Source organism: Pseudomonas sp. W17 (genome assembly GCF_040268305.1).
Taxonomy (GTDB): Bacteria; Pseudomonadota; Gammaproteobacteria; order Pseudomonadales; family Pseudomonadaceae; genus Aquipseudomonas; species Aquipseudomonas protegens.
The window spans coordinates 1,430,879-1,485,101 of record NZ_CP158490.1; the positions used below are offsets into that span (position 1 = coordinate 1,430,879).

The window sequence follows — 54,223 nt, forward strand, 5'->3', positions numbered from 1 at the left end:
GGTGAGCACCATGTCGCGGTAAAGAGGAAGATTCGGGCTGTTGGGGGCTATCTGGTTGAGTTGCGCTTCGACCTGGTTCGTCAGGTCGACACCGTTGTTCTGAAAATGACGACTTAACAGGTCATTCGATTGGTAAGGCATTCAGCTTCTCCTTCTGCACAGAACCTTGCGCACGATCGAGATATTCGAATGTGCCACGACACTGCCTGTGTCGCTGCCTGCTCAGCCCAGCGAATGAGCGAATTTCCGGACCCGATCACAGCTGACAATCGCTGGGCAGTGTTGGGGTCATCCACAGAGGTTCTGCTTTCCTTTATTTGAGAACATTTGCACAGCAAGACGCACAAGGACGGCCTCCTCAACCGTCCGCAAGCCGTTTTGGACATGGCTTGATCATGTGCCCATAAAGTCTTGGCTGGCAACCGCTTGTTCGCGGTTTTCCCCAGGCTGGCACCGCTGGTCAGGAGGGGCGGCAAGGGATGACGGCTCTGATTTACTAAGGTGCAGCGTCTGGCGCAGGAGCAGGGGCCGGAGAGAAGAAAGCGGGTTCTGGGCCATGCAGGGCCAGAGCAGGGAGGCAGGGGATGACCATTGTCACGCTGGAGATTGATCCGCAGTTGTATCAGCTGCTGCAAGCCGCGGCCGCTGACCATCAAATAAGCCTGGAGGAAGAGTGCCGGCGCCGATTGGCAGCACAGGAGCGGCCATCGCGATACCTACAGGCCCTGGTCGCCGAACTGCGCGCCGATGATCAGCAGCGGCGCGCCGCTCGTTCGTGATTACTTTTTCTTGGGCGTGCTTTGCGCCGGGCAATCCGACTCCTGAAAGCGCGCCGAGGCCACCGGGCGATTGGTGCGGTTTTCAGTGAACTCGTAACGCATGATGGCGCCTTTGGCCATCAGCTTGCGGTAGTTGGGGTTACGGCAGACGCTTGCTCCAAGTTGCAGGTACACCGCCTTGGGGTTGGCGCGCATCTGCTCGGCATGGCCAGACTGGACGCTGAGGTGGTTGATCAGTTCCTTGCCTTCAACGGTATAGCCCTGGTCGAGAATGTTCTCGTTGATTTCCCGAGGAGTGCCGACGTTGCTTTCCGCAGCGACCTTCTCCAGCATTTTGCCCAGTTCGAACTCTTGCAGGGACGCAGCTTGGGCACCCAGAGGCAGGGCCAGCAGAAGGGCGACGGTAGGAATGGTAAAGCGCAACATGAAACTCTCCTGGTGCAGTGACTGATGCTTCGACCAGCCACTCGACTGTGCGTTCAGTGGCGACGAATTATAGGGGGAGAGGCCGCAGGGCGGTACAGGTTTGAACAGATAGCTCTGATAAACTTGTCCGACTTCTTACCCTCTTGAGTGTTTGTCGTGTTGATTTCTGTTTCTTGCTGGCATGTCCTGCGATGAGTCATGCGGTTTCCCGTCTACGTGATCTGCGGATGGCGCGCGTGGCCAAGCCCTTTTTCGCACGTGGCTCACGGGCTGAACGCTGCCCCCGCTGCCGAGTAATTCCCAGCCATTGCCTGTGTGCCTGGCGACCGAAAGTCGTTGCCCGGTCAGCCATGTGCCTGGTGATGCACGACGTCGAACCGCTCAAACCGAGCAATACCGGTTGGCTGATTGCCGATGTGATCGGCGACACGACGGCGTTCAGCTGGTCGCGTACTGAGGTCGATCCGCAACTGCTGGCGTTGCTGGCCGACCCGCAGTGGCAGCCCTATATCGTGTTTCCGGGCGAGTTCGTCGCGCCCGAACGGGTGGTCAGCGAAGTCAGGCAGGAGGAGGGCAAGCGGCCGCTGTTCATTCTGCTGGACGCTACCTGGAGCGAGGCGCGCAAGATGTTCCGCAAGAGCCCTTACCTGGAGCACTTGCCGGTTCTCAGCCTGTCCCCGGAGAAGCTCTCGCGCTACAAGCTGCGTCGCTCCAAGCGTGATGATCACTTCTGTACCGCTGAAGTGGCGGCGTTATGCCTGGAGCTGGCCGGCGATGAGCAGGTCAGCCAGGTACTGGATGCCTACCTCGATGTGTTCAGCACCCATTACCTGTCAGCGAAGTTCCAGAAGGCCATCGATCCGGATGACGATGTGCATGCCCGGCTCAAGCCCTTTGTGTAGTCGTGCTGGAATGAGGCTTTTGTGGCCATAGCTGGGCTACCAGCATGCCGCAGAGCATCAGCGCGCAGCCGATGTAGCCGCGGGCCTGCAGCGACTCATCCAGCAACCAGGCCCCGGCAATGGCGGCAAATACCGCTTCCAGGGACAGAATGATTGCCGCGTGAGAGGCGATTGCGTCCTTTTGGGCAATCACCTGCAAGGTGTAGCCGATACCGACGGCCACCACCCCGCCATAGAGAATGGCCGGCCCGGCGCCGGCAATCGCTTCCCAGCGAAGCGGTTCCAGGCACAACGCCAGGATCAGGCTGACCACCGCGCAGGTCGCAAATTGCAGGAACGCCAGGCGAATCGGGTCATGACGGCCGGCGAAAACTCCCACCAGAATCACGTGCCCACCCCAGACGAAGGCGCCAATCAGCTGCAGCCAGTCTCCCGAGGCAACGTGGAAGCTGTCGCTGACGCTCAGCAGGAACATGCCCACCACCGCCAGCACGGCGCCGAGCCAGGTACCCAGGCCAGTCTTGTGGCCAATCAGCAGCCCCAGAAGCGGCACTACAATGACATAGAGCCCGGTGATGAAACCTGCATTGGTGACGGTGGTGAACATCAGCCCCACCTGTTGCAGATTGATGCCCAGGGCCAGGGCCAGCCCCATGAGTACGCCGCCCAGTAGCAGCCCACGATTGAGCAAGGGTTCGGGCTGACGATCCGTGGGTGTTTTACGCAGCACCAGCGGCAAGAGGCAGAGTGAGCCCAGGGCGAAGCGCAGGCCGGAATAAAGGAAGGGGCCGATATGATCCATACCGGAAGTTTGTGCGACAAACGCCGAGCCCCAGATCACCGCGGTAATCAGCATCAGGACATCGGCACGCAAGGCTTGGCTGCGCATGATGGCTCTCTTATTAGTTAGCCAGCTAAGATGCCGCAAAGCTTCACGCTTGACCACCCTGGCTTGGCTGGGCATGCTTGGCGCCGATTAGGGCGCCGGCGCTGTTTGAACCACTGTTTTGCTCAGGCTTTTCGCGGCGTTCGTGCTCTTTGGGTGCGGTATTCTGGCGTGCCTCCGTGTTGCTTTGGTGAGGGCTGAATGCATCAGTCCTGCCATGAAAAACAGGATCATTTGAAAAATGGCCACATACGAAATCCTGATTGCCGATGATCACCCGCTTTTTCGCAGTGCACTGCATCAAGCTGTCACCTTGGGCCTGGGCCCTGATGTGCGTCTGGTGGAAGTGGCAAGCATTGCCGAACTGGAAGTGCGACTCACCGAAAAATCCGACTGGGATCTGGTCCTGCTGGACCTGAACATGCCCGGTGCCTACGGTTTTTCCGGTCTGGTGCTGTTGCGCGGGCAGTACCCGCAAATTCCGGTGGTGATGGTTTCGGCGCAGGAAGAAGCCTCCGTCATGGTGCGCTCCAGAGAGTTCGGCGCCAGCGGTTTCATCCCCAAGTCCAGTTCCCTGGAAGTCATCCAGCAGGCCGTGCGCAGTGTGCTCAACGGTGATGTCTGGTGGCCGCCCCAGGCGTTTGAAGAGGTCAGTGTCTCAGCCGAAGCCAAGGCCGCCAGCGAAGGCCTGGCTAGCCTGACGCCCCAGCAGTTCCGGGTTCTGACCATGGTCTGCGAAGGGTTGCTGAACAAGCAGATCGCCTACGAGCTGAGCGTGTCGGAAGCCACGATCAAGGCCCACGTGACGGCGATCTTCCGCAAGCTCGGGGTGCGTACCCGGACCCAGGCAGCGCTGCTCTTGCAACAACTTGAGTCAATTTCCAGCCATTAACCGGCTGTTTGTTCACGCTTTTTTGACTTTGGTTGAACTAGCTTCCCCACTTCTTTTTCTTCAGTTGCCCAGCTTATGTCGCCTTTCAAAGGTCAAACCGGTCTTAAACGTATCCTTAACGCCGCCGGCTATTCGTTCGATGGCTTGCGCGCGGCGTTCACTGGCGAGGCGGCATTCCGTCAGTTGGTGCTGCTCAATGTGATCCTGATTCCCCTGAGCTTCCTGCTCAATGTCAGCCGGGTCGAGCGTGCGCTGTTGATCGCCGTGTGCCTGCTGGCGCTGATCGTCGAGCTGCTCAATTCGGCGGTGGAGGCGGCCATCGACCGTATCTCCCTGGATCGTCATCCCTTGTCGAAAAACGCCAAGGACATGGGCAGCGCGGCGCAGTTTGTGGCTCTGAGCATGATCACCATCGTCTGGGCAGTGATCCTGATCTGAATCAGGGAATGCTTGGCAGGACGATTTCGTCGCTGCGTTGCACCCCGGCGGTAAAGGCGCGACACAGTTCCAGGAATTCGCGCATGGCCGAGGTCTGGTACTTCTGCTTGTGCCAGATGAAGTAGAACTGCCGGGCCAGGTCCAGGCCCGGGGTTTCCACCGGCACCAAGCTGCCGCGGCGAAACGCATCGCGCAGGGCCAGCCGGGAAATGCAGCCAATCCCCAACCCCGACTCCACCGCACGCTTGATGGCTTCGGTGTGCTCCAACTCCAGGCGGATGTTCAGTGCACTGCGGTGGTGACGCATGGCCTGGTCAAAGGTCAGGCGCGTCCCGGAACCCTGTTCGCGAAGGATCCAGGCTTCATGGGTCAGTTCTTCCATGGTGGCGTGGCCGCGCTTGGCCAGTGGATGCTGGGGCGCGCAGAACACCACCAGTTCATCTTCGACCCAGGTCTGGACTTCGATATCCGGATGGCTGCAGTCGCCCTCGATTAGACCCAGATCAATTTCGTAGTGGGCCACCTGTTGCACGATATGCGCAGTGTTCTGCACATGGAGCTTCACCTGGCTCTCCGGGTGCACCTGCATGAAACTGCCGATCAGCAGGGTGGCCAGGTAGTTGCCGATGGTCAGGGTCGCACCCACCGAAAGCGAGCCGAACCCGGACTTGCCGTTGAGCAGGTCTTCGATCTCCTTGGCCTGGTCCAGCAGGGCCACTGCCTGTGGCAGCAGCTGTTTGCCCAGGGCATTGAGGCTCAGGCGCTTGCCCGCGCGATCGAACAGCTGGCAACTGGATTGGCGCTCGAGTTCGGTGATCGAGGTGCTGGCGGCCGATTGCGACAGGGACAGCAGCCCCGCAGCACGAGAAACGCTCTCTTGCTGGGCGACGGCGACGAAGACTTGCAGTTGACGGAGAGTAAATCGCATATCGATATAACCGATAACCCTTATCTTAATAATCCAGTTAACAGATATTGTCGCCGCCATTAGAATGCTGTGCAATTGCGCTCATGGTCAGCGCAGGCAATTTCTAGGAGCCCCCGTACATGAGCAACATGAACCACGAGCGTGTCCTCAGTGTTCATCACTGGAATGACACTCTGTTCAGCTTCAAGTGCACCCGCGATCCGGGTCTGCGCTTCGAGAACGGTCAGTTCGTGATGATCGGCCTGCAACAGCCTAATGGCCGTCCGCTTATGCGTGCCTACTCCATTGCCAGCCCGAACTGGGAAGAGCATCTCGAATTCTTCAGCATCAAGGTTCCAGACGGTCCGTTGACTTCCCAACTGCAGCATCTGAAGGAAGGCGACGAGATCATCATCAGCAAGAAGCCAACCGGTACCCTGGTACTGGATGACTTGAAACCCGGCAAACACCTGTACCTGCTCAGCACCGGCACCGGCCTGGCGCCGTTCATGAGCGTGATCCAGGATCCGGAAACCTACGAGCGTTTCGAAAAAGTGATCCTGTGCCACGGCGTACGCTACGTCAACGAAGTCGCCTACCGCGAGTTCATCACCGAGCACCTGCCGCAGAACGAGTTCTTCGGCGAAGCGTTGCGTGAAAAGCTGATCTACTACCCCACCGTGACCCGCGAGCCGTTCGAGAACGAAGGCCGCCTGACCGACCTGATGCGCAGCGGCAAGCTGTTCCGCGACATCGGCCTGCCGCCGATCAACCCGCAGGACGACCGCGCCATGCTGTGCGGCAGCCCGAGCATGCTGGATGAAACCAGCGAAGTGCTCAACAGCTTCGGCCTGACCGTTTCGCCGCGCATGCGCGAGCCGGGTGACTACCTGATCGAACGCGCCTTCGTCGAGAAGTAGGAGCGAGCGTGCTCGCGAAGACCGTCCAGGCAGCGCATTGGTGCCGACTGGGCGGCTAGCAGACACAGAAAAGCCCGCGTTGCCTGGAAAGGCAGCGCGGGCTTTTTCGTTTCCGGGGTTCAGCCCCCCGGAACCACTTCCAGCACCCGGATCACCCCGGGCTCTGGGTAATGCCAGCGCACGTCCAGATCCCAGAACTGGGCGCCGTACTCACGCTCGGCCGTGGGCACCTGGTAGGCCGGACGCGGATCCTGAGCCAGGCACTGTTCGATCAGCTCCACCAGGGGCTCCTGCAGACGCTGAGCGTGGATCTGAGCCTGTTGCAGGGCATTGTCCTGCCACTGCACCGGAATAATCTGCGGCGCGGCGCTAGCGATCTCATTGCTCGCCGTGGCAATGATGTCGGCGTAGGGCACGTAAGGCTTGATATCTAGGATCGGCGTACCGTCCAGCAGGTCGATGCCGGAGATCCACAGGCGGTTGGCCTCGACCTTGTCCAGCTTGACCACTGACTGGCCGATGCCGTTGGGGCGATGGGTCGCGCGGGTGGCGAAGACCCCCATGGACTTGTTGCCCCCCAGGCGCGGCGGGCGCACCTTGAGTCGCGGCTTGTCCTCCAGAGCCTGGTGAAACAGGAACAGCAGCCAGACGTGGCTGACCTGCTCCAGCCCTTGCACCGCGTCGCCCTGGTCGAAAGGCGCCACCAGTTCCAGCACCCCGCGCGCGGCCGGAGCCAGTTGCGGTTGGCGCGGGATGGCGAACTTCTCCTTGAAGCAGGAGCGCACGAAGCCGATGGGGGAAACGCTGTAGGTCATGTTCTGGGGTCGAGGCTGTAAGGGGAGGGCATGATAACCCGTTCGCTGGCAAGCCAGCTCCTACAACACCCGCGCCACCTGTAGGAGCCGGCTTGCCGGCGAATTGCACAACATCGATCAGAGACTGAAGCCGCCATCCAGAGGAATGATGTTGCCGGTCATGTAGGCCCCCGCAGTGCTTGCCAGGCTGATGGCCAGGGCGGCCATTTCCTCTTCCCGGCCCCAGCGTTTCATCGGGATCAGCGCCACGTCTTCGGCCAGGGCCTGTTCATCGTTACCGATGTGCTGAGTCATCTTGCTGGGAAAACGTCCCGGCGCGATGACATTGACGTTGATGTGCTGGCTCACCAGCTCCCGGGCGAGGATCCGCGACATCTGGTGCAGCGCCGCCTTGCTCGGGCCATAGGCGTAGGCCTGTTCGCCGAAGGAGCTGATTCCGGCCACCGAGCCGATATTGATGATGCGGGCCGGATGGGCCGCCGAGCCGGCACGGCGCAGCAGCGGCAGCAACTGCTGGATACAGCTGAACACCGAAGTCACGTTCAATTGCATGACCTTTTCCCAACCCTTGGCCGGGTAGCTTTCCAGTGGCGCGCCCCAGGTCGTGCCGGCGTTGTTCACCAGGATGTCCAGGGAGTCGAGTTGCTGGCCCAAAGTGGCGGCAAGCTGCTGCACGCCTTCCTCACTGGCCAGGTTGGCGGCCAGCCCCCGGCACTCTCCGAATGCGGCCAGTTCCTCGGCGACCTGCTGGCAGGCGTCGGGATCACGGGCGCAGATATACACCCGGGCGCCGGCTTCGACAAAGGCCTTGGCAATCATCTTGCCGATACCACGGGTGCCGCCGGTCACCAGGGCGGTGCGGCCTTGCAGGGAGAAATAGGGATGCATGGGAAGTCCTGAGCAGATAGGTGTGTGCCTACCCTAGTCCTCAGGCGCTTGCCGGGGAGCCACTATTGCCTGGGGCAATAGCGGCTCATCAGGGCCGCTAAGAATGTACAGCGGCCGCGCAAGGGGTTCAGCCGCGTACGCGCAGGGTCAGGCCCTTGAGAAAGTTGCGCAGCAGCTGATCGCCGCACGGGCGGTAGTTGGTGTGGCCGAACTTGCGGAACAGCGCGCTCAGTTCCGGCTTGGACACCGGGAAGTCGGCCGCCTTGAGCACGGCGTGCATGTCGTCTTCCTTGAGTTCGAAGGCCACTCGCAGCTTCTTCAGAATGATGTTGTTGGTGACCGGCAGTTCGATCGGCAGCGGGGGACGGCTTTCGTCCTTGCCGCGCTTGAAGATCACCAGGCCATCGAGGAAGTGCGCCATGACTTCGTCCGGGCAATGCACAAAACCTTCTTCCTCATCCTTCTTCAGGTAGCTGACGACATCGTCCAGGCTGACCTTGAAGCCGGTGAGCTTGATGATCTCGACGACCTTCTTGTCGCTGATGTCGAGCATGTAGCGCACGCTGCGCAGTACATCGTTATGAATCATGGTTACAGTCCTGATCAATGCGCGTGGAGCGCCGCGCCAGGGCACGGCGTCTGAATGGGGGCGGCTTTAGAACTTCTCTTTGGCCGACAGGTAGCGCCACTGGCCCAGCGGCACCTTGCCGATGGACACGCCGCCGACTCGTATGCGGCGGATGGCGACGACCTTGAGGCCGACGGCCTGGCAAAACAGCGCAATCACGCCCGGCTGCGGGTTCTTCATGGCGAAGCGCAGGCGGTTCTCGTTCTGCCAGCTGGCTTTTACCGGTGGCAGCTCGCGGCCTTTGTAGGTCAGGCCGTGGTTCAGGCGGTTGAGCCCGTGGTCGATCATCTCGCCTTCGACCTCGACCACGTATTCCTGCTCGATCTTGGCCGCGTCGGCAGTCAGCTTGCGCAGCACTTTCCAGTCCTGAGTGAACACCAGCAAGCCGCTGGCGTTGGGCTGCAGGTCATCGCTGGCGGTCAGGCGCAGGAAATGCCCGCGCAATGGACGTTTGCCGTAGCGGTGTTCTTCGGACAGGCTGTCGGCGCCAATGGACTGCATGGCGCTGTCCAGGTCCTGGCCGGCGGGCACGTTGAGCAGAATGGTCACCGGCTCCGGTGCAGTGGCCTTGGCCTCGGGGTCCAGAGCGACGGTTTGCGCGCCAACCTTGAACTGCGGTTCGTCGATGACTTCGCCGTCTACGGTGACCCAGCCGCCCTCGATGAACAGCTCAGCCTCCCGGCGGGAGCAGCCGACCAGTTCGATGAGGCGTTTGGAGAGACGAATCGGGTCAGTCATGACAGGGGCCGTAACAAAAGAGGGCAGCTATTGTACCTGCCTGGCGCCGGTTAATCGCGGGTCCATTTGCCGGCTGTGGCTTTTAGCCGCGTCGGGCCTGCAGTTGTGGTTGTTTCAGGCGCATGTGCAGCAACGGGTAGGGCTGGCCCATACCGTCCTGCTCAGAGCGGCCGACCACTTCGAAGCCTTGCTTGAAGTAGAAGCCCAGGGCTTGGGGGTTCTGCTCGTTGACGTCCAACTGCTGGGCATTGAGGTGTTCCACCGCGTACTGCAGCAGCTGGCGGCCCAGGCCTCGGCCCCGGTGGGCCGGGTCGATGAAGAGCATTTCCACCTTGCCCGCCGCGACCCCGGCAAAGCCGGTGATGCGCTGGCGTGCATCGCGGGTGCAGATCAGCATCACCGCGTCCAGGTAGCGGGTCAGCACCAGTTTGCGCAGCAACTCTATATAGCTGTCCGGGAGAAAGTCGTGGGTGGCACGTACCGAGGCTTCCCAGACCTGGGTCAGTTCCGGGTAATCGCTGAGTTTGGGTGTATGCACGACCGAGTGTTGGCGCATGCCGCCTGCCCCTGAAGTGATAGGCCGCAGTGATTGCAGGCCTGGCAGAGCAAACGATAGACCGAAAAAAGCCCCGCATCTCGTGGCGAGAGCGGGGCTTGGCAGTTTTTTTACGCCTTACAGGGTTTCGGCCCAGAGGTCGTATTCGTCGGCGTCGGTCACCCGGCACCAGACCTTGTCGCCCGGCTTCAGGTCGCCCGCGCCGTCGATGAACACATTGCCGTCGATTTCCGGGGCATCGAAGAAGCAGCGGCCCACGGCGCCATTCTCGTCGACTTCATCGATCAGCACTTCGATTTCCTTGCCGATGCGCTGTTGCAGGCGTGCCGAGCTGATTTCCTGCTGGTGCGCCATGAAGCGCTCCCAACGGTCCTGCTTGACCTCGTCCGGGACCACTTCCAGGTCAAGGTCGTTGGCTGGAGCGCCTTCCACCGGCGAGTACTGGAAGCAGCCGACGCGGTCCAGTTGGGCTTCGGTCAGCCAGTTCAGCAGATACTGGAAATCTTCTTCGGTTTCGCCCGGGAAGCCGACGATAAAGGTCGAACGGATGATCAGTTCAGGGCAGATCTCGCGCCAGTTCTTGATTCGCGCCAGGGTCTTGTCTTCGAAGGCCGGGCGCTTCATGGCCTTGAGCACTTTCGGGCTGGCATGTTGGAACGGGATGTCCAGGTACGGCAGGATCTTGCCGGCGGCCATCAGCGGAATCAGCTCGTCCACGTGCGGGTAGGGGTACACGTAGTGCAGGCGAACCCATACGCCCAGGGTGCTCAGGGCTTCGCAGAGCTCGGTCATGCGGGTCTTCACCGGCGCGCCGTTCCAGAAGCCGGTGCGGTACTTGACGTCGACGCCATAGGCGCTGGTGTCCTGGGAGATCACCAGCAGTTCCTTGACCCCGGACTTGACCAGGCGCTGGGCTTCGTCGAGCACATCGCCCACCGGGCGGCTGACCAGCTTGCCGCGCATCGACGGGATGATGCAGAAGCTGCAGCTGTGGTTGCAGCCTTCGGAAATCTTCAGGTAGGCGTAGTGCCGCGGGGTCAGCTTGATGCCTTGCGGCGGCACCAGGTCGATCAGCGGGTTGTGGTCCTGTTTCGGTGGCACCACTTCGTGCACGGCGTTGACCACCTGCTCGTACTGTTGCGGGCCGGTGACCGCCAGCACGCTAGGGTGCACGTCACGGATATTGCCTTCTTCCACGCCCATGCAGCCGGTGACGATGACCTTGCCGTTTTCCTTGATGGCTTCGCCGATCACTTCCAGGGATTCGGCCTTGGCCGAGTCGATGAAACCGCAGGTGTTGACCACCACGACGTCGGCGTCCTGGTAGGTGGAGACCACGTCATAGCCTTCCATGCGCAGTTGAGTGAGGATGCGCTCGGAGTCGACCAGAGCTTTTGGGCAACCCAGGGATACGAAGCCGACTTTCGGGTTGGCCGGCGCGGAGGGGGTGGACATGTCTAACCTCGGTATTGGGTGTCGAGCCACTTGGGGGGCAAGTGCGACGGTTGGGCGCTGGCTGCGCCTCTGATCAAAAAGTGCGCAATTCTAGCGATGGTCGAAGCGCTTGACCAGCTTTATGCGGGGGAAATACGACGAGCGCTGGACTATGCTTCGTCCCGTTATGCCCGGTTGCTTTCATACGGTGTTAGTTGGTGCCTTAGTGGTAATAAGAATCTGCAAATTACATGGCAAACTGCGCAACTTAAGAGAATAGCGCTTGTATAACCTTGCGCTTTCTATATAAGAAGCCCCGGTCTTGAGTAGTAGGAGTCATTGATGGGTCAGGCAAGTAGTCAGGCGGCGAGTGGCGAGCACTCCGGGGGCAAGCCTCTGGGGATGCTGGTGGCGGCGGTCGGGGTGGTGTATGGCGATATCGGCACCAGTCCGCTCTACACCCTCAAGGAGGTGTTTGCCGGCCATTATGGGGTTCAGGTCAATCACGACGGGGTGTTTGGCATCCTGGCCCTGATTTTCTGGTCGTTGGTCTGGGTCGTCTCGATCAAGTACGTGCTGTTCGTCCTGCGGGCCGACAACCAGGGCGAGGGCGGCATCATGGCCCTGACCGCGCTGGCCAGGCGGGCTTCCGGTTCCTATCCACGCTTGCGTTCGATGCTGGTGATTCTGGGCCTGATCGGGGCGGCGCTGTTCTATGGCGACAGCATGATCACCCCGGCGATTTCCGTGCTGTCAGCGGTCGAGGGCCTGGAGCTGGCATTCAGCGGCCTGGAGCATTGGGTAGTGCCGATGGCGCTGGTGGTACTGGTGGCTTTGTTCCTGATCCAGAAACACGGCACTGATCGCATCGGCAAGCTGTTTGGCCCGGTGATGGTGGCCTGGTTCGTGGTTCTGGGCGGGCTGGGGGTCAATGGCATTCTCCAGCACCCCGAGGTGTTGCAGGCGTTGAACCCGATGTGGGGCGTGCGCTTCTTCATTGTCCATCCGGGCATGGGGGTCGCCATCCTCGGGGCGGTGGTTCTGGCATTGACCGGTGCCGAAGCCTTGTACGCCGACATGGGGCACTTTGGGCGCAAGCCCATTGCCCGGGCCTGGTTTGCCCTGGTGTTGCCGGCGCTGGTGCTGAACTACTTCGGCCAGGGCGCGCTGCTGCTGGAAAACCCTGAAGCCGCCCGCAACCCCTTCTACCTGCTGGCGCCGAGCTGGGCCCTGATTCCGCTGGTGGTGCTGGCCACCCTGGCCACAGTGATCGCGTCCCAGGCGGTGATTTCCGGGGCTTTCTCCCTGACTCGCCAAGCAATCCAGTTGGGTTACATCCCGCGGATGCACATTCAGCACACCTCCAGCGCCGAGCAGGGGCAGATCTACATCGGCGCGGTGAACTGGGCGCTGATGGTGGGTGTGATCCTGCTGGTGCTCGGTTTCGAGTCCTCCGGTGCCCTGGCTTCGGCCTACGGCGTGGCGGTGACCGGGACCATGCTGATTACCAGCATCCTGGTGTCGGCGGTGATCCTGCTGCTGTGGAAGTGGCCGCCGATGCTGGTGGTGCCGCTTTTGGTGGGTTTCCTGCTGGTGGACGGGCTGTTCTTCGCCGCCAACGTGCCGAAGATCTTCCAGGGCGGCGCCTTCCCGGTACTGGCGGGGATCGTGCTGTTCATCCTCATGACCACCTGGAAGCGCGGCAAGGAATTGCTGGTGGACCGCCTGGACGAAGGTGGGCTGCCGCTGCCAATCTTTATCGGCAGCATCCGCGTACAGCCGCCGCATCGGGTACAAGGCACCGCCGTGTTCCTCACCGCCCGTCCGGACGCCGTGCCCCACGCCTTGCTGCACAACCTGCTGCATAACCAGGTGCTGCACGAACAAGTGGTGCTGTTGACGGTGGTCTACGAGGATATTCCGCGTGTACCTGCACAGCGGCGCTTCGAAGTGGATTCCTACGGCGAAGGCTTCTTCCGGGTGATCCTGCACTTTGGTTTCACCGATGAACCGGACGTCCCGGAAGCCCTGAAACTGTGCCACCTGGACGAGCTGGACTTCAGCCCCATGCGCACCACCTACTTCCTCAGTCGTGAGACCGTGATCGCCTCCAAACTGGTGGGCATGGCCCGCTGGCGCGAAGCGTTGTTCGCCTTCATGTTGAAGAACGCCAACGGCAACCTGCGCTTCTTCAAGCTGCCGGTGAACCGGGTGATCGAGCTGGGTACTCAGGTCGAGATGTAATCCTGACCAGACAAAAGCCCCCGTTGCCTTGCGGCAGCGGGGGCTTTTTCGTTTCTACGGTTCTGTAGGAGCGGGCTTGCTCGCGATGACGGACTGGTAGCCGACATCGATGCTGATGACTGGACGGTTTCTCCCGGAGCCCTCCGGCCCCGAGATCGCCCCTGGTCTTTACGCGGCTAGCGCCTGCACCACATCGTCCACGACCGCCTTGCCGATGGTGGTCAGGTAGTGCGCCGCCCAGGCGTGACGGTCGCTGTCCTTGCTGTAGGCGGCGTCCTCGGCAAAGGCCTTGGCCAGGGACAGCAGGTCGGAGGCTTGGGCCAGGGCTTCGCCAATGGGCAGGCCGGGGCTGACCTGGAACAGCGGGCGTTCCGAGCAGTAAAGGAAAGTGCTTAAGCCGATAGTTTTCAGATCTGACAGTTGAGGCGGGTTCGCATTGTTCATGGTCCAACTCCTGAATTTGAGGAGCTACCGCGTTCGTTTCCAAGCGAATGGGTGGCAGCTGTACGCAGGTTGGAAAACCGGGAATCCAGGAAACCGGCAGACCCGAAGGTCTCCCACGCACAGCCGCCATAACAGATGGATTGCAGGTGCTAAATTCGCCTGCAATCACTATGGGGTGCTAGTTGCCCAGACTCTTCGGGTTTCCAAGCCCGGCCGCTGAATGCTCAGCGACACCCGGAGCCTAGCCCGTCGAAGCGCAGGCCAGCAAGGCAGCAAAGTGCCCAAAACGCACCCCCTACACAACTCTCGGAGTTTGCCTACAAGCTGCGCGGGAGTCATCCGCCATTACGCGCGCTTCAACGAGGTAACTAGACAGCTGATGTAAAAAAGCCCCTGCAACCTGAGGCTGCGGGGGCTTTGTCGGGCTAGGCTCAGCTCACTCTTGAGCGGTGGCCTGATCCTTGGTCTGGCGCTTTTCGATGGCGTCCACCAGGCGCTTGGCCAGCGCCGGGTAGTTCTCATCGAAGTGATGGCCGCCCGGCAGCTTCATGGCTTCACCGACCGCAGTCTTGTCGGTGCAACCGCTTTCGTCGACTTCTTCCTCACCGTAGATGCACACCACCTTGGCGGCGGGGAGCTTGGCCATTTCCGGGCCGGTGGCGGCTTCCTTGCCGGCATTGCCCAGCCAACCTTCGACTTCGATCTCGAAGCTGCCGGTACGGGCGAAGGCCAGCAGGATAATGGCGTCGATGCGCTGCTGTTCGGCTTCCGGCAGGCGGTTGTAGATCGCTGGCAGCACGTCGGCGCCGAAGGAGTAGCCGGTCAGCACGAAGCGCTTGGTGCCCCACTTCTGCCGGTAGTGTTGCATCAGCTCGGTGAGGTCGACGGCGCTTTGCTCAGGCGTCTTGTGCTGCCAGTAGTAGCGCAGGGTGTCGATGCCCACCACCGGGTAGCCGATCTTGGCCATTTCACCCGCCACGTCACGGTCCAGGTCGCGCCAGCCGCCGTCGCCGGAGAGGAACAGGGTCACGGTGTCCTTGGTCTGGCCGGCCGGTACTTCCACCACGGGAATGTTCAGGCCGCCGTTGTCCGAGCCTACCAGCAGTTTGCGCAGCTCATTGTTCAGCACTTGCGGCAGGTGAATGTCGTAGTCGCTGATGCTGGTGGTGGCGTTGGGGGTGTCGCGGACGAAACCGGCGCTTTCATCGTCGGGGTTGTCGTTCCAGGCCACCAGCCAATGGCCGTGGGCCAGGGTCTTGGGCAACGGATCGGTGCAGCCCGGGGCCGGGTTGATGGTGAAGCCAACTGACACTGCCTGGGCCTTGTCGTCGTTCTGGGAGGCGATCCAGCGCCAGGCCAGGGCGGCGCCCGGGCCAATCCCGCTGACTAGGGTGGCTGGGCCGTTGAGCTGGGGCAGGGCACCTTGCAGGGCTTGTTCCTGCAGTTTGCAATCGTCCTTGGGCAGGATCACCTGGACGATCTGCGCCGCGCCGCTGCGGCTCAGGGCCAGCAGTTGTTTGTCGGTCAGGGTCGAATCAGGCAGCACCGCCACCACTACCCGGGCCTTGGCCTTGGTGCCTGGGGTCACTCGGGTCAGGGTCGAACCGTCGGCCTGGGTCAGTTGTTCCAGGGTGGGTTCAGGGGCGGGACGGTTCCACCACCAGTAGCCGCCACCCGCAATCAAAGCCAGCACCACCAGTGTGGCCAGCAGATACCGCCAAGAGCGTTGAATCATCAGCGTTTCACCAATCCAGTCAGGCCGCCTGCGATCAGGGCGGCGGTGTCGGCCAGTGCCACCAGCGGGTCGAGCCCGGCCGGCACGGCCATGTAACGGGGTTCCCAGTCGGGCTGGAACTTGTCTTTGAAGCGGCGCAAGCCTTGGAAGTTATACAGTTGCTCGCCGCGACGGAAGACCATCGAGCCGAGGCGTTGGGTCAGCGGTGCGCCACGGCGGGGTTGCAGGCCGGACAGCGGCACCATGCCCAGGCTGAAGCGGGCGTATCCATGATTTTTATAATGCTGGATCAGGCCGACCATCATGAACTCCATGGTCAGCTTCGGCGCGTCCGGGTGCGCGCGCATCAAGTCGAGGCTGGCCAGGTCATGGCCGTAGGTCTCGAGCAGGTTGGCGAAGGCCACCGGGCGTCCTTCAAAACGAATGATGGCGATGCGGAAGTGCTTCAGGTAGTCGTCGCTGAAACGGCCCAGGGAAAAGCCTTTCTCGCGGACATTCTTGCCGGTCAGCCAGGCGTCGGAGATCACCTTCAGCTCGTCCATCGGCGCTTGGCCGGGTTCGTGGATCTCCAGCGACAGGCCGTCGCGGGTGCCACGGTTCCAGGTGTAGCGCAGGTCCTTCATCTCTTTGCCCTTGGCTTCGAGATCAAAGCGCTTGAGGTCAACCCGGGCCTCTTCACCGAGCTTGATCGCGGTCAGGCCGATGTCCATGTAGTAGGGCAGGTTCTCCGCCCGTACCTGGTAGAACACCGGGCGCGCGTGGTGCAGGTCGCACAGGTCGCGGAACTGCCAGATCATTTCCGCGCGCTGCTGGGTCGGGCCGATGGGGTCGTACAGCGCCACCAGGCTGCGGCCGCGGCGAGCGTACATCAGGAAGGCGTCGTCGTTGGGGTGGAACAGCAGCGCCTTGTCCCCGGTCAGGGCCAGGCCACCATCGGGTTGAGAGGAGGCCATGAGGATCTTCGCGGCCTTGTCCAACTCGTCGCTGGTGGGCAGATGGATGACCGGGCGTGCGGTGCGCAGCAGCCAGGTCAGGGACACCACCAGCAACAGCACCGCAGCTCCCAACAGCGAGCGCAGGCCCCGGGGGGCGTCGGCGTCGAGGGTGAACTGCCACCACAGTTGGTGACTGTAGGGCACGTCCTGATAGGCGAACAGCAGCAGCCAGATGGAGGCCCCGAGCACGCAGACGCTGGCCACCAGGTACAGCGGCGAGAAGGGCAGTTCGGTGAGGCGGCTGGGGCGATAGAACGAGCGCCGGAAAACGGCCAGCAGGCTGGCGGTGAGGGTCATCAGGCAGGCTTCTTCCCAGTCAAAGCCTTTAAGCAGCGAGAGCAGGGCGCCCACCAGCAACAGAATGGTGGTGAGCATCCAGGCGGCGGACAGGCGACGGCGCAGGCCTTGGGCCAGCAGCAGGCAGAGCACGCCGATCAGGCTGGCGCCGAAGTGCGAAGCGTCCACCAGGCGGTGGGGAATCAGGAAGCCGATGTGCTGCAGACGGGTATCGATTTCCGGGGTGGCGCCGGAGAACAGCAGCACCACGCCCGAGAGGAACACCAGCACCGCCAGGATCGGCGCCGCCAAGCCGGAAGCTACCCGCAGGGATTGCCGGGTCTGGAACAGGCGCTGGGCTTCGTTGATCAGCAGCAGGACGCAGGCCACCAGCATCGGCAGCACCACGTAGATCAGGCGATACAGCAGCAATGCTGCCGCCAGGGGCGCGGCACCGAGCTTGTCGGCGAACGCCGCCAGCAGGATGGCTTCGAACACCCCGACGCCGCCGGGCACATGGCTGAGCACACCAGCGGCCAGGGCCAGCAGGTACACCAGCAGGAAGGCGCCGAACGGCGGTGCCTCCGGCAGCAGCAGGTAGAGCACGGTGGCGGCTGCGGCGACGTCCAGGGCGGTGATGATCAGTTGCAGGAAGGTCAGGCGGCGTCCAGGCAGGCGCAGGGTGCGGCGCCCGACCCGGACCAGCAGGTTGTCGCGCAGGGGCTGCTCCGGCAGGCGTCGGCGATAGATACCGACCGCCAGTACCGCGCCCAGCAGCAGGACGGCAATGGCAATGCCGGCCAGCAGGCTTTCAGGCAGGCGCAGGGCCGCCGAGGCTGCCGGCAAGTTGCTCAGGGTGGCCAGGGCCGCCAGCGGTGGCAAGGCACAACCCAGAGAGAGGCTGGCAAACAGGGTCATGTGTGCAACGTCGGAGGCCCCCAGCCCGTGACGTGCATACAGGCGATAACGTACCGAACCGCCGGATAGCAGCGACAGACCGATGGCGTTGCCGATGGCGAAAGCGGTGAAGCCGCCCAGGGCCAGGGTGCGGCCGGGCAGGTTGACCCCGGCGTAACGGCTGGCGGACCACTCGTACCCCAGCAGAATGATGAAGCCGACGATGGTCGCGCCCAAGGCGCCGAGCAGGGCCGGCTTGGGCACCTCGAGGATCGAATCGTGCAGGGCGTAGAAGTCCAGCTCGCTGAGCAGGTGACGGCAAGCGATCAGGGCAATGGCGAACAGCAGCAGGGTTATGGCCAGGCCCAGGGGTTGGCGGTACTTGCTCAACAGGTCCAGCCAGCGCAAGCGAGTGGCTGTCACAGGTTGAGTGGCGGTAGTGGTATCGCTGTCTTGTGAATCAGACGTGTTGGCGCGCATCAATCACCTCGTGGATTGTGCGCGACAGGATGGGGGTATCCAGCCAAGTTACCAATCCCTGTAGAAAAAATAGTTTCAAATATTAACGCGTCTCACCGTGGCCCGGCGACCCTGGGCAATGGCCACCGGGTGGTCGCTCGAGACAGAGCATAGCTCGCATCTTGAAGGGTCGAAGCATCGCTAACGGCTCGCAACACTTTGCCAGGTCATTGTTGCGAAAGGACTTTTTCAACAGATACAAAAAAGGCCACTCTTTCGAGCAGCCTTTTTTGATGTTTGGTTGCGGGAGCCGGATTTGAACCGACGACCTTCGGGTTATGAGCCCGACGAGCTACCAGACTGCTCCATCCCGCGTCTGTGTGGCGGCATTCTACAGGCGAACGACTGAGTGTCAACCGTTAATGGTCCAATAGGTCAAATAAACGTCGAATGGCCAGTTCTGTCTCTTAAGTCATCGACAGCTAAAGAGTTTTGCCTGTGCCATGTTTGAGAGGGAGTAGTACAAAACAGGCACGCACAAAAAAGGCCACTCTTTCGAGTAGCCTTTTTTGATGTTTGGTTGCGGGAGCCGGATTTGAACCGACGACCTTCGGGTTATGAGCCCGACGAGCTACCAGACTGCTCCATCCCGCGTCTGTGTGGCCGAATTCTACAGAGCTGGCAGATCCTGTCAATCATTAAATTTTGAAAATTGCTTCCGGTTCAATCGCTTAGCTTCCTTGAAGGGGCTTTTCGGAAGGCTCGGGCCTAGCTAGAACGGGGCTTGCAGCTCTATTGAAGGCGTTGTTGTCATTGAGCAAATAAATTCAGCCGGGCCTGATGAAGGTCAGCGCGAAGATGCAAGGTACTGGTGCTATATACAGGTGTCGGTAGATACTTGCCTTCTGCTTTCATTGCGACCTGTGCCTTCCATGATCTCTGCCTTTATATGATGCAGCGCAAAATCATCCACATTGACTGCGATTGCTTCTACGCCGCCATCGAAATGCGCGACGCCCCGCACCTGGCCAGCAAGCCGCTGGCGGTGGGCGGGTCAGCGGATCGACGGGGGGTGATTGCTACCTGCAATTATGAGGCGCGGGCCTATGGGGTGCGCTCGGCCATGTCCTCCCGGCACGCCCTGACCCTGTGCCCGGACCTGGTGATCGTCAAGCCGCGCATGGAGGCCTATCGGGAAGCTTCCAAAGAGATCCATACGATCTTTCGCGACTACACCGACCTGATCGAACCCCTGTCGCTGGACGAGGCCTACCTGGATGTTTCCGAAAGCCCGAGCTTTGCCGGCAGCGCCACGCGTATCGCCCAGGACATTCGCCGTCGGGTTTCCAATCAGTTGCACATCACCGTGTCGGCCGGGGTGGCGCCGAACAAATTCCTGGCGAAGATCGCCAGTGACTGGAAAAAGCCCAACGGCCTGTTTGTGATCACCCCTGACCAGGTGGAGGATTTCGTCTCCGAGCTGCCAGTGAGCAAGCTGCACGGCGTGGGCAAGGTCACGGCGGACAAGCTGGGGCGCCTGGGCATTGTCGACTGCCTGCAATTGCGGGACTGGAGCAAGCTGGCGCTGGTGCGCGAGTTCGGCAGTTTTGGCGAGCGCCTGTGGAGCCTGGCCCGGGGCATCGATGAGCGGCCAGTGCAGAACGATAGCCGGCGGCAGTCGATCAGCGTGGAGAATACCTACGACGTGGACCTGCCGGATCTGGACAGTTGCCTGCAGAAGTTGCCGGAACTGATGGAGATCCTGGCGGGGCGCATGGCGCGCATCGACAGCAGCTATCGGCCGGGCAAGCCTTTCGTCAAAGTGAAGTTTCATGATTTTACCCAGACCACCCTGGAACAGGCGGGGGCGGGGCGTGACCTGGAGAGTTATCGGCAATTGCTGACCCAGGCCTTCAAGCGCGGCGGCAAGCCGGTGCGCCTGCTGGGAATTGGCGTGCGTTTGCAGGATATGCGCGGCGGTCATGAACAGCTGGAGCTGTTCCGAGGGGTGTTGTAGGGGCTGGCCGGTTGCGATCCATCCGAGGCATCGCTTTCGCCGGCAAGCCGGCTCCTACAGGGGGTCAGTTGCTGCCGGGGTCGGCCACCAGGCGGCCGGCATTCTTGGTCAGGGACTTGAGGAACTCGTTCTGCAGCTCCGGATCGTTGCGGGTCAGCTCGATCAGGCTTTGCTCCAGTTCGCTGGCTTCTTCCTCCAGGCCCAGCTCCGACAGGCGTTTGACCCGGTGCACCCACTGGCTCACCTCATCATCTTCCAGGTCGTCGTAGATCAGTGCATGGGCTTCCTGCAACTTGCTGCGCAGGCCGCTGCTGATGCTCAGGGAGGAGTCCGAATGCACTTCGTCCTGAGCGTCTTCGACACTGATCTGCAGCTTGCCGATGTGATTCAGGTCCTGCTCGGAAAACGGATTGTCCAGCAGGTTCAAGCGCAGCACGCCATTGCGGTCGGTGCTCAGCTCGTAGGTCTGCTTGCCGGCCTTGACCTGCACCGGACGCTCGCTCCATGGCAGGCTCGAATACTCCAGGCGCTTGTCGCGCTGGACTTCATCGATGGCTGCCAGGTTCTGCTGGGCACGGCCATGGGACGGCATGTTCATGAACGGGTTGAGTCCGGACACGCCGTAGCTGATCCAGTCCTTGGTCACGCTGTCCGGCAGGTTGCCCAAGGCGAACACATTGACCACATTGGCCCCGACGCCCGCCACCAGTGCCACCGCGCCCAGCGGGATCTCGTAGATCTCGCGCCAGGGTTGGTAGGGCGTGTAGCGATCGTAGCGGCGGGTGACCTCGAACTCGGTGACTTCGAAGGTCTTCTGTTCGTGAATGCGCACTCGGCGTTGCGGCAGCTCAAGCACCTTAGGCTCACCGACATCGATCTGCAGGCTGTGATCGAGCAGTTTGCGCTCGACACGTTCCTCGTGTTCGCTGCGTTGCGACATCTGGTTGGCACAGCCGCTGACCAGCAGGGCGCCGCATAAAGCGGCGCCCCCGAGGCTTAAGGTGTTTCGCTTGAACATGACTTCTCTATCTGGTTTCAGCGACGGATACGGGCTTGAAGGAAGGACAGCACGTCAGCCACGGGCAGTGCTTGCGCCTCGGCTTCGGTACGGCTCTTGTATTCCAGGTTGCCTTCGGCGAGGCCACGGTCGCTGACCACGATCCGGTGAGGAATGCCGATCAGCTCCATGTCCGCGAACTTGATGCCCGGGCTGGTCTTCTTGTCACGATCGTCCAGCAGCACTTCGAAGCCGGCAGCGGTGAGTTCCGCGTAGAGCTTGTCGGTGGCTTCGCGAACCTGCTCGGTTTCGTAGCGCAGTGGCACCAGGGCAATCTGGAACGGCGCCAGGGTGTCGCTCCAGATGATGCCGTTGGCATCGTTGTTCTGCTCGATGGCAGCAGCCACCACGCGGGATACGCCAATGCCGTAGCAACCCATTTCCAGGGTCACCGGCTTGCCGTTCTCGCCCAGCACTTCGCACTTCATCGCCTTGCTGTACTTGTTGCCCAGCTGGAAGATGTGCCCGACTTCGATGCCGCGCTTGATTTCCAGGGTGCCCTTGCCGTCCGGGCTCGGGTCGCCGGCCACCACGTTACGCAGGTCGGCCACGGTCGGAACCGGAAGATCGCGTTCCCAGTTGACGCCGAAGTAGTGCTTGTCGTCGATGTTCGCACCGATACCGAAGTCGCTCATCAGCTCGACCGAGCGGTCGATGATGATCGGCAGCGGCAGGTTCAGCGGGCCGAGAGAACCGGCGCCGGCACCAATGGCGTCACGCAGTTCGGCATCGGACGCCATGACCAGCGGGCTGGCAACGCCAGGCTGGTTGGCGGCCTTGATTTCGTTGAGTTCGTGGTCGCCACGGATGATCAGGGCAATCAGCTTGCCTGGTTCTTCGGCGTGGACGATCAGGGTCTTGATGGTCTTTTCAATCGGCAGATTGAATTTTTCCACCAGCGCGGCAATGGTCTTGGTGTCTGGCGTATCGACCAGGCGCAGTTCTTCGGCTGGCGCTGGACGCGAGGTTTCGCGAGGCACGGCCTCGGCCTTCTCGATGTTCGCCGCGTAGTCGGAGCCGTTGCTGAAGACGATATCGTCTTCACCGGATTCGGCCAGCACGTGGAATTCGTGGGAGCCGGCGCCGCCGATGGAGCCGTTGTCCGCTTCAACCGGGCGGAACTTCAGGCCCAGGCGGGTGAAGACATTGCAATAAGCCTGGTGCATGCGGTCGTAGGTGACCTGCAAGGACGCCTGGTCGGCGTGGAAGGAGTAGGCGTCCTTCATGATGAACTCGCGGCCGCGCATCAGACCGAAGCGTGGGCGGATTTCATCGCGGAATTTGGTCTGGATCTGGTACAGGTTCAGCGGCAGCTGCTTGTAGCTGCTCAGCTCGTTGCGAGCCAGATCGGTGATCACTTCTTCGTGGGTCGGGCCGGCGCAGAAATCGCGACCGTGACGGTCTTTGAAGCGCAGCAGCTCCGGGCCGTATTCTTCCCAGCGACCGGATTCCTGCCACAGCTCAGCCGGCTGAGTGCTCGGCATCAACACTTCAAGCGCGCCCGCGGCGTTCATTTCTTCGCGAACGATGGCTTCAACCTTGCGCATCACCCGCAAGCCCATCGGCAGCCAGGTGTACAGGCCGGAAGCCAGTTTACGGATCATGCCGGCGCGCAGCATCAGCTGATGGCTGATCACGACCGCGTCGGAAGGCGTTTCTTTCTGTGTGGCGAGCAAATATTGACTGGTGCGCATGGTAGGCCGTTGTCGGTTGCTGAAGACTGGAAGTGACGGAGCATTGTACGGGCGAGTTCCGCTGGCGTACAGGATTGCGCTCGGAGGGGCCGGGGGCTACCGCGAAAAGTGCGCAACCCCCGGGATTTTCTAGGATTCTTCGCCGACTGCGGTGCTGTTGGCGGAGCTTTCGGGCTCGGGTTTCGGCCCGGCGCGGCGGCTCTCCTGGAACCAGTGAATGGCGATCAGGATCAGTGTCGGCACCCCGAGGATCGCGGTGATGAGAAAGAAGTCGTGATAGCCGAACTTTTCCACCATGACCCCGGAATAGCCGCCGATCAGGCGCGGCAGCAGCAGCATGATGGAACTGAGCAGGGCGTACTGGGTGGCGGAGAACTTGAGGTTGGTCAGGCTCGACAGGTAGGCGACGAAGGCTGAAGTGGCCATGCCTGAACTGAAGTTGTCCAGGGAAATGGTGACGATCAGCATCTTCAGGTTGGGGCCCATGTCGGCAAGCATGAGGAACAGCAGGTTGGTCCCGGCCGATGCGGCGCCGCCGATGAACAGGATCGGCAGGATGCCGAACCGCACGATCAGCAGGCCGCCCATGCCGGCGCCGAGCAGAGTCATGATCAGCCCGAAGATCTTGCTGACCCCGGCGATCTGGTCTTTGGTGAAACCCTGGTCGATGTAGAACACGTTGGCCATGACGCCCATGACCGTGTCCGACATGCGATAGGTGGCGATCAGTCCCAGTAGCAGAAAGGCTTGCCAGCGATAGCGCAGGATGAAGTCGTTGACCGGCGTCAGCACCGGCGCCAGGCCCCGGCGGCCCATGGCCGAGAGGCACAGGGTGCTGAGGGTGATGTAGAGGATGGCCCGCAGGAAGGCGCGGTCTTCCAGCAGCAGGTCCAGCAGGCTGACGCCGTCGAAGATCACACTGGCGAAGTCGGTGTTGTACAGCTGGGTGAAGGTGGCGGGGACGGAAACCAGTAGCACGATCAGCACGAATACCGAGATCAACTGGTGAGCGAAGCTGTAGCGCCCGGCGGACAGTTGGGTGCGCAGCGGCACCGCGGGTTCACGCATCAGCAAGGTGGTGATCAGGGCCGGGATCATCAGCACCCCGAACAGCACGTAGGTGCCGGTCCAGGCCGAGTGCTTGTAGCTGAAACCGGTGGAGCCGAAGCCTTCGGCGAAAAACAGTGCGCCGGCAGTGGCCAGCAGCACGGCAACCCGATAGCCGGACATGTAGCTGGCGGCCAGGGCGGCCTGGCGGCTGTCGTCGGCGATTTCCAGGCGGTAGGCGTCGATGGCGATGTCCTGAGTGGCCGAGGCGAATGCCACGATCACCGCAATGGCAATCAGCCAGGAAAGGTGCTTTTGCGGGTCGCAGAAACCCATGCCGATCAGGCCGAGAATCACCAGGGTCTGCGCCAGCACCAGCCAGGAACGACGTCGACCGAGCTTGCCCAGGAGGGGCAGGCGCCATTGGTCGAGCAAGGGCGACCATACCCACTTGAAGGCATAGGCCAGGCCGATCAGGCTGGCGTAACCGATGGTTTCACGGGCCACACCGGCCTCGCGCAACCACACCGAAAGAGTCGAGAACACCAGCATGTAGGGCATGCCGGCGGCGAAACCAAGCAGCAACAGCACGAGCGTCGAGGGGCTGGCATAGGCGGCAAGTGCGGCGCGCCAGGTTTTACGGGGCATGGGCTGAAGTCTGCCTCAGATTACGGAAACAAAGCGCGCACTCTAACCGCTGTGCTCCACCGGGCGCCAGCCATGGCGCTGAATATCCACGCGATTGTTCAGGATAGAGACACCTTCGCCACGCAGTCTGGCCCGCTGCTCGTCGCCCGAGGGACTGCCGGCCGGCAAGCTCAGGCGACCACCGGCGCCGAGCACTCGATGCCAGGGCAGGCTGGTGTCGGCGGGCAACTGGCTGAGGGTGCGCCCGACCCAGCGTGCCGCCCGCCCCAGGCCTGCCATCTCCGCCAGTTGGCCGTAGCTCACCACCCTGCCTTCGGGGACCTGGGCCAGGGTCAGGTACAGCGCCGTACGTCGGATCTGTGCAGGGCTTTGCGGCTCTTCGCTGTGTTCGGTCACATTCGCGGTTCCAGATAATAGAGGAGGGACGCTGGTCGGCTGTGGTGATCAAAGCCGGGTGAGTATTGAACTCACTCTCAATACCCGGGTCAGTCCTGACTAAGGCTTGTTCAGCAGGAATAATGCCGTTTTTTTTCGCAAGATCGAGTCCTCTATTGCTTATGTTGCCTAGAACTTTGCTGTGTTTCGCGGTGCTCAGCGCCTCCATGCCTGTATTGGCCGATACCGTGTGGTTGAAGAACGGTGATCGCCTGAGTGGCAAGATCAAGGTGTTCGACGGCGGCAAGCTGTTGATTCAGACCGACTATGGCGGCGCCATCAATATTGACTGGAAGCAGGTCAAGACTCTGGAGAGCGACCAGGAGCTGCTGGTCAAACAGGATGCCTACACCGGGGAGAAGGCCAAGTCGCTGCAGGCGGCGGACGAAGGCAAGGTGATCCTGGCCAACGGCGAGGCGCCCAAGACGGTGGAGCTGGCGAGCATCCAGCAGATCATGAAGCCCAAGCCGCTGGTGGAGGACATGGTCTGGAAAGGCAACGTCGATGTGGCTATGGACTACAAGCGCGCCGAAAAGAACACCGATGACTACGACATCGACTTCAAGACCTCGGCGCGTCACGGGGCCTGGCGCCACAATGCCCAGGGCGAATACAACCGTGAGTTCCAGGATCATGTGGTGACCACGGACAACTGGAGCGCCGAGTACGCTCTGGACCGTTTCATCACGCAAAAGTGGTTCTGGGAAGGGCGCCTGACCTACAAGCGGGACAAGGTCGAGGACCTGGCGCGGCAGCGGGTGGTGGGTACCGGCCCCGGCTACCAGTTCTGGGATGATGAGCTGGGCGCGTTCTCCCTGGGCTCGCTGCTCAACCGTACCGATTACGAGTACGCCGATGGCGGCAAGGACAACTTCTATTCCCTGGCGATGAAGTGGGACTACAACCGTTACCTGATCGGCAAGCGGGTGGAGTTCTTCACCAATGGCGAGGTGGGGCGGCCGCTTTCGGGGGTGGCCGACTATGCACTGGATGCCGAGATGGGGCTGCGCTACAAGGTCACCGACTGGGCTTCATTGAACCTCAAGGCGGAAAAAGACCTGATCCGCGGTACCGAAGACAGCGATCTGGACAAGACCCGCTACACCGTGGGCTTTGGCGTGACCTGGTAACCCGGGACGCATGGGCGCCTTTTCAACGAGGGCGCCGACAAAAGTGACGGGCACAAAAAAGCCCCGCTGTTGAGGGCGGGGCTTTTTTACTGGATCAGTACAAGTTAGATAACTTGAACTTCTTCAGCTTGCATGCCTTTCTGACCGCGGGTAGCGATGAAAGAAACCTGTTGGCCTTCTTTCAGGCTTTTGAAGCCGTCGGATTGGATAGCTTTGAAGTGTACGAACAGGTCGTCACCGGATTGTGGAGTGATGAAGCCGAAGCCTTTTTCATCGTTGAACCACTTAACGGTACCGGTTTGGCGATTAGACATGGTGTATCTCCTTGGACAAAGTTAACTGCGACTCAGGAAAAGCCCTGGCCGAGACTGAGTGCAAAGAGCAGGAAAAATTCTTGGAGATGGTTGGATCGAAATTCAACATCGTGTAGAGATTCTCAGTGACACAAGCAGCACAGTGGCGCCACCTTAACCCTTTTTCCTGAACGTGCCAATGGTCAGTGCGAAGGTTTCTCGGTTTTCGTGACTGACGGCGGGGCGCTCGTCGCCCAGCCCTTGAAAATCGTGGGGTGAGGCGAGAAAAACGTCCCAGACTTTGAACCCGACCTCGCGCCCCGGTAAGATGCCAGACCGTTTTTTTTCACCTCGCTATTTCAGGACACCCGCCATGAGCATCAAATCGGACAAGTGGATTCGCCGCATGGCGCAAGAGCACGGCATGATCGAGCCCTTCGTAGAGCGCCAGATGCGTGGCGAAGGCCAGGATCGGCTGATCTCCTTCGGGGTGTCGAGCTACGGCTACGACGTGCGTTGCGCCGACGAATTCAAGGTGTTCACCAACATCAATTCGGCCACCGTCGATCCGAAGAACTTCGATGAAAAGAGCTTCGTCGACATCAAGAGCGACGTCTGCATCATTCCGCCTAACTCCTTTGCCCTGGCACGCACCGTCGAGTACTTCCGCATTCCGCGCAATGTGCTGACCATCTGCCTGGGCAAGAGCACCTATGCCCGTTGCGGCATCATCGTCAACGTGACGCCGCTGGAACCCGAGTGGGAAGGCCACGTGACCCTGGAATTCTCCAACACCACCACCTTGCCGGCGAAGATCTACGCCAACGAAGGCGTGGCGCAGATGTTGTTCCTGGAGTCGGACGAAGAGTGCGAAGTGTCCTACAAGGACCGTGGCGGCAAATACCAGGGCCAGCGTGGCGTGACCCTGCCACGCACCTGAGTTCGTCTGTCTGACGAATAGCGGGAATTCCTGAGCCGGCAGGCACTCTATTGGAGGTACTGCCGGTACGCGCAAGGCGTACCCGGCACAGCTCAGGAGTGCCCCCATGAAGATAGATCCGCGAATCAGTGCCACCTTGGCCAGGCTGGAACCCAATCAGGTTGGCGTACTGGCCTGGACCCTGCTGGCGCATCCTCCCGTCAGCATGGCCGGTGGCATTCCCGGCCAGCCGGATCCCGATTCCCCGCAACCCCTTGAACCCACCGAGCCGGGCGAACCGACCCTGCCCGACGAGCCGCCTCCCGTGCCTGTCGCCTGAAGCCCGTACCGCGCCCGCCCGGCCCAGAGCCTGAACGGGTGCGGTACCGCTGTTACTTCAGGTTGCCGCTGAGAAACTGCTGCAAGCGCTCGCTTTTCGGGTTGCCCAGCACGTCCTCCGGAGCCCCTTCTTCCTCTACCAGGCCCTTGTGCAGGAACAGCACCTGGCTTGACACCTTGCGCGCAAAACTCATCTCGTGGGTGACCATGATCATGGTCCGGCCCTCTTCGGCCAGGCCCTGGATCACCTTGAGCACCTCGCCTACCAGCTCCGGGTCCAGGGCCGAGGTGGGTTCGTCGAACAGCATGACCTCCGGCTCCATGGCCAGGGCCCGGGCGATGGCCACCCGTTGCTGCTGGCCGCCGGATAGAAACGCCGGGTACTGGCTGGCCACCCGTGCCGGCAGGCCGACCTTGTCCAGGTAACGCCGGGCGCGTTCCTCGGCCTCCCTGGGGCTGACCCCCAGCACCCGGCGCGGGGCCATGGTGATGTTTTCCAGCACGGTCATGTGGCTCCACAGGTTGAAGTGCTGGAACACCATTGCCAGGCGGGTGCGAATCCGCTGCAGCTCGGCCGGGTCGGCCACGTGCATGCCGTGGCGGTCGCTGACCATGCGGATCTGCTGGCAATCCAGGCTCATGGCGCCGTCATCCGGGGTTTCGAGAAAGTTGATGCAGCGCAGGAAGGTGCTCTTGCCCGAGCCGCTGGCGCCGATCAGGCTGATCACGTCGCCGGTCCTGGCCTTGAGGGAAACACCTTTGAGCACTTCATTGTCGCCATAGCATTTATGCAGGCCTTCAACGGTCAATTTGTACATGGGGGCGTGCATCCTCAAGGCGAAAGTAGGTAACCGCTGCGATAGGCCTCGCGACCGGCGACATGGGCGATCACCATGCCTGCGGTGGCCATGCGTCGCAGCGAGCGGGCGTACATGAGCCCGGCGTTGTTGCAATGGATGGGGGTGACCCGGTCGTGGATCGGGTCGATGATTTCGGCCACCAGTTGCCCGGCTTCCAGGTATTCCCCCGGCAGGGCGTTGAACACCAGCAGCCCGCCTACCGGGGTCGCCACCGGTTCGACGCCGGCCAGGGGCGTGGCCGGGAAGGGCAGCTCGGGCAGTGGCGGCGCTTCACCGGCGATGGCCCCAAGCCGGGTCAGGTAGTCGATCAGGGCCTGGCAGTCTAGGCTGGCCAGGCCGTGGTTGACGTCGCCCTGGCCGCGCAGCTCGACGGTCACCGCAAAGCTGCCTGTCGGGATGGCGAAACGCTCGCCGAAGCGCTGTTGCAGTTGCCACCACAGCAGGCTGAAGCATTCGTCGAACGACCAGGCCGCGGAGTCGGTGGCCAGCAGGCAGGCTTCGGCGCCCAGGTAGCGAGCCAGCGGCTCCACCCGGGGCCAGGCTTCGGGGGTGGTGTAGAGATGCGCCACAGCCTCGAAGTCGCAATGCAGGTCCAGCACCATGTCGGCATCGCAGGCCAGCCGTTGCAGGGTCAACTGCAGGGACTGCAGTTGGGTTTGCGGCCGCTGGCGCGCCAGGGCATCGATCAGGTGACGGCGGATCAGTTCAAGGTTGTGTTCAGGGTCGGCATTGAGCAGCCCTTCGATGGCATCGCCGACTTGTTCGCCCAGGTCGGCGAAGCCGCGGTTGAAGTTCTGCCCGCTTTCCAGCTGGTAGCGGCCCAGAGGCACATCCATCAGCACCTGTTCCAGGCCCACCGGATTGGCCACCGGCACCAGGACGATTTCCTGGCGCAGGCGCCCGGTGGCTTCCAGCTCCGCCAGCTGTTGCTTGAGGTGCCAGGCCACCAGCATGCCGGGCAACTCGTCGGCGTGCAGGGAGGACTGGATATAGACCTTGCCGGCGGCCTGGGGCGGGCCGAAGTGAAAGCTGTGGACCTGGCGCGCGGTGCCCGGCAGCGGGGCGAGCAGGTCGTGGATCTCGTGGCGCATTGACGGTTTTCCTGCAGCAAGTCCTAGTGGGTCGGCCCGAGGAAGGCCAGCCAGCGGCGTTCAGCGAGGCGGAACAGGCCCACCAGGGCGAAGGTCACGCACAGGTAGATGATGGCGGCGATACCGAACGACTGAAATGTCAGGAAGGTCGCCGAGTTGGCGTCGCGGGCGATTTTCAGAATGTCGGGAATGGTCGCGGTGAAGGCTACGGTGGTGGAGTGCAGCATCAGGATCACTTCGTTGCTGTAGTAGGGCAGCGAGCGGCGCAGGGCCGAGGGCATGATCACGTAGGCGTACAGCTTCCAGCCGCTCAGGCCATAGGCCTTGGCCGCTTCGACTTCGCCGTGGGCCATTCTGCGGATCGCCCCGGCGAAGATCTCCGTGGTGTAGGCGCAGGTGTTCAGGGCGAAGGCAAGGATGGTGCAGTTCATTGCATCGCGAAAGAACGCATCCAGGACTGGCTGTGCGCGAATCGCGGCGATGCTGTAGATCCCGGTGTAGCAGATCAGCAACTGGATATAGAGCGGTGTGCCACGAAACAGGTAGGTGTAGAACTGCACCGGCCAGCGGATGTAGCGCTTGGGCGAGACCCGGGCGATGGACAGCGGGATCGACACCAAAAAGCCGATGCAGATCGAGGCACTGAGCAGCCACATGGTCATGGCCAGGCCGGTCACGTGGTAGCCATCGCTGTAAAGGAAGGGACGCCAGTATTCCTGCAGGAGTTCGATCATCGCACGGCCTCCCGGGCGCCGGCGGCGTAACGCCGTTCAAGCCTGCGCAGGACAAAGTTGGAGGCACTGGTGATCAACAGGTAGATCAGCGCCGCCAGAACCAGGAAGTAGAAGAGTTGGTAGGTGCTCTTGCCGGCGTCCTGGGCAGCCTTGACCAGGTCGGCCAGGCCAATGATCGACACCAGGGCCGTGGCCTTGAGCATCACCATCCAGTTGTTGCCGATGCCCGGCAGGGCAAAGCGCATCATTTGCGGAAAGACCACGAAGCGAAAGCGCTGGCCGCGTTTCAGGCCATAGGCGGTGGCGGCTTCCACCTGGCCCCGGGGCACGGCAAGGATCGCCCCGCGAAAGGTTTCGGTGAAGTAGGCGCCATAGATGAAACCCAGGGTGATCACCCCGGCGCTGAAGGGGTTGATCTCGATGTAGTCCCACTCCATGAAATCGGTAAAGGAGGTCAACCAGGTTTGCAGGCTGTAGAAAATCAGCAGCATCAGGACCAGGTCCGGCACGCCGCGGATCAGGGTGGTGTAGAGCTGGGCCGGAACCCGCAGCAGGGCAACGCTGGACAATTTGGCGCTGGCGCCGATCAGGCCCAGTAAAACGCTGACCAGCAGCGACAACACCGACAACTTGATGGTCATCCAGGTACCTTCCAGCAGCAGAGGGCCGAAACCCTTCAGGCTGAGCGCGGAAAGCCCCAGGTTTTTTAGAAGTTCTTCGAGCATCGATCTGTGACCCGTAGCGATAAAAAAGGCGCCCATCGAGGATGGGCGCCGACAGGTTATTTACCGCTGTAGAGGTTCAGGTCACCGAAGTGTTTTTTCTGGATGGTGGCGTAGGTGCCATCATCGTGTAACGCTTTGATACCTTTATCCAGAAGCGCTTTCAGTTCTTTGTTACCTTTCGAGATACCCACCGCGGTCTTGGCCGGCAGCAGCGGGTCGTCCACCGGCTTGCTGATCTCATAGTCAGTGCCTTGCGGTGACTTGAGGAAGCCCAGTTCGGCCTGCAGCATGTCCTGGATCGAGGCATCGAGGCGCCCGGAAGTCAGGTCGGCATAGACCTGGTCCTGGTTCTGATAGGCCTGGGTCTTGACCCCGGCCTTGTCCAGCACGGCCTTGGCGTAGGCTTCCTGAATGGTGCCCTGCTCGTAGCCGACGGTCTTGCCCTTGAGCGAGGCGGTGTCTTCGCTCAGGCCCGAGCCTTTCTTGAACACGAATGCGGTGGGGCCGGAAAACAGTTCGTTGGAGAAGTCGATGACTTTCTCGCGAGCCGGGGTGACGGTCATGGACGAGATCACACCGTCGAATTTATTGGCCTTGAGGCCTGGAATCATGCCGTCGAAGTCACTTTCGACCCACTTGCACTTGACCTTCAGCTCGGCACAGATGGCATTGCCCAGGTCGATGTCGAAACCCACCAGGCTGCCGTTGGCGGCCTTGGATTCGAAGGGGGCGTAGGAAGGGTCGACGCCGAAGCGCAGTTCCTTGTATTCCTTGGCCAGCGCGGAGCCGGCGGCCATGCAGAGAGCCAATGCAGAAAGGGTCAGCAATGCTTTTTTCATTATTCAATCCCTAAGAACCAATATGAGCGCTTGTGGCGCATGAGTACTGTTACTGGACCGCATAAGACTTAATGAAAGTAGCAATTTCCGAACCAGAGTCCCGAACAGGTGTTTTAAAAGCGCTGGAAAGCAGCGACACGAGGGAACCCGTGCGCTGAGATGGGGCGTGATTTTTGGCAGGCGCCAATAAGGTGCGAAGGGGTGGGCAATCTACGATGGGCGAACTGACAGGGCTGCCAGTGCCAAGCGCGGTTGAGGGTGCCGGTGAGCTGTTCGTTTTGGAGCAGGCCCGCTTGCACAGGACGTGCAAGCGGGTGGGGGAAGGTTACTTGCCTGGAACCAGGGTCAGGCGGGTCTTGCCGTAGCTGCGCTCGAAGTTCTGCGGTTGCATCGGCAGGCTCAGGTACTGGGCCTTGAGCCAGCCGTCGATGCCGTTGGCATAGTTGGGGCTCACCGGGTTGCCGGACTGGCCGCTGCTGTTGAGGCCCATCAAGGGTTCGCTGAGGCCGAAATCCACGATCAAGCGCAGGGCCGGTGTATCGGTGATGGCAAAGTCCTGCCCCCAACGGTACGCGGCGCTGTTGATGGTGTTGTGGTCGCCCCCGGCCTGAAGCGGGCCACGGATCTGCCGGCCATTGGCGTTGGTCCACTGGTAGCTGTGCAGCTTGCCCCATTGCCAGGCCTTGCGGTCGGCGCCCAGCAGTTGCTCGCCGGAGCTGATGGCGGCTGCCAGGCTGCGGGCGAGGATGGCTGGCTTGTCTTCCTTTTGCGCGGTGCGCGAATCGTCCCAGAACGGGCTGTCTTCCTGGCCCAGCAGGTGGTCGGCCTGGGCCGAGTAGGAAAGGTTGCCGTTGGCGACGAAGGCTTGCCAGGCGTCACCGGACTCGGGGCCGAGCTTGTCGAGGAAAATCTGCTTGGTGCTCTCCTGCAGGAACAATTCGTACAACGCCGCGTCGGCCGAGCCGGCGCTGACCTTGCCGTCGAACGCCAGTAAGCGGCTATAGGCTTCCCTGGCCTTGGCGCGTTCGGTATCGGGCAAGGCCTCGATGGCCTGCTTCAGCGGCTGGGCCATGCCCGGAGCTTCGAACATCTTTTTCAGTTTGGCGGCGAACAGCGTGCTTTGGTCGTACTGCAGGGCGATCAGGCTGCGGTTGTCCTGCTTGCCGCTGGAGGCCAGACCGGCCATGCGCTCGGCCCGTTCCGGGGCGTGCCAGGAATTGGACAGCTGCATGCCGTAGCCCCGCGAGATCACTCGCTGGTTGGCGGTGGCGATCCAGCCCTGGGGCGGGTCCTGGTCGTAGGGGTGGAGCATCGGGTCGGCGTAGCCGTCCCAGTCGTAACGGCCATCCCAACCTGGTGAAGGCAGTAAGCCTTCGCCTTCGCGGCGGTTGGGGAAGCGCCCGGTGACTTGCCAGCCGATGTTGCTGGCGTCGGCAAACACCATGTTCAGGGCGATGGCGCGGATTTCCCGACTGGCATCCGAGGCCTTCTCGACGTTCTGCGCCCGGGACAGGTCGAAGAAGGCGTCCAGGGTCTTGTCGTCCTTGAGCTCCGGCGTCTGCAGGGCCAAGCCGAAACCGTTACCGAGCGCTGCCCCCAGGGCGCTGTTGAGCAGCGGGCCATGGCGGGTTTCGTACACGGCTTCGCGAATCGGCCGCTGGCCTTTGACGAAGTAGGTTTCGTTGCGCACGGTCACCGGCTGCCATTTGCCGTTGTTCTGGTAGTACAGGGCGTTGCCCTGGCGCTTGAGCTTTTCCAGGAACAGGTCCTGGTTGTCTCCCTCCACCGAGCTCATGCTCCAGGCCACCTTGCCGTTGAAACCCTGGAGAATCGCCGGCAGGCCAGCGATGGAAGCGCCGGCGGCCTGGTATTTCGGCGCGCGGATCTGGGCGTAGTACCAGGCTTGCAGGTGGCTGTCGGCGGCCAGCAGGCTGCGGCCGGTGCGGCTGCGCTGTGGGGCGATGGCCAGGTTGCTGCCGCCGCGGGTGCCCAGGCTGTTGAGCTGGGCCAGACGGTTGATGGCGCGGCTGACTTCGTTCAGGCCCGGCACAGTGAGATTCAGGCCCTTGAGCTTGTCCGCTTCGGCCAGGGGCAGGGGTTCATCGGGATAGCTCGGAGTCAGCCACGGCAGTTTGTCGCTGCCGACTTTCTGCGCCAGCACCAGGGCGTTGATCTCTTCTTGCAGGTTGGCGGACTGGCCGAAGTTCAGCAGGCAGAAGATCAGCGCCGAATCCTCGGCTTTCCAGTATTCGGGGGTGTAGCCCTGGGCTGCCAGGTCCGGCGGCAGCTTGTCGCGATAGCGGAACAGGTAGGCGTTGACGCCCCGGGCATAGACCTCGAAGAAGCGCTTGATCCGTGGCGACGAAGCCTTGTACAGCTCATCGGCGCTTTTCTTCAGGTTGATCGCGCGCATCAGGCGGTCCACTTCCAGTGCGTCGGCACCGGACATTTCGGCCAGGCGGCCCTGTGCCAGCAGGCGCAGGGTCACCATCTGGCCAATGCGGTCGCTGGCGTGCACATAGCCCAGGGTGAACAGGGCGTCATGGAAGCTGCTGCTTTCGATCAGCGGTACGCCGACCGCATTGCGCCGCACGGAAACGTTCTGTGCCAGGCCCTTGAGCGGCTGCACGCCAGAGGTGGGGGGCAGGGTGTCTTGAGTGTTCCAGGACTGGCAACCGGCCAGGCTCAAAGCACTGGCCACTGCCGCGGCAACGCCGAACCGGGGAAGAAAATGTGAGAAGGCTGGCGAGGCCATGGCAAAGCTCCTGCGGGGGGGTAGCGTCGATAAAGGCGCTACGTTAGTGAGCAGGCGAGTGCCGCGCAAGCGGGGGCAGGAGGTATTTCTCGACGACGCTGCAAATAGCGATCGCCGGCGCGTCGGTACCTGGCAAAACCCGTAGGAGCCGGCTTGCCGGCGAAGAGGCCTTCTGGCCTTGGCTGGCCCTTGCGGGCACCGTGACTGGCAGGCCAGCTCCTGCAGGAACAAGGCTCAGGAGGCGGGATTGACCTGCTCTACCAGGGCATAGGCCCGCTCGGTAGCCGGCCGGGCCTGGATGCTGTTGAACCAGCGCTGCAGATGAGGGAAGTCCTCGAGTTTCTGGCTCTGTTTCTTGTACGACGCGATCCACGGATAGATCGCCATATCGGCAATGCTGTAGTCACTGCCGGCGACAAACTTGCGGTCCGCCAGGCGCCGGTCCAGCACGCCATACAGCCGCGCGGTTTCATCCACATAACGTTTGATGGCGTAGGGGATCTTTTCCGGGGCGAACTGGCTGAAGTGATGATTCTGCCCAGCCATCGGCCCCAGCCCGCCCATCTGCCAGAACAGCCATTGCAGGGCTTCCTGGCGCCCGCGCAGGTCCTGGGGCAGGAACTGGCCGGTCTTTTCCGCGAGGTACAACAGGATCGCCCCGGACTCGAACAGCGACAGTGGTTGGCCGCCATCGGTGGGTTGGTGGTCAACGATCGCCGGAATGCGGTTGTTGGGCGCGATCTTCAGGAACTCGGGCTTGAACTGCTCACCCAGGCCGATGTTCACCGGGTACAGGGTGTAGGGCAGGCCGGCTTCTTCCAGGAACAGGGAGATCTTGTGGCCGTTGGGGGTGGTCCAGTAGTACAGATCGATCATGCAGCGCTCCAAAAGGAAAGGGTCCTTGTTAAACGACAGCAAACTCCGGCATTAGGTCGTCCTGTGTGCAATGGGTGGCTTGCCTGAAACAGAAGGTGATGTTGAAGTCGGCAAAATTCAATGACGCTCCAACGGAGAATGCTCAATGCCCATTCCGGCCGACACGGCGTTGATACTCATCGATCAACAGCAAGGCATCCTGCACCCCCGGCTCGGTCCACGAAACAATCCCGAGGCAGAAGAGCGGATGCTCGAGTTGCTGGCTCTTTGGCGCACCCGGGGTTGGCCGGTGATCCATGTGCAGCATCTGTCGCGCTCGACGGATTCGGTGTTCTGGCCCGGGCAGCCGGGGGTAGAGTTTCAGCCGCGCTTTCGCCCGCAAACGGGGGAGTGGCTGATTCAGAAACAGGTGCCGGATGCTTTTTGTGGCACCTCGCTGGAGGCGGATCTGCGCCGACAGGGGATCGGACAGTTGGTGATAGTCGGTGTTGCCACCAACAACTCGGTGGAGTCGACGGCGAGAACCGCCGGTAACCTGGGCTTTGCGGTATGGGTAGTGGCCGACGCCTGCTTTACCTTCGACAAGCTCGACTTCGCCGGTCGCGCCCGTTCTGCCGAGGAGGTGCATGACATGTCGCTGGCCAACCTGCACGGCGAGTACGCCACGGTGTTGACCCTGGCGCAGCTTTTTTAGGAGAGGTCGGACGGCGAAGTCGCGCGGACAAGCCTCTCCCGCGCTCAGATCAAGCGCCGTGGCACTTCTTGAATTTCTTGCTGCTGCCGCATGGGCAGGGGTCGTTGCGGCCAACGTCTTTCAGTGCGTTGCGTACCGGCTCCTGGTGAGCGTGGTTGCAGTGCGGGCCGTGAACATGGCCATGGTCGTGATCGTGGTGGTCATGATCGTGGTTGCAGTCAGGGCCATGGACATGAGGTTGCTGGGTCATTGCGGGTTACTCCGGGATAAAATCGCCGGGAATTATCACGCCATTGCGCTTCAGGTGCACGTCCTGGCCGATGAATAATCCGATTTCCAGTTCCCCTTCGAGGCGGTAGGGGATAGGTCGCTCGGGCTTGCGCAGCAATTTCACCACATCGCGGATCTGCGGCCACAGGTTGGTCCGCACCGGCACCTTGAAGAAGCGGCTGCTGTGGGGCGTGACGGTGAACCAGTGTTCGTGCTCGCCTTCGCTGAGCAGGAAGCGCTCCAGGTAGACCTTGTAGGTCAGGCGACGCACGGTCAGGTCGCTGTCGTTGGGGTTATCCACCCGCAGGTGCAGGGTGAAGCGTTGTTCCAGCAGGTTGGCCTTGACCACCTCGACCTTGACCAGATGCACCGTCGGGTCGACGGACTCATCGCTGAACCAGGAGGCACAACCCGTCAGGCCCAGCGCGCCGAGCAGGCACAAGGTTCGTAACGCACGCAGCTCACCGATCATTGCAAGACTCCCTCTGGATGCCGGTGCCCATCCTGGGCCCGGGTTGGTATCGGCCGGTCGCGGCTCAGCGGCTGAAGTAGCTGGCGCAGCACTTCTTGAACTTGTGCCCGCTGCCACAGGGGCAGGCGTCGTTGCGGCCGGATTTGAGGGGAACCGTGGGGTCGATGAAATACCAGCGTCCCTGGTTCTGCACGAAGGATGAGCGTTCGCGGTGGCTATGCTCGCCCTGGCTGTCGTGCCAGCGGGCAGTAAAAGTGACAAAGGCATGCTCGGGCTGGCCGCCGAAGACTTCCGAGCTTTCGACCTGCAACCCCAGCCAGGTGCTTTGGGCGCTCCAGTCGCTGATGGACTGGCGATCCAGGCCCGCCTGTTGCGCCGGCAGGGTGGTGGCCAGCAGGTAATCCACCTGCCCCAGCACATAGGCGCTGTAGCGCGAACGCATCAGGACTTGCGCGCTGGGCGCGGGATGGCCGGCATGGTAGTGGCCGCAGCAGGCATCCAGCAGGTTGCCGCTGCCGCAGGGACAAATCGAGGCACTCATTGTGTTACCACCAATACTTTCCAAAGTTTTCCGGGTTTGCCCAGAACCGTGAATTGAGCCAATCGGGCACTTGCTTGTATTCAAGCAGATCATAGGTGAACAGGGTCAGGACCTGTTCATCGCGCTGAAAGCGTTCGCTGGCCTGCAACGCCAGGGAATAGAAGTCGGTTTCCTGCCAGCCGCAGGCCTGCAGATCGGCCAGTACGGCGATCCGGCTGGCATTGAGGTTGCGGATGCCTCCCAGCAGGTTCAGGCCGTCGCGCTTGGGCAGGTGCTCCAGGCAATCCACGGCCAGGGCCAGGTCGAAACGCCGCGCTGCCAGTTGCGCAGGCAGAGGGCCGGGTGCCGCCTGGGCCACTTGGGTCGTGGGGTGGGCCTCTTTGAAAGCAGCCAGGGCGGGGAAGTCGCTGGCACCGATCAGCAGCAGCTGTTGTGGCGCGTAGCGATCCAGCAAAGCCGCCAGGGCCTGCTGCGGGGTACGGTTAGAAATGCCGGCGCTCATCTTAGCTCCTCGGTCAGAACGCTAAAGACTAGCGTGCCGGCATCTGCGGGCCTAGAGCGGTTCACCACTAAATCGGCGAGCCTCCCGTGTTTACGGGGCGAAACCGGTGATAGCCAGGTGCTGGCGCAGATGAAATGCGCGGTCTTTACTCCGTGAATCGGCCTTGAGCCGATCCCTCAGGAGAAATCAAATGAGCATCATTCGCACGGCAGTACCCCTGGTTCTGTTAACCAGTGTGTTGACGGGTTGTGCAGGTTTGCAGAAAACCGACTGGCCGATCTGCGCCGCGGTAGGTGGCGTCACGGGCGCGGCGCTGGGCGCCACCGAAAGCTCCTCGTGGGCGGGCGGCGGCGCACTGGTAGTCGGTGGCCTGGCAGGTGCGTACTGCTGGGTAAAAGGTGATGGCGACGAGGACGGCGATGGCGTGCCGGACAGCCGCGACAAGTGCCCCCACACACCCAGAGGCGTCCAGGTCGATGCCAACGGCTGCCCACCACCGCCGCCGGTGGTAGAAGAGGTGGTAGTGGTCAAGGAAGAAACCATTGTCATTCGTGATGTGCACTTCCATTTCGACTCGGCCAAGCTGACCGATGCCGATAAAACCAAGCTCAACACCATCGTCACCCGACTGAAACAGGAGGCGTCGAGTGCCCAACTGCGAGTGACCGGCCATACCGACAGCGTCGGCAGCGATGCCTACAACCAGAAACTCTCGGACAAGCGCGCCCACTCGGTCGTGGAATACCTGATCAGCAACGGCATTCCCCGCAGCAGCTTCGTCTCGGTAACCGGCGCCGGTGAAAGCAAGCCAGTGGCGGATAACAAGACCGCCGAAGGCCGGGCGATGAACCGTCGTACGGAAATCCAGATCAACCGCTGAAACCCCAGGGCCTGTGCGGCGACGAGCCGCACGTGGCCGCCTCTGCTCCTGTGCCAGGACCATGCTGATGGCGCAGGAGCCTTTGATCCCGGTGCCTTCTCGGCGATGGGCTCAGCCTGTCTGTAACGGGCGATCCTCGTCGATCCGGTGGCTAAACAGCCACTTCGTGAAGAATTTTCATTCCCCTCTGGCTTACCCCCGGGATAAGTCGTTACTGTGCGCGCAAAGAATAATTCACGAGGGGAGCGTATGAAGGTTTTATGGGGGCTGGGGAAGTTTCTGACCTTGGTTTTCTGGTTGGTGGTGCTGATCAACCTGGCCAGGCCGTTGATCAACCCGCTGCATCTTCTAGTGAATCTGGCGGGCAGCCTGTTGCTGCTGACCCATTTGCTGGAACTGCTGCTGTTCAACGGCAGCCTCAAGGATCGGCCACATCCCTGGCGTGACCGGCTGTACATCCTGCTGGTGGGGATCTTCCACCTGCAGACTCTTCCTGCTCCTGTCGTTGTCGAGGCCGACCATGCGTAAGCTCTGCCTGCTGGCTCTTTTCTGCAGCCCCCTGGCCATGGCCCAGGTGGTCAAGGTCGAAACCAATTCCCTGATGCGTCTGCCCAATACCGCCAGCACTCTGCAACTGGAGCGGCTGGAAGTGGCGGACTATGGCACCTTGCTGATCCCGGCCAATGTCACCGAACTCAAGGTGGACGAACTGCGGCTGGGGCATGAGGCGCGGATCGCCATCGTCCCTACCGAACAGAGCCTGCACTTGACTGTCCGCCGTGCGGAGCTGGAAGCGGGCAGCCAGATCACTTCCCGCGGCGCGCCGGGTACCTACCTGAAGGCCGCCAAGCCGGGGCGCAACTTGAACCTGCGCATCGAGTCGTTGCAGGCCGAGACGCTGTCCGTGGACGCCCGGGGTGGTGCCGGTGCGCCGGGTTATGTCGGTCTGGATGGCGCCAATGGCCAGGAACCGGGCTGCACCTGGGGCAGCGCGGGGCGTGGGGCTGACGGCGACAATGGCGGCGATGGCCGTCCTGGTGCGGCAGGCGCCCAGGTCCGGGTGGAACTGCCGCGGGACTTCCCCAGCGAGCAGATCAAGGTCTGGGTCGATGGTGGCGCAGGCGGGCTGGCCGGTGCCGGTGGCAAGCCGGGTGCGGGCGGCAAGTCCAAGGGCTGCCTGGTGTACCGCGCCGACGGTGGCAAGAGCGGACGGCCCGGCGCCCAGGGGCAGCCCGGCCCGGCCGGCGAGCCGGGCGCGCTGACGGTGCAGCGCCTGTAAGCCGTAACGCTTGCGTTGAACCTTGCCCGGCCGCCCGCTTCTGTAGCGGGCGGCCTGTTTTCAGAAGGTCGGCCGGGCCGCCGCCAGGGCGACCAGCACCAGGCCGATGATCAGGTTGCTGCCCACCAACCGGCGGATCTTGCCCAGCGCTGCGGCGCCAGCGGGCCAATCATCGGCCGCTACTGCCTTGCGCAGCTCCGGCAACTGCAGGGACTGGATGCGGATGAACAGGGCGGTCATCACCAGGTACAGGCCCATCATGATCTGCACATACTTGGGCGCGGTTTCAAAGCCGCTGAAGCGCAAATGCAGCAGGCCGATACCGCTGATCGGCAACAGCACCACAGCGATCCACACCCAGACGAAAAAACGCGGAAACACTTGTGCCCACAACTTCAGCCGCGCCGGCCCCTCCAGGGCCACCATGGCCGCCGGGCGCAGGACCATCCAGGCGAAGAACATGCCGCCGACCCAGACCAGGGCGGCCAGGACATGCAGGGTGTAGGCAAGGGCGAAAGGGGTCATTCGGGTACTCCGTTCTGCGCGGGATGAATTAGCGGGGTATGATAGCGGCCGATTCGAACCACTGAAAATTTATCCAGCGTTTTGTGCGCCCGAAAAACCATGATCAGCAACGAACTCAAAACCACGATCCAGGGCGCCTACTCGCGTTTTCTCGAAGCCAAGAGCCTCAAGCCGCGTTACGGCCAGCGCCTGATGATCGCCGAAGTGGCCAAGGTCCTGGGTGATATCGACACCGACGACGAAGGCCGGCGCAGTGGCGACCCGGCGGTGGTCGCCGTGGAAGCCGGCACCGGTACCGGCAAGACCGTGGCCTACAGCCTGGCGGCGATTCCCACGGCCAAGGCCGCCGGCAAGCGCCTGGTGATCGCTACCGCCACCGTCGCCCTGCAAGAGCAGATCGTCTACAAGGACCTGCCCGACCTGATGCGCAACAGCGGGCTGAACTTCAGCTTCTCCCTGGCCAAGGGCCGCGGTCGCTACATGTGCCTGTCCAAGCTCGACATGCTGCTCCAGGAAGGCCACGCCCAAACCGCCACGGCCCAGCTGTTCGAGGAAGAAGGCTTCAAGATCGAAGTGGATGAAGCCAGCCAGAAGCTGTTCACCAGCATGATCGAAAAACTCGCCGGCAATAAATGGGACGGCGACCGCGACAGCTGGCCCACTGCCCTGGAAGACGCCGACTGGGCGCGCCTGACCACCGACCACAGCCAGTGCACCAACCGCCATTGCCCGAACTTCGGCCAGTGCGCCTTCTACAAGGCTCGTGAAGGCATGGGCAAGGTCGATGTGATTGTCACCAACCACGACATGGTCCTGGCCGACCTGGCACTGGGCGGCGGCGCCGTGCTGCCGGACCCGCGCGACACCCTCTATGTGTTCGACGAAGGTCACCACCTGCCGGACAAGGCCATTGGCCACTTCGCCCATTACACCCGCCTGCGCTCCACTGCCGACTGGCTGGAGCAGACCGCCAAGAACCTCACCAAGCTGCTGGCCCAGCATCCGTTGCCGGGTGATCTGGGGCGCCTGATCGAGCAGGTGCCGGAGCTGGCGCGGGAGATCAAGACCCAGCAGCAGTTCATGTTCACCGCCTGCGAGCAGATCGCCGATTTCCGCACCGGCGAGGACATGGAAGGCCGCGAGCGGCCACGCCACCGTTTTGTCGGCGGGCTGATCCCCGAGCATATGCGCGAGATGGGCCTGGAGCTGAAAAAGGGCTTTTCCCGTCTCACCGACCTGTTCACCCGCCTGACCGAGTTGCTCAAGGAAGGCATGGATGGCGAGGTCAACATCGGTATCGCCAGCAACCAGGCCGAAGAGTGGTACCCGCTGTTCGGCAGCCTGCTGGCCCGTGCCTCGGGCAACTGGGAACTTTGGACCGCCTTCACCATCGAGGACCCGGAAGACAATCCGCCCATGGCCCGTTGGCTGACCCTGGCCGAAAGCGGCTCGCTGTTCGATATCGAGGTCAACGCCAGCCCGATCCTCGCTGCGGAAATGCTCCGGCGCAATCTGTGGAACGTGGCCTACGGTGCCCTGGTTACGTCGGCGACCCTGACTGCCCTGGGCACTTTCGACCGTTTCCGCATGCGTGCCGGCCTGCCGAAAAAGGCCGTGACCGCCGTGGTGCCGAGCCCTTTCCACCATGCCGATGCCGGGGTGCTGCGGGTACCCGACCTGCGGGCCGACCCGCGGGACGCGCCGGCGCATACCGCGGCGATCATCCGCGACCTGCCGGAACTGGTGGAGGGCTCGCGGGGCACCCTAGTGCTGTTCTCCTCGCGCAAGCAGATGCAGGACGTGTTCGACGGCCTGGACCGGGACTGGCGCAAGCAGGTGTTCATCCAGGGCAACCTGTCCAAGCAGGAAACCCTGAACAAGCACAAGGCGCGGGTCGACGGTGGCGATTCCAGCGTGCTGTTCGGCCTGGCGAGTTTCGCCGAAGGGGTGGACTTGCCCGGGGCCTACTGCGAACACGTGGTGATCGCCAAGATCCCGTTCTCGGTGCCGGATGACCCGGTGGAGGCGGCGCTGGCGGAGTGGATCGAAGCCCGTGGCGGCAACCCGTTCATGGAAATCTCGGTGCCGGATGCATCCCTCAAGCTGGTCCAGGCCTGCGGTCGCCTGCTGCGCACCGAACAGGACCGCGGCACCATCACTCTGCTGGACCGCCGTCTGGTCACCCAGCGCTATGGCAAGGCTATCCTCAATGCCTTGCCGCCGTTTCGCCGAGAAATATCTTAAGCACGGCCCGCATATTTGCGTGCCGTGCTGTCTATTTCATGTCACCGCTTCAGCACCGGCCGTTCATCGGTCTTTAGGGAGAGCCAGGTTCATATGATTCGCCGTTCGTTGCCCGCTGTATTTGCCCTGTTGTTTGCCGCGCCCGTCTGGACGGCCCCTGCCGGACAACAGACGCTGTTCAACTTTGTCCGACCTGCTGCTGTGGTGCAGGTGGCGACACAGGATGCCAGCCTGCCGCAATCCAACGCAGAGCAAACGGCCGAAGGCGAAGTGCTGCGGCGCATCATTTTCAACCCCACGAGCCGGCCGAGCCTGAGCCTGGCGCCCCAGAGCGGGGCCTGGGACTGGTCGCAGTCGGGGATGATGAGCCTGCGTATCCAGAGCGCGATGAACTGGGCCCTGACCCTCTACGTGACCATCCAGAGCAATGACGGCAAGACCCTGGTCAGCCGCGTCGACCTGCCGGCCGGCCCGGCGCAGACCCTGCTGGTGCCACTGGTGGCCAGCAGTCCGCTGAGCCAGGGCATGAAGGCCGCGCCACCGATGCCGATGACCCTGGACGGCCAGCGCATCCTGCTGGCCAGCAGTGAAGGGCAACTGGACCGCAGCCAGGTGGTGTCGGTGACCTTGTCCATGGACAACCCCAAGGCGGCCCAGAGCATTCTGCTGGAGCGTTTCGGCGTGCAGGATGGCGAGGGGGTGATCAAGGCGGTCTACGGTTCCCTGGTGGATGCCTACGGTCAATCGACCCGGGCCCGCTGGCCGGAAAAAATCACCAGCGACGATCAGCTCAAGGCGGCCGACGCCAAGGAGCAGCAACAGCTCCAGGGCTGGCTGGGGGAGCGCGAGAAGGCTTCGCTGGACAGCTACGGTGGCTGGAACAAGGGGCCGAGCTTCAAGGCCAGCGGCTTCTTTCGCACGGAAAAACGCGATGGCCGCTGGTTCCTCGTGACCCCGCAGGGGCATCCGTTCTATTCCCTGGGGGTCAATACTGTGGCGCCCGACAACAACCAGACCTATGTCGCGGGCCGGGAATGGATGTTCGGCGCCTTGCCCAAGGACGACGAACCCCTGGCGGCGTATTACGGTGAAGGCGACAACCGTGGCGGTAATGGCGCCGATCAGGGCCGTGGCTATGGTTCAGGGCGCTGGTATGACTTCTATCAGGCCAACCTGCAACGGACCTACGGCAAGCCCTGCACCGCGGACAGCGCCACTGCGCAGCAGGCGCCGGCCGACACCTCGCCGGCGCCCCAGGCAACTCCTTGCGTGGCACCGGCCTTCGACCAGAAACGCTGGGTTGGCCACACCCTGGACCGCTTGCAGGCCTGGGGCTTCAATACCATCGGCAACTGGAGCGCTCCGGCCCTGGGGCTGGCCGACCGGGTGCCTTACACCTTGCCGCTGTCGATCGTGGGTGATTACGCCAGCATCAGCACCGGCAGTGACTGGTGGGGCGGCATGCCGGATCCTTTCGACCCGCGCTTTGCCATGGCCACCGAACGTGCCGTGGCCATTGCCGCCCGCGACCATCGGGACGACCCCTGGCTGATCGGCTACTTTGCCGACAACGAATTGGCCTGGGCCGGCCCCGGCGATGATGCGAAATCCCGCTATGCCCTGGCCTACGGCACCCTGCGCCTGACCACCGACGTACCGGCCAAGCGCGCGTTTCTCAAGCAACTGCGGGACAAGTACCGCAACCAGGCCGGGCTGTCGAAAGCCTGGGGCATCGACCTGCCGGCCTGGGAGTTGATGGAAGACCCGGGGTTCGTGCCGCCGTTGCCGAGCCCGGAGCACCCGGAGATCGAGGCCGACTTCAAGTATTTCCAGAAGGTCTTCGCCGATACCTACTTCAAGACCATCTCCGACTCGCTGAAATGGCACGCCCCCAACCACCTGCTGCTGGGCGGGCGGTTTGCCGTGAGCAACCCTGAGGCCGTGGCTTCCTGCGCCCAGTACTGCGATGTCCTGAGCTTCAACATGTACACCCTCAAGCCCCAGGACGGTCAGGACTTTGCCTACCTGCGCAGCCTCGACAAGCCGGTACTGGTGACCGAGTTCAACTTCGGTTCCCGGGATCGCGGTCCGTTCTGGGGCGGTGTGACCGAGCTGGCCCGGGAAGAGGACCGTGGCCCGGCCTATGCCAACTTCCTCAAGCAGGCGGTCAGCGAGCCGTCGATTGTCGGCGTGCACTGGTTCCAGTACCTGGACCAGCCGGTGACCGGGCGCTTGCTGGACGGTGAAAACGGCCATTTCGGCCTGGTGGGCATCACCGATGTGCCGTTCCAGGGCTTTGTCGACAGCGTGCGCAAGAGCAACCTGCAGGCCATTGACCAGTTGGGCAAGGCCGCGGAGCAGGCTCGGGTCGAGGCGGAGCAGGCCGTGGCTGGCGAGCATGGGGGCGATGGTGCTGACAAAGGCCGTGCCGGCAAGGGCCCGGGCGGGCATGCCGGAGGCCATGCCGGCAACGGTCATTGACGTTCACAAGGCCTGAGCGGCTTTCCGGGAAACCCCGGGCAGCCCTCTGAAACGAGGGTTTGCCGGTGATAGCCGTCAGCTCGCCGGCTGTTCCCAAATGCCTTCGGGGCTGGAACAATGCGCGCCACGTTGTCGAGCTTTGTTGCAGGGGGAGCCAGGGGTGCAGATTCAAGGTCATTACGAGCTTAAATTCGAAGCGGTACGCGAGGCGTTCGCCGCCCTGTTCGAGGACTCCCAGGAGCGTGGCGCGGCGCTGTGCATCCAGATCGGCGGGGAAAGCGTCATCGACCTGTGGGCCGGTACCGCGGACAAGGACGGCGCCGAGGCCTGGCACAGCGACACCATTGCCAACCTGTTCTCCTGCACTAAGACCTTTACCGCGGTCACCGCCCTGCAGTTGGTGGCCGAGGGCAAGCTCAAGCTGGATGCGCCCGTGGCCGACTACTGGCCGGAATTCGCCGCGGCGGGCAAGGCAGCCATTACTTTGCGCCAGTTGCTCTGCCATCAGGCCGGCCTGCCGGCAGTGCGCGAGCTGTTGCCCGCGCAAGCCCTGTACGAATGGCAGACCATGGTCGATGCCCTGGCCGCCGAGCAGCCCTGGTGGACGCCCGGTGAGGGGCACGGCTACGCAGCCATCACCTATGGCTGGCTGGTGGGCGAGTTGATCCGGCGTGCCGATGGGCGCGGGCCGGGGGAGTCCATCGTGGCCCGGGTCGCCAGGCCTTTGGGGTTGGACTTCCATGTCGGCCTGGCCGATGAGGAGTTCTACCGCGTGGCGCATATCGCCCGTGGCAAGGGCAATATGGGCGATGCTGCGGCCCAGCGCCTGCTGCAAGTCACCATGCGCGAACCCGATGCGATGAGTACTCGGGCGTTTACCAATCCACCGTCTATCCTGACCAGCACCAATAAACCCGAGTGGCGGCGCATGCAGCAGCCGGCGGCCAACGGCCACGGCAATGCCCGCAGCCTCGCCGGGTTCTACAGCGGCCTGCTGGACGGCAGTTTGCTGGAAGCCGACATGCTCGAAGAGCTGACTCGGGAGCACAGCCTGGGCATGGACAAGACGTTGCTGACCCAGACCCGCTTCGGCCTGGGTTGCATGCTCGATCAGCCCCAGGTAGCCAATGCCACCTTTGGCCTGGGCGCGCGGGCGTTCGGGCATCCGGGGGCAGGGGGCTCCATCGGTTTTGCTGACCCGGAGCATGATGTGGCGTTCGGTTTTGTGACAAATACCCTGGGGCCCTATGTATTGATGGACCCTCGGGCACAGAAGCTGGTGCGGGTTTTGTCGGATTGTCTGTAAAAAGGTTGCTGTTAAGAACTTTTTTGCTTAAACATGCTTGGAAAGCTGCAGGATGGAACCCTGTGGCTTTTATAATTTCCAAGCGTCTGTTTGTAACGGTTGTTTAGACCGAATTTTTTATCTCATTTTGTGGATATCCCATGTCGTCGAACAAGTCTCTAGCCTTGGCCATCTGCCTGACCGTTACCGGTTGCGCGCAAACCCCACAAAATGAAGCGGATGGCGGCCATTGGTGGTCATTCGGCTCCGATAAGGCCAGCAGCAAGGAAACCGCAGCTGCGCCTGAAAAGCCGGTTGCCACCACTGAAGCCGCACCTGCCGCTTCTGCAAGCAAGCCTGCGGTAGTGGCCAAGGCCGCTGCACCGGCCCCTGCTGCCAAGAACACAGCCGCTGGCAAGCACCCGGCCCCTGCCGCCAAGGCCGCTGCTGGCGCCAAGCCGGCGCCTGTCGCTGCTGCCGAGCCCGCTCCAGCTCCAGCGCCGGTCGTTGCCGCAGCCCCTGCCGCTCCTGCCGCCAAGGCCGAGAGTAGCAAGTGGTGGTGGCCGTTCTCCTCCAAGGATTCTTCCGACAAGCCAGTGGCCGAAGCGAAGAAGGCCGAGCCTGCCCCAGCGCCGGCAGTGGCAGCGGCAGCCGACTCCGAAACCCACTGGTGGTGGCCGTTCCCCAAGAGCCAGCCCAAGCCTTTGAGCAAGGTCAATGTGGCGGACATCCCGATGCCCGACCCGAAAATCACCCAAGCCTGGCTGGACGACTACGAGCCACGCCTGCGCGAAGCGGTGAAGGACAGCAAGCTGCAGATCGAGCGTCGTGAAAACGTGCTGGTGGTCACTGCGCTGGTAGATGCCTCGTTCAACCCGGATCGTCCAGCCATGCTGCTGCCGGTCACCCTGGGTCCGTTCACCCGCGTCGCCAAGGCGGTGGAAGGTGATCCGAAGACTGCCGTATTGATTCTCGGCCATGCCGACGCCACCGGCCCGACCCTGGCCAACCAGAAGCTGAGCCGTGATCGTGCCCAGTCCGTAGCGGCGATCTTCAGCCTCAGCGGCCTGAAGCAGGACCGCCTGATGCTGCGTGGCATGGGTTCGGTGATGCCGCGTGCCGCCAACGACAGCCCCCAGGGTCGCTCGCTGAACCGTCGGGTGGAAATCATGCTGACCCAGCGCAGCACCATGCTGGGCCTGCTGAGCAAGTACAACCAGCCGACGCCTTCCGAGACTGAAATGGTTGCCGTACAGGATGCCGTGCCTCCAGTACCCGCGGCTTCTGCCAAGAAAGCGGCGCCTGCGAAGAAGGCTACCGTGGCCAAGAAGCCGGCAGCCAAGAAGGCTCCGGTGAAGAAGGCCGCCGCCTCTTCGAAGACCGCAACGGCTACCGCCCAGGCTAAAAACTGATTTTCAAGGATAAGGAAGCAGGCATGACTCAGTCCCTGGCTGATATGCGCCGCGACTACACTCGCGACGGCTTGTCCGAGGCGCAGGCCCCGGCTGAACCTTTTGCGCTGTTCCACCAGTGGTTTGCCGATGCGGTGAAAACCGAGCAACCGCCGGTGGAAGCCAATGCCATGACCGTGGCGACCGTCGATACCGATGGTCGCCCTCACTGCCGCATCCTGTTGCTCAAGGGCCTGGATGAGCAGGGCTTCACCTTCTTCACCAACTACGAGAGCGCCAAGGGCCAGCAGCTGGCTGCACGGCCCTTCGCCGCCATGACGTTCTTCTGGCCGACCCTGGAGCGTCAGGTGCGGATTGAAGGGCGGGTGGTCAAGGTCACTCCGCAGGAGTCCGATGCCTATTATCAGGTGCGTCCCCTAGGCAGCCGGCTGGGAGCCTGGGCTTCACCGCAGAGCCGGGTGATCGCCGATCGTGACGAACTGCAAGAGTTGCTCAAGGCCACTGAAGCTCGCTTCAGCGATAGCCAGCCCGATTGCCCGGAACACTGGGGTGGTTATCGCCTGCTGCCGGAGCGCATCGAGTTCTGGCAGGGGCGCCCCAGCCGACTGCATGACCGTTTGAACTATCGCCTGCAAGGCCAGGAGTGGGTCCGCGAACGTCTGGCTCCTTGATCGGATTGCAGGTCACTCGCCGGGGTAGCCGGCCGCAGCGGTTTCCAGCCATTGCGGCAGGTCCCGGCGTTTTACTTTCTGGCGCTGGGCCTCGGCCAGTTGCTCCAGCATGAATTGCTTCTTCTGGGCATCGGCTCCGGCCAGGGAGAGGGCCAGGTCCCTATCGGTCCAGCGTTTGATGCGTACATACAGCCACCAGTGGAAATACAAGCCTGCAGCGGTGGTCGCGATGATGATGAAGTAGTCCATGGAAAATCCTTTGTTCGGTGGTGCTATGCAGGGAGCTGGAGCTACCGTAATGAGAAAGCCTGGCGTTTACACAGCCTGTACTTTGGCTGAATGAAAGCAATTTTATCCGGGCGACGCCGTGACAGGCGTCAAGCTGCGGAGTCTAATGATTATCTGTCCTTTGGAGTTGATCCTATGCGTAAGTCTGTTTTGCTGGTTGCATCCTTCACCACGATGACAATGTTGCTCGGTGGCTGTGCCTCCAACCTGACCGGTGACTCCTATTCCCGTGATGAAGCGCGTCGTGTGCAAACCGTGCGCATGGGCACCATCGAATCCCTGCGTCCGGTGAAAATCGAAGGCACCAAGACCCCGATCGGCGGCGCTGCAGGTGCTGTGATCGGCGGCGTTGGCGGCAGCGCCATCGGCGGCGGCCGTGGCAGCATCGTCACCGCAGTCATCGGTGCAGTTGCCGGTGGCCTGCTGGGTTCGGCCACTGAAGAAGGCCTGACCCGTACCCAGGGCGTTGAAATCACCGTGCGTGAAGACGACGGCAGCATGCGTGCCTATGTGCAGCAGGTTCAGGAAAACGAAGTGTTCCGCGTGGGCGACCGCGTGCGCATCATGACGGTCAACGGTACCAGCCGCGTTACCCGCTGACCCTCCCTGCTACAAAACAAAACCCCGGCCAGGCAACTGGTCGGGGTTTTGTGTTTTCAGCCTGTCCAAGCGCTGCGGATCAGGACGCCAGGGTGTTGTTTCTGCGGCTGGCAGCGGCGGTGACGGCGTAACCGATCAGGGCCGCAAACAGTGAACCGGTCAGGATGCCCATGCGGTCCATGCCGGCGTATTCGCTGCTGCCGGGCTCGAAGGCCAGAGAGCCGACGAACAGGCTCATGGTGAAGCCGATGCCACACAGAATTGCCACGCCGAGCACCTGGCCCCAGTTGGCCCCGGACGGCAAGGCAGCGATACCGGTTTTCACTGTCATCCAGGTCAGGCCGAAGACGCCGATGGTCTTGCCCAGCAGCAGGCCGACCGCGATCCCCATGGGGACATGGTGGGTGAAGCTTTCGAGGGTCACGCCGCTCAGCGACAGCCCGGCATTGGCGAAGGCGAACAGCGGCAGGATGCCGAACGACACCCAGGGATGCAGGGCGTGTTCCAGCGCCTTGAGCGGCGAGGGTTCGGCGTTGCGGGTACGCAAGGGTATGCAGAAGGCCAGGGTCACGCCGGCCAGGGTCGCGTGGACCCCGCTCTTGAGCACGCAGACCCAGAGGATCAGGCCGATGATCATGTAGGGCCCGAGCTTGACCACGCCCATCCGGTTCATCGCCACCAGGGCGGCGATGCAGGCGCCAGCCAGCATCAGCGACAGGGTCGACAGCGTGCCGGAGTAGAAGATCGCGATGATCACGATCGCTCCCAGGTCATCGATGATCGCCAGGGTCATCAGGAACAGTTTCAGCGAGGTCGGCACCCGCTTGCCCAGCAAGGCCAGCACCCCGAGGGCGAAGGCGATGTCGGTGGCGGTGGGAATCGCCCAGCCATTGAGGGCGGGCGGGTTGTCACGGTTGAGGAACCAGTAGATCAGCGCCGGCACCAGCATGCCGCCGATGGCCGCTGCGCCGGGCAGGACGATCTGCGACGGCTTGGCCAACTGCCCCTCCAGCACTTCGCGCTTGACCTCCAGGCCTATCAGCAGGAAGAACAGTGCCATCAGGCCATCGTTGATCCACAGCAGCAGCGGCTTGGCGATCTTCAGGGCGCCAACCTGGGCCACCACCGGGGTTTCCAGCAGGCCGTTGTACAGCCAGGACAGGGGGGAGTTGTTGATAATCAGGGCCAGGATGGCTGCGGCGATCAATAACAGACCGCTGGCAGCTTCCATGGCAAAGAAACGAGTGAAAGTGCTACGCAGAGGCAAGGTCGCTCTCCATCTAAAAACTAAAAAGGTGGCACACCCTAACCCGTACAGTTAGTTGTTAAAACAAAAGTTATATTCTTTTTTGTTATATGCAGAAGGCAAGCGGGCTGCTGAAAAATCCCTCTTGCAGTTGTGTTTCCAATTGCTTCATAGCTGTACCTGTAAGGGGGGCAGGATATTTCCTAACATGTCCGTCCGCAGCGGCTGACGGGGCATTTTTTCCAGGAAAGGGCGCCTGCCCGTCGCGAGCCTGGATCACCTATGCTGGGTGCATTTCATCTTCTTGCGCCGGTACGGCGTGCGATCCAACGAGAATAGAGCATGAGCGACAATCGCCAGTGGGCCCGTGAGGCCATCCGTATCATCGAAGCCGACTTCCAGCGCAGCGCCGACACTCACCTGATCCCGCTGCCGTTGCCGGGCCTGCCGGGCATCGAGTTGTATTTCAAGGATGAATCCAGCCATCCCACCGGCAGCCTCAAGCATCGCCTGGCCCGCTCGCTGTTCCTCTATGCCCTGTGCAATGGCTGGCTCAAGCCCGGCGCGCCGGTGATCGAGGCCTCCAGTGGCTCCACGGCGATCTCCGAAGCCTATTTCGCCCGGCTGCTGGGGCTGCCGTTCATTGCCGTGATGCCGGCGACCACTTCCCAGGAGAAAATTGCCCAGATCGCCTTCTATGGCGGCAAGAGCCACCTGGTGCAGGACCCGACGCAGATCTACGCCGAGTCCGAGCGCCTGGCCCGGGAGAGCGGCGGCCATTTCATGGATCAGTTCACCTATGCCGAGCGCGCCACCGACTGGCGGGCTAACAACAACATCGCCGAGTCGATATTCCAGCAGTTGCGTTTCGAGCGGTACCCGGAGCCCAGCTGGCTGATTTCCAGCCCGGGCACGGGCGGTACCACCGCGACCCTGGGGCGCTACGTGCGCTATCGCCAGCACTGCACTCGGGTGCTGTGTGCCGACGCCGAGCGCTCGGTGTTCTTCGACTATTACCAGAGTGGCGACGCCAGCCTGCGCCTGGACTGCGGTTCGCGGATCGAGGGCATCGGCCGGCCGCGGGTCGAGGCTTCGTTCCTGCCCAAGGTGATCGATGCCATGGTCAAGGTGCCGGATGCCCTGTCCCTGGCGGCCATGCATTATCTGGCCCAGCGCCTGGGTCGTCGGGTTGGCGGCTCCAGCGGCACCAACCTGATCGGCGCGCTGATGGCCGCGCAGCAGATGGTTGCGGCCGGTGAGTCGGGGTCGATCGTGGCGATTCTGTGTGATGGGGGCGAGCGCTATGCAACCACCTACTACGATGAGCAGTGGCTGGCAGAGCAGGGTTATGAACTGACGGTGTTGATCGAGGCGGTAGCCGCCAGTGTCGAGCGTGGTGAGGCGCTACCTGCCAGCGTATTGCGCGCCGGTATCTGAACTTGTCGTAGGCGCCGGCTTGCCGGCGAAGAGGCCCTTGAGCCTTGCGTTGTTCTGGACGACGCCTTCGCTGGCAAGCCAGCTCCTACGGTAGGCGGTAGGAGCCGGCTTGCCGGCGAAAGGGCCCGTCCCTCAGGCCTGGATACCGAGAATGTCGCGGGCCACGGCTTCGGCAATGCGAATCCCGTCGACCCCGGCGGAGAGAATCCCACCGGCATAACCGGCGCCTTCACCGGCCGGGTACAGCCCCTTCACATTCAAGCTCTGCATCGAGGCGTCGCGGGTAATGCGCAGCGGCGATGAGGTGCGGGTCTCGATACCGGTCAGCACCGCGTCATGCAGCGAATAGCCCTTGATCTGCCGTTCGAAGGCCGGCAGGGCTTCACGAATGGCCTCGATGGCAAAGTCCGGCAAGGCCAGGGCCAGGTCACCCAGGGTCACGCCGGGCTTGTAGGACGGCTCGACGCTGCCCAGGGCGGTGGTGGGCTTGCCGGCGATAAAGTCGCCCACCAGCTGCGCCGGGGCCTGGTAGTTACTGCCACCCAGGACAAAGGCGTGGGACTCCAGGCGTTCCTGCAACTCGATGCCTGCCAGCGGGCCGCCCGGGTAGTCCACTTCCGGGGTGATGCCCACGACGATGCCGGAGTTGGCGTTGCGCTCGTTGCGCGAGTACTGGCTCATGCCATTGGTCACCACCCGGTTCGGCTCGGAGGTTGCCGCCACCACGGTGCCGCCCGGGCACATGCAGAAGCTGTAGACCGAACGGCCGTTCTTGGCGTGGTGCACCAGCTTGTAGTCGGCGGCGCCGAGTTTCGGGTGGCCGGCGTACTTGCCCAGGCGCGCGCTGTCGATCAGCGATTGCGGGTGCTCGATACGAAAGCCCACCGAGAACGGCTTGGCTTCCATGTACACGCCGCGGCTGTGGAGCATGCGGAAGGTGTCGCGGGCGCTGTGGCCCAGGGCCAGGACCACGTGCCGCGAATGCAGTTGTTCGCCGCTGGCCAGTTCCACACCTTGCAGTTGACCGTCTTCGATCAGCACGTCGGTAACCCGCTGCTCGAAGCGCACCTCACCGCCCAGGGCGATGATCTGCTGGCGCATGTTTTCCACCACGCCGGTGAGGCGGAAGGTGCCGATGTGCGGCTTGCTGACGTAGAGGATCTCGTCCGGGGCGCCGGCCTTGACGAACTCGTGGAGCACCTTGCGGCCGTGGTGCTGCGGGTCCTTGATCTGGCTGTAGAGCTTGCCGTCGGAGAAGGTCCCGGCGCCGCCTTCGCCAAATTGCACGTTGGACTCGGGGTTGAGCACGCTCTTGCGCCACAGGCCCCAGGTGTCCTTGGTGCGCTGGCGCACTTCCTTGCCACGCTCGAGGACGATCGGCTTGAAGCCCATCTGCGCCAGCAACAGGCCGGCGAAGATCCCGCAGGGGCCGAAGCCCACCACGATTGGCCGCTGGCTGAGGTCGGCCGGAGCCTGGCCCACCACCTTGTAGCTGACATCCGGCGCCGGGTTGACGTTACGGTCGTCGGCGAACTTGAGCAGCAGCGGCGCTTCGTCGCGCACGCTGAGGTCGATGGTGTAGATGAAGCACAGCTCGGAAGACTTCTTGCGCGCATCGTAGCTGCGCTTGAACAAGGTGAAATCGAGCAGCTCATCGCTGGCGATCCCCAGGCGCTGC

Annotated in this window: 54 protein-coding genes and 2 tRNA genes (2 of these 56 cut by a window edge); 21 read left to right on the plus strand and 35 right to left on the minus strand. The window is 62.3% G+C overall.

Annotated features, from left to right (window positions below):
- Nucleotides 1-141 carry the start of an LOG family protein gene (locus ABCR88_RS06465; protein ID WP_041116268.1) on the minus strand. The gene continues 978 nt to the left of window position 1, outside the view, so the window shows 141 of its 1,119 coding nt (coding positions 1-141); the start codon lies at nt 139-141; its stop codon lies beyond the left edge, outside the window.
- A gap of 443 nt (nt 142-584) precedes the next feature.
- Here ABCR88_RS06465 and ABCR88_RS06470 point away from each other — a divergent pair, with 443 nt between their 5' ends.
- The gene (locus ABCR88_RS06470) at nt 585-779 is read left to right on the plus strand and encodes a hypothetical protein (protein WP_041116270.1); all 195 of its coding nucleotides are present in this window, start codon (nt 585-587) and stop codon (nt 777-779) included.
- Here ABCR88_RS06470 and ABCR88_RS06475 read toward each other — a convergent pair whose 3' ends face one another.
- Nucleotides 780-1,205 (minus strand): quorum-sensing-regulated virulence factor family protein, encoded by a 426-nt coding sequence (locus tag ABCR88_RS06475; protein ID WP_011059583.1) that lies wholly within the window; start codon nt 1,203-1,205, stop codon nt 780-782.
- 191 nt (nt 1,206-1,396) lie between these two features.
- Between ABCR88_RS06475 and ABCR88_RS06480 the strand changes: the two genes are divergently transcribed.
- Complete coding sequence (locus ABCR88_RS06480) at nt 1,397-2,107, plus strand: tRNA-uridine aminocarboxypropyltransferase (protein WP_011059584.1); 711 nt, start codon at nt 1,397-1,399, stop codon at nt 2,105-2,107.
- On the opposite strand, the gene ABCR88_RS06485 is transcribed toward ABCR88_RS06480, so the two are convergent.
- Nucleotides 2,091-2,996, minus strand: coding sequence for a DMT family transporter (locus tag ABCR88_RS06485; RefSeq protein ID WP_041116271.1), 906 nt, complete (start codon nt 2,994-2,996; stop codon nt 2,091-2,093). The two genes, ABCR88_RS06480 and ABCR88_RS06485, sit on opposite strands and share 17 nt — an antisense overlap.
- 238 nt (nt 2,997-3,234) lie before the next feature.
- Here ABCR88_RS06485 and erdR point away from each other — a divergent pair, with 238 nt between their 5' ends.
- Entirely contained in the window at nt 3,235-3,885 is a 651-nt protein-coding gene (gene erdR / locus ABCR88_RS06490) for a response regulator transcription factor ErdR (protein WP_350404250.1), read from the plus strand.
- Between the two features lie 75 nt (nt 3,886-3,960).
- Nucleotides 3,961-4,323 (plus strand): diacylglycerol kinase, encoded by a 363-nt coding sequence (locus ABCR88_RS06495; RefSeq protein WP_011059587.1) that lies wholly within the window; start codon nt 3,961-3,963, stop codon nt 4,321-4,323.
- A gap of 1 nt (nt 4,324) precedes the next feature.
- On the opposite strand, the gene ABCR88_RS06500 is transcribed toward ABCR88_RS06495, so the two are convergent.
- The gene (locus ABCR88_RS06500; protein ID WP_011059588.1) at nt 4,325-5,251 is read right to left on the minus strand and encodes a LysR family transcriptional regulator; all 927 of its coding nucleotides are present in this window, start codon (nt 5,249-5,251) and stop codon (nt 4,325-4,327) included.
- 119 nt (nt 5,252-5,370) lie between these two features.
- Between ABCR88_RS06500 and fpr the strand changes: the two genes are divergently transcribed.
- Nucleotides 5,371-6,150: a ferredoxin-NADP reductase gene (fpr, locus tag ABCR88_RS06505; RefSeq protein ID WP_003198368.1), complete on the plus strand. Its 780-nt coding sequence runs from the start codon at nt 5,371-5,373 to the stop codon at nt 6,148-6,150.
- Nucleotides 6,151-6,269: 119 nt separating this feature from the next.
- Here fpr and tsaA read toward each other — a convergent pair whose 3' ends face one another.
- The 6 genes from tsaA to rimO form a co-directional block, all read right to left on the minus strand.
- Entirely contained in the window at nt 6,270-6,965 is a 696-nt protein-coding gene (gene tsaA / locus ABCR88_RS06510; RefSeq protein WP_041116273.1) for a tRNA (N6-threonylcarbamoyladenosine(37)-N6)-methyltransferase TrmO, read from the minus strand.
- A gap of 117 nt (nt 6,966-7,082) precedes the next feature.
- Nucleotides 7,083-7,853 carry an SDR family oxidoreductase gene (locus tag ABCR88_RS06515; protein ID WP_053149360.1) on the minus strand — a complete coding sequence of 257 codons (771 nt, stop codon included), beginning with the start codon at nt 7,851-7,853 and terminating at the stop codon, nt 7,083-7,085.
- 127 nt (nt 7,854-7,980) lie between these two features.
- Nucleotides 7,981-8,442 (minus strand): DUF1456 family protein, encoded by a 462-nt coding sequence (locus tag ABCR88_RS06520; RefSeq protein WP_011059591.1) that lies wholly within the window; start codon nt 8,440-8,442, stop codon nt 7,981-7,983.
- A 66-nt stretch (nt 8,443-8,508) separates the two neighbouring features.
- The gene (locus ABCR88_RS06525; protein WP_015634380.1) at nt 8,509-9,219 is read right to left on the minus strand and encodes an rRNA pseudouridine synthase; all 711 of its coding nucleotides are present in this window, start codon (nt 9,217-9,219) and stop codon (nt 8,509-8,511) included.
- An 82-nt stretch (nt 9,220-9,301) separates the two neighbouring features.
- On the minus strand, nt 9,302-9,775 hold the full coding sequence (locus ABCR88_RS06530; protein WP_152686002.1) for a GNAT family N-acetyltransferase: 474 nt from the start codon (nt 9,773-9,775) through the stop codon (nt 9,302-9,304).
- 117 nt (nt 9,776-9,892) lie between these two features.
- On the minus strand, nt 9,893-11,230 hold the full coding sequence (gene rimO / locus ABCR88_RS06535) for a 30S ribosomal protein S12 methylthiotransferase RimO (RefSeq protein WP_011059594.1): 1,338 nt from the start codon (nt 11,228-11,230) through the stop codon (nt 9,893-9,895).
- 321 nt (nt 11,231-11,551) lie between these two features.
- Between rimO and ABCR88_RS06540 the strand changes: the two genes are divergently transcribed.
- Nucleotides 11,552-13,453 carry a potassium transporter Kup gene (locus ABCR88_RS06540; RefSeq protein ID WP_041116282.1) on the plus strand — a complete coding sequence of 634 codons (1,902 nt, stop codon included), beginning with the start codon at nt 11,552-11,554 and terminating at the stop codon, nt 13,451-13,453.
- Between the two features lie 168 nt (nt 13,454-13,621).
- Here the strand turns inward: ABCR88_RS06540 and ABCR88_RS06545 are convergent, their stop codons facing one another.
- The 5 genes from ABCR88_RS06545 to ABCR88_RS06565 all read right to left on the minus strand — a co-directional run bounded on the left by ABCR88_RS06545 (nt 13,622) and on the right by ABCR88_RS06565 (nt 18,913).
- A complete protein-coding gene (locus ABCR88_RS06545) occupies nt 13,622-13,897 on the minus strand; it encodes a DUF3077 domain-containing protein (RefSeq protein ID WP_350023667.1) in 276 nt (91 codons plus the stop codon).
- A 436-nt stretch (nt 13,898-14,333) separates the two neighbouring features.
- Nucleotides 14,334-15,632, minus strand: a complete 1,299-nt coding sequence (locus ABCR88_RS06550) for an AcvB/VirJ family lysyl-phosphatidylglycerol hydrolase (RefSeq protein WP_350404251.1) — start codon at nt 15,630-15,632, stop codon at nt 14,334-14,336.
- Nucleotides 15,632-18,280, minus strand: a complete 2,649-nt coding sequence (gene mprF, locus ABCR88_RS06555; RefSeq protein ID WP_041116286.1) for a bifunctional lysylphosphatidylglycerol flippase/synthetase MprF — start codon at nt 18,278-18,280, stop codon at nt 15,632-15,634. Before mprF ends, ABCR88_RS06550 begins: the two co-directional genes overlap by 1 nt.
- A 277-nt stretch (nt 18,281-18,557) precedes the next feature.
- Nucleotides 18,558-18,634, minus strand: a tRNA-Met gene (locus ABCR88_RS06560).
- 202 nt (nt 18,635-18,836) lie between these two features.
- Nucleotides 18,837-18,913: transfer RNA gene (locus tag ABCR88_RS06565), tRNA-Met, on the minus strand.
- A gap of 295 nt (nt 18,914-19,208) precedes the next feature.
- On the opposite strand from ABCR88_RS06565, the gene dinB reads away from it, so the two are divergent.
- Nucleotides 19,209-20,276: a DNA polymerase IV gene (gene dinB, locus ABCR88_RS06570; RefSeq protein WP_041116288.1), complete on the plus strand. Its 1,068-nt coding sequence runs from the start codon at nt 19,209-19,211 to the stop codon at nt 20,274-20,276.
- 64 nt (nt 20,277-20,340) lie between these two features.
- On the opposite strand, the gene ABCR88_RS06575 is transcribed toward dinB, so the two are convergent.
- The 4 genes from ABCR88_RS06575 to ABCR88_RS06590 form a co-directional block, all read right to left on the minus strand.
- Nucleotides 20,341-21,294: a hypothetical protein gene (locus tag ABCR88_RS06575; protein WP_011059599.1), complete on the minus strand. Its 954-nt coding sequence runs from the start codon at nt 21,292-21,294 to the stop codon at nt 20,341-20,343.
- A gap of 17 nt (nt 21,295-21,311) precedes the next feature.
- Complete coding sequence (locus ABCR88_RS06580) at nt 21,312-23,027, minus strand: proline--tRNA ligase (protein WP_015634388.1); 1,716 nt, start codon at nt 23,025-23,027, stop codon at nt 21,312-21,314.
- A 129-nt stretch (nt 23,028-23,156) separates the two neighbouring features.
- Entirely contained in the window at nt 23,157-24,722 is a 1,566-nt protein-coding gene (locus ABCR88_RS06585) for an AmpG family muropeptide MFS transporter (RefSeq protein ID WP_011059601.1), read from the minus strand.
- Between the two features lie 42 nt (nt 24,723-24,764).
- The gene (locus ABCR88_RS06590) at nt 24,765-25,118 is read right to left on the minus strand and encodes an MGMT family protein (RefSeq protein WP_015634389.1); all 354 of its coding nucleotides are present in this window, start codon (nt 25,116-25,118) and stop codon (nt 24,765-24,767) included.
- Nucleotides 25,119-25,279: 161 nt separating this feature from the next.
- On the opposite strand from ABCR88_RS06590, the gene ABCR88_RS06595 reads away from it, so the two are divergent.
- Nucleotides 25,280-26,287, plus strand: a complete 1,008-nt coding sequence (locus tag ABCR88_RS06595; protein ID WP_041116290.1) for a DUF481 domain-containing protein — start codon at nt 25,280-25,282, stop codon at nt 26,285-26,287.
- A 104-nt stretch (nt 26,288-26,391) separates the two neighbouring features.
- Here ABCR88_RS06595 and ABCR88_RS06600 read toward each other — a convergent pair whose 3' ends face one another.
- On the minus strand, nt 26,392-26,601 hold the full coding sequence (locus ABCR88_RS06600; protein WP_002554837.1) for a cold-shock protein: 210 nt from the start codon (nt 26,599-26,601) through the stop codon (nt 26,392-26,394).
- Nucleotides 26,602-26,953: 352 nt separating this feature from the next.
- Between ABCR88_RS06600 and dcd the strand changes: the two genes are divergently transcribed.
- Entirely contained in the window at nt 26,954-27,520 is a 567-nt protein-coding gene (dcd, locus tag ABCR88_RS06605) for a dCTP deaminase (protein ID WP_011059604.1), read from the plus strand.
- 106 nt (nt 27,521-27,626) lie between these two features.
- Nucleotides 27,627-27,839 carry a hypothetical protein gene (locus tag ABCR88_RS06610; protein WP_350404258.1) on the plus strand — a complete coding sequence of 71 codons (213 nt, stop codon included), beginning with the start codon at nt 27,627-27,629 and terminating at the stop codon, nt 27,837-27,839.
- A 52-nt stretch (nt 27,840-27,891) separates the two neighbouring features.
- Here ABCR88_RS06610 and ABCR88_RS06615 read toward each other — a convergent pair whose 3' ends face one another.
- From ABCR88_RS06615 to ABCR88_RS06645, 7 genes are all read right to left on the minus strand, one after another.
- On the minus strand, nt 27,892-28,656 hold the full coding sequence (locus tag ABCR88_RS06615; RefSeq protein WP_350404259.1) for an ATP-binding cassette domain-containing protein: 765 nt from the start codon (nt 28,654-28,656) through the stop codon (nt 27,892-27,894).
- A 14-nt stretch (nt 28,657-28,670) separates the two neighbouring features.
- The gene (locus ABCR88_RS06620) at nt 28,671-29,789 is read right to left on the minus strand and encodes a succinylglutamate desuccinylase/aspartoacylase family protein (RefSeq protein WP_350404260.1); all 1,119 of its coding nucleotides are present in this window, start codon (nt 29,787-29,789) and stop codon (nt 28,671-28,673) included.
- A 23-nt stretch (nt 29,790-29,812) separates the two neighbouring features.
- Nucleotides 29,813-30,523 (minus strand): ABC transporter permease, encoded by a 711-nt coding sequence (locus ABCR88_RS06625; RefSeq protein ID WP_350404262.1) that lies wholly within the window; start codon nt 30,521-30,523, stop codon nt 29,813-29,815.
- Nucleotides 30,520-31,248 (minus strand): ABC transporter permease, encoded by a 729-nt coding sequence (locus ABCR88_RS06630; protein WP_011059609.1) that lies wholly within the window; start codon nt 31,246-31,248, stop codon nt 30,520-30,522. The genes ABCR88_RS06625 and ABCR88_RS06630 overlap by 4 nt, the downstream gene beginning before the upstream one ends.
- 56 nt (nt 31,249-31,304) lie before the next feature.
- Nucleotides 31,305-32,087, minus strand: a complete 783-nt coding sequence (locus ABCR88_RS06635; protein ID WP_041116294.1) for a transporter substrate-binding domain-containing protein — start codon at nt 32,085-32,087, stop codon at nt 31,305-31,307.
- Between the two features lie 325 nt (nt 32,088-32,412).
- Nucleotides 32,413-34,842 carry a penicillin acylase family protein gene (locus ABCR88_RS06640; protein WP_041116295.1) on the minus strand — a complete coding sequence of 810 codons (2,430 nt, stop codon included), beginning with the start codon at nt 34,840-34,842 and terminating at the stop codon, nt 32,413-32,415.
- 234 nt (nt 34,843-35,076) lie between these two features.
- Nucleotides 35,077-35,718, minus strand: a complete 642-nt coding sequence (locus tag ABCR88_RS06645; protein WP_041116296.1) for a glutathione binding-like protein — start codon at nt 35,716-35,718, stop codon at nt 35,077-35,079.
- Between the two features lie 145 nt (nt 35,719-35,863).
- Between ABCR88_RS06645 and ABCR88_RS06650 the strand changes: the two genes are divergently transcribed.
- Nucleotides 35,864-36,412, plus strand: coding sequence for a cysteine hydrolase family protein (locus ABCR88_RS06650; protein ID WP_232642758.1), 549 nt, complete (start codon nt 35,864-35,866; stop codon nt 36,410-36,412).
- Nucleotides 36,413-36,461: 49 nt separating this feature from the next.
- Here the strand turns inward: ABCR88_RS06650 and ABCR88_RS06655 are convergent, their stop codons facing one another.
- The 4 genes from ABCR88_RS06655 to ABCR88_RS06670 form a co-directional block, all read right to left on the minus strand.
- Nucleotides 36,462-36,662, minus strand: coding sequence for an SEC-C metal-binding domain-containing protein (locus ABCR88_RS06655; RefSeq protein WP_007923047.1), 201 nt, complete (start codon nt 36,660-36,662; stop codon nt 36,462-36,464).
- 6 nt (nt 36,663-36,668) lie between these two features.
- Nucleotides 36,669-37,154: an LEA type 2 family protein gene (locus ABCR88_RS06660; RefSeq protein WP_015634397.1), complete on the minus strand. Its 486-nt coding sequence runs from the start codon at nt 37,152-37,154 to the stop codon at nt 36,669-36,671.
- Between the two features lie 64 nt (nt 37,155-37,218).
- Entirely contained in the window at nt 37,219-37,695 is a 477-nt protein-coding gene (locus tag ABCR88_RS06665) for a YchJ family protein (protein WP_041116299.1), read from the minus strand.
- A 4-nt stretch (nt 37,696-37,699) separates the two neighbouring features.
- Nucleotides 37,700-38,197, minus strand: coding sequence for a DUF6231 family protein (locus ABCR88_RS06670; protein ID WP_041116301.1), 498 nt, complete (start codon nt 38,195-38,197; stop codon nt 37,700-37,702).
- 190 nt (nt 38,198-38,387) lie between these two features.
- Between ABCR88_RS06670 and ABCR88_RS06675 the strand changes: the two genes are divergently transcribed.
- The 3 genes from ABCR88_RS06675 (at nt 38,388) to ABCR88_RS06685 (ending at nt 40,356) form a co-directional block, all read left to right on the plus strand.
- A complete protein-coding gene (locus ABCR88_RS06675; RefSeq protein ID WP_011059617.1) occupies nt 38,388-39,077 on the plus strand; it encodes an OmpA family protein in 690 nt (229 codons plus the stop codon).
- 249 nt (nt 39,078-39,326) lie between these two features.
- Nucleotides 39,327-39,605: a DUF1145 domain-containing protein gene (locus tag ABCR88_RS06680; RefSeq protein ID WP_011059618.1), complete on the plus strand. Its 279-nt coding sequence runs from the start codon at nt 39,327-39,329 to the stop codon at nt 39,603-39,605.
- Nucleotides 39,598-40,356, plus strand: coding sequence for a hypothetical protein (locus ABCR88_RS06685; protein WP_041116302.1), 759 nt, complete (start codon nt 39,598-39,600; stop codon nt 40,354-40,356). The genes ABCR88_RS06680 and ABCR88_RS06685 overlap by 8 nt, the downstream gene beginning before the upstream one ends.
- Before the next feature lie 60 nt (nt 40,357-40,416).
- Here ABCR88_RS06685 and ABCR88_RS06690 read toward each other — a convergent pair whose 3' ends face one another.
- The gene (locus ABCR88_RS06690) at nt 40,417-40,881 is read right to left on the minus strand and encodes a CopD family protein (protein WP_041116305.1); all 465 of its coding nucleotides are present in this window, start codon (nt 40,879-40,881) and stop codon (nt 40,417-40,419) included.
- Between the two features lie 99 nt (nt 40,882-40,980).
- Here ABCR88_RS06690 and dinG point away from each other — a divergent pair, with 99 nt between their 5' ends.
- The 5 genes from dinG (at nt 40,981) to pdxH (ending at nt 48,974) form a co-directional block, all read left to right on the plus strand.
- Complete coding sequence (dinG, locus tag ABCR88_RS06695; RefSeq protein WP_015634399.1) at nt 40,981-43,125, plus strand: ATP-dependent DNA helicase DinG; 2,145 nt, start codon at nt 40,981-40,983, stop codon at nt 43,123-43,125.
- A gap of 93 nt (nt 43,126-43,218) precedes the next feature.
- On the plus strand, nt 43,219-45,606 hold the full coding sequence (locus ABCR88_RS06700; protein ID WP_041116307.1) for a beta-galactosidase: 2,388 nt from the start codon (nt 43,219-43,221) through the stop codon (nt 45,604-45,606).
- Nucleotides 45,607-45,766: 160 nt separating this feature from the next.
- A complete protein-coding gene (locus ABCR88_RS06705; protein ID WP_041120565.1) occupies nt 45,767-46,912 on the plus strand; it encodes an EstA family serine hydrolase in 1,146 nt (381 codons plus the stop codon).
- A 140-nt stretch (nt 46,913-47,052) separates the two neighbouring features.
- Nucleotides 47,053-48,303 (plus strand): OmpA family protein, encoded by a 1,251-nt coding sequence (locus ABCR88_RS06710; RefSeq protein WP_015634402.1) that lies wholly within the window; start codon nt 47,053-47,055, stop codon nt 48,301-48,303.
- 23 nt (nt 48,304-48,326) lie between these two features.
- Nucleotides 48,327-48,974, plus strand: a complete 648-nt coding sequence (pdxH, locus tag ABCR88_RS06715) for a pyridoxamine 5'-phosphate oxidase (protein WP_011059625.1) — start codon at nt 48,327-48,329, stop codon at nt 48,972-48,974.
- A gap of 12 nt (nt 48,975-48,986) precedes the next feature.
- Here pdxH and ABCR88_RS06720 read toward each other — a convergent pair whose 3' ends face one another.
- On the minus strand, nt 48,987-49,223 hold the full coding sequence (locus ABCR88_RS06720) for a hypothetical protein (protein ID WP_015634403.1): 237 nt from the start codon (nt 49,221-49,223) through the stop codon (nt 48,987-48,989).
- 174 nt (nt 49,224-49,397) lie between these two features.
- On the opposite strand from ABCR88_RS06720, the gene ABCR88_RS06725 reads away from it, so the two are divergent.
- A complete protein-coding gene (locus ABCR88_RS06725) occupies nt 49,398-49,862 on the plus strand; it encodes a glycine zipper 2TM domain-containing protein (protein ID WP_041116308.1) in 465 nt (154 codons plus the stop codon).
- A 79-nt stretch (nt 49,863-49,941) separates the two neighbouring features.
- Here the strand turns inward: ABCR88_RS06725 and nhaA are convergent, their stop codons facing one another.
- Entirely contained in the window at nt 49,942-51,129 is a 1,188-nt protein-coding gene (gene nhaA / locus ABCR88_RS06730; protein ID WP_350023671.1) for a Na+/H+ antiporter NhaA, read from the minus strand.
- Between the two features lie 321 nt (nt 51,130-51,450).
- Here nhaA and ABCR88_RS06735 point away from each other — a divergent pair, with 321 nt between their 5' ends.
- Nucleotides 51,451-52,545: a PLP-dependent cysteine synthase family protein gene (locus ABCR88_RS06735; protein WP_011059629.1), complete on the plus strand. Its 1,095-nt coding sequence runs from the start codon at nt 51,451-51,453 to the stop codon at nt 52,543-52,545.
- A gap of 132 nt (nt 52,546-52,677) precedes the next feature.
- Here the strand turns inward: ABCR88_RS06735 and ABCR88_RS06740 are convergent, their stop codons facing one another.
- Nucleotides 52,678-54,223, minus strand: partial view of an NAD(P)/FAD-dependent oxidoreductase gene (locus ABCR88_RS06740; protein WP_350404265.1) — the 3' portion only. 68 nt of this gene lie beyond the right edge of the window; 1,546 of the gene's 1,614 nt are visible here — the last part of the coding sequence; its start codon lies off the right edge, out of view; it ends in the stop codon at nt 52,678-52,680.

Bases quoted from the DNA above. Each gene is read 5' to 3' on its own strand.
- mprF (WP_041116286.1), bottom strand. From the start codon at position 18,280: ATGCGCGCCAACACGTCTGATTCACAAGACAGCGATACCACTACCGCC.
- ABCR88_RS06670 (WP_041116301.1), bottom strand. From the start codon at position 38,197: ATGAGCGCCGGCATTTCTAACCGTACCCCGCAGCAGGCCCTGGCGGCT.
- ABCR88_RS06500 (WP_011059588.1), bottom strand. From the start codon at position 5,251: ATGCGATTTACTCTCCGTCAACTGCAAGTCTTCGTCGCCGTCGCCCAG.
- ABCR88_RS06735 (WP_011059629.1), top strand. From the start codon at position 51,451: ATGAGCGACAATCGCCAGTGGGCCCGTGAGGCCATCCGTATCATCGAA.
- ABCR88_RS06640 (WP_041116295.1), bottom strand. From the start codon at position 34,842: ATGGCCTCGCCAGCCTTCTCACATTTTCTTCCCCGGTTCGGCGTTGCC.
- ABCR88_RS06680 (WP_011059618.1), top strand. From the start codon at position 39,327: ATGAAGGTTTTATGGGGGCTGGGGAAGTTTCTGACCTTGGTTTTCTGG.
- ABCR88_RS06545 (WP_350023667.1), bottom strand. From the start codon at position 13,897: ATGAACAATGCGAACCCGCCTCAACTGTCAGATCTGAAAACTATCGGC.
- ABCR88_RS06620 (WP_350404260.1), bottom strand. From the start codon at position 29,789: ATGCGCCACGAGATCCACGACCTGCTCGCCCCGCTGCCGGGCACCGCG.
- ABCR88_RS06475 (WP_011059583.1), bottom strand. From the start codon at position 1,205: ATGTTGCGCTTTACCATTCCTACCGTCGCCCTTCTGCTGGCCCTGCCT.
- ABCR88_RS06725 (WP_041116308.1), top strand. From the start codon at position 49,398: ATGCGTAAGTCTGTTTTGCTGGTTGCATCCTTCACCACGATGACAATG.
- ABCR88_RS06675 (WP_011059617.1), top strand. From the start codon at position 38,388: ATGAGCATCATTCGCACGGCAGTACCCCTGGTTCTGTTAACCAGTGTG.
- ABCR88_RS06625 (WP_350404262.1), bottom strand. From the start codon at position 30,523: ATGATCGAACTCCTGCAGGAATACTGGCGTCCCTTCCTTTACAGCGAT.
- ABCR88_RS06575 (WP_011059599.1), bottom strand. From the start codon at position 21,294: ATGTTCAAGCGAAACACCTTAAGCCTCGGGGGCGCCGCTTTATGCGGC.
- ABCR88_RS06690 (WP_041116305.1), bottom strand. From the start codon at position 40,881: ATGACCCCTTTCGCCCTTGCCTACACCCTGCATGTCCTGGCCGCCCTG.
- ABCR88_RS06645 (WP_041116296.1), bottom strand. From the start codon at position 35,718: ATGATCGATCTGTACTACTGGACCACCCCCAACGGCCACAAGATCTCC.
- ABCR88_RS06470 (WP_041116270.1), top strand. From the start codon at position 585: ATGACCATTGTCACGCTGGAGATTGATCCGCAGTTGTATCAGCTGCTG.
- ABCR88_RS06485 (WP_041116271.1), bottom strand. From the start codon at position 2,996: ATGCGCAGCCAAGCCTTGCGTGCCGATGTCCTGATGCTGATTACCGCG.
- ABCR88_RS06720 (WP_015634403.1), bottom strand. From the start codon at position 49,223: ATGGACTACTTCATCATCATCGCGACCACCGCTGCAGGCTTGTATTTC.
- ABCR88_RS06540 (WP_041116282.1), top strand. From the start codon at position 11,552: ATGGGTCAGGCAAGTAGTCAGGCGGCGAGTGGCGAGCACTCCGGGGGC.
- fpr (WP_003198368.1), top strand. From the start codon at position 5,371: ATGAGCAACATGAACCACGAGCGTGTCCTCAGTGTTCATCACTGGAAT.
- rimO (WP_011059594.1), bottom strand. From the start codon at position 11,230: ATGTCCACCCCCTCCGCGCCGGCCAACCCGAAAGTCGGCTTCGTATCC.
- ABCR88_RS06660 (WP_015634397.1), bottom strand. From the start codon at position 37,154: ATGATCGGTGAGCTGCGTGCGTTACGAACCTTGTGCCTGCTCGGCGCG.
- ABCR88_RS06530 (WP_152686002.1), bottom strand. From the start codon at position 9,775: ATGCGCCAACACTCGGTCGTGCATACACCCAAACTCAGCGATTACCCG.
- ABCR88_RS06495 (WP_011059587.1), top strand. From the start codon at position 3,961: ATGTCGCCTTTCAAAGGTCAAACCGGTCTTAAACGTATCCTTAACGCC.
- dinB (WP_041116288.1), top strand. From the start codon at position 19,209: ATGATGCAGCGCAAAATCATCCACATTGACTGCGATTGCTTCTACGCC.
- erdR (WP_350404250.1), top strand. From the start codon at position 3,235: ATGGCCACATACGAAATCCTGATTGCCGATGATCACCCGCTTTTTCGC.
- ABCR88_RS06585 (WP_011059601.1), bottom strand. From the start codon at position 24,722: ATGCCCCGTAAAACCTGGCGCGCCGCACTTGCCGCCTATGCCAGCCCC.
- ABCR88_RS06655 (WP_007923047.1), bottom strand. From the start codon at position 36,662: ATGACCCAGCAACCTCATGTCCATGGCCCTGACTGCAACCACGATCAT.
- ABCR88_RS06650 (WP_232642758.1), top strand. From the start codon at position 35,864: ATGCCCATTCCGGCCGACACGGCGTTGATACTCATCGATCAACAGCAA.
- dcd (WP_011059604.1), top strand. From the start codon at position 26,954: ATGAGCATCAAATCGGACAAGTGGATTCGCCGCATGGCGCAAGAGCAC.
- ABCR88_RS06610 (WP_350404258.1), top strand. From the start codon at position 27,627: ATGAAGATAGATCCGCGAATCAGTGCCACCTTGGCCAGGCTGGAACCC.
- ABCR88_RS06685 (WP_041116302.1), top strand. From the start codon at position 39,598: ATGCGTAAGCTCTGCCTGCTGGCTCTTTTCTGCAGCCCCCTGGCCATG.
- pdxH (WP_011059625.1), top strand. From the start codon at position 48,327: ATGACTCAGTCCCTGGCTGATATGCGCCGCGACTACACTCGCGACGGC.
- ABCR88_RS06600 (WP_002554837.1), bottom strand. From the start codon at position 26,601: ATGTCTAATCGCCAAACCGGTACCGTTAAGTGGTTCAACGATGAAAAA.
- ABCR88_RS06525 (WP_015634380.1), bottom strand. From the start codon at position 9,219: ATGACTGACCCGATTCGTCTCTCCAAACGCCTCATCGAACTGGTCGGC.
- ABCR88_RS06595 (WP_041116290.1), top strand. From the start codon at position 25,280: ATGTTGCCTAGAACTTTGCTGTGTTTCGCGGTGCTCAGCGCCTCCATG.
- ABCR88_RS06520 (WP_011059591.1), bottom strand. From the start codon at position 8,442: ATGATTCATAACGATGTACTGCGCAGCGTGCGCTACATGCTCGACATC.
- ABCR88_RS06700 (WP_041116307.1), top strand. From the start codon at position 43,219: ATGATTCGCCGTTCGTTGCCCGCTGTATTTGCCCTGTTGTTTGCCGCG.
- ABCR88_RS06665 (WP_041116299.1), bottom strand. From the start codon at position 37,695: ATGAGTGCCTCGATTTGTCCCTGCGGCAGCGGCAACCTGCTGGATGCC.
- ABCR88_RS06635 (WP_041116294.1), bottom strand. From the start codon at position 32,087: ATGAAAAAAGCATTGCTGACCCTTTCTGCATTGGCTCTCTGCATGGCC.
- ABCR88_RS06630 (WP_011059609.1), bottom strand. From the start codon at position 31,248: ATGCTCGAAGAACTTCTAAAAAACCTGGGGCTTTCCGCGCTCAGCCTG.
- ABCR88_RS06515 (WP_053149360.1), bottom strand. From the start codon at position 7,853: ATGCATCCCTATTTCTCCCTGCAAGGCCGCACCGCCCTGGTGACCGGC.
- dinG (WP_015634399.1), top strand. From the start codon at position 40,981: ATGATCAGCAACGAACTCAAAACCACGATCCAGGGCGCCTACTCGCGT.
- ABCR88_RS06615 (WP_350404259.1), bottom strand. From the start codon at position 28,656: ATGTACAAATTGACCGTTGAAGGCCTGCATAAATGCTATGGCGACAAT.
- ABCR88_RS06550 (WP_350404251.1), bottom strand. From the start codon at position 15,632: ATGATTCAACGCTCTTGGCGGTATCTGCTGGCCACACTGGTGGTGCTG.
- ABCR88_RS06710 (WP_015634402.1), top strand. From the start codon at position 47,053: ATGTCGTCGAACAAGTCTCTAGCCTTGGCCATCTGCCTGACCGTTACC.
- ABCR88_RS06580 (WP_015634388.1), bottom strand. From the start codon at position 23,027: ATGCGCACCAGTCAATATTTGCTCGCCACACAGAAAGAAACGCCTTCC.
- ABCR88_RS06480 (WP_011059584.1), top strand. From the start codon at position 1,397: ATGAGTCATGCGGTTTCCCGTCTACGTGATCTGCGGATGGCGCGCGTG.
- tsaA (WP_041116273.1), bottom strand. From the start codon at position 6,965: ATGACCTACAGCGTTTCCCCCATCGGCTTCGTGCGCTCCTGCTTCAAG.